This is a genomic window from Candidatus Edwardsbacteria bacterium RifOxyA12_full_54_48 (assembly GCA_001777915.1).
Lineage (GTDB): Bacteria > Edwardsbacteria > AC1 > AC1 > EtOH8 > UBA2226.
The window spans coordinates 1-57,671 of sequence record MFFN01000007.1 but is presented as its reverse complement, the minus strand read 5'-3'; the positions used below and the strand labels follow the sequence as shown (position 1 = coordinate 57,671).

The following is a 57,671-nucleotide window of genomic DNA, read 5'->3' as shown; positions in this document are numbered from 1 at the left end:
CGCTTTGCTCAGACAATGCCAAATTCCTAACGGCCTTCTTTATTCAGCAGCAGAGCTAATGCGACACCCACATAAAGTGCTGATTGGCGTTGATGAGCAAAGTGAATATAAAATGCAGGAAGGAATTGCAGGCCGTGGCCAAGGATGCTGCGGATCAGCCGTCGCCGGGGTAATATATTATCTATTAGCTAATTCAATTAATATTTTCTTTAATAAATCATAGCCTTTTAGATTTTTTATTTCCGATAATTTATCTACCTTTTTTATAATTTCTTTTACTTCTTTTGGCTCTTCCGGAATTGTGCTATAAATAATTCTTGCACACTCTGAATCTGGCAAGCTGATAACGGCCTTAATGAAATCTTTCTCTGGGTTTTGCCAATGTTTTGCAAGAACATCAATAAACACCTCCCCTAGTTCAGCATTGTTTTTATTAATCAGCGTCATTTTTATTATATATGTAACATTTAATTTCCCTTTCATAATTATACCAATGAATGTATTTAAAAGATGTTCATCTTCTTGCGTTTCCGGAAATGACTTTGCTTTGCTTTCAATTTTATTATTTTCATTTAATTCATAATACTTTATAATAGAATCAATATTATTTGATGTACTGTGTGCCATTGTAAAAATTTCAAGATTGTATTTTAAAGCACAATATATTGTTGAATCTTGTATAGTTTGCGTATTCCTTTTAATATCCACTTTTGTATTATTATTTTCTTCTATTTTATCGCACGAATAAAATATTGTTGCGATGATTACGAATATTATTGTATTTCTCATATAACCCCCAATAATTAATATTTTAAATCTCTCTCCCGCCGATGAATGTCCTCTCCACCTTTATCTTATGTATCTCCTCCGGGTTTGCCTGGAAAATATCCTCCGAAAGGCAGATAAAGTCCGCCGCCTTGCCGGGCTCCAAAGTCCCCTTCCAGCCCTCATCCCCCGAGGCATAGGCGGCATCGGCAGTATAGGCCTTGATGCAGTTCCAGACCGACATCTTCTGCTCCGGATGGAACGGCGGACGGTCCGGCGGGATCCTCTGCCGGGCGACGGCCGCCTGAATGGCCCGGAACGGATCCGGCGTTTCGATGGGACAATCCGAGCCGAAGACCACCCTGGCCTTTTTCCTGGACAGATCGCCGAACGGGTAAGCATAGGCCCCCCGCTCTCCCCAGTATTTTTCGATGATGTCCAGGTCGGACGGGCAATGGATGGGCTGCACCGAGGCGATGATGCCCAGCTCCTTGAACCTGGCAATATCTTCGGGATGGACCAGTTGGCAGTGCTCTATCCGGTGCCGCAGATCTTTATTGAGATCCTTGGCCTTCTGAAAAGTATCCAGCGCCAGGCGGTTGGCGGCATCGCCGATGGCATGAATGGCGCAGGCCAGGCCGTTCTGCGAGGCCCGGCTTATCAGGGCCAGCAGTTCCCCGGGCGGCATGGTGTTCATGCCCAATGAGGCGCTGTTGCGGTATGGCTCCAGCATCAATGCCGTCTGGGAGCCCAGCGACCCGTCGACAAAGAGTTTTACCCCTCCGATCTTCAAATTCCGACCGCCGAAACCGCTTTTTATCCCGGCCGAGGCCAGCCCGTCCAGGGCCTTGATGTTATGGTAAAGCGTTCCTCTTAAGAATAATTTGTTCTGGATCGACAAAGACTGCAGAACATTGAATTCCTCCACCCCCTCCATGGTATGGAACCCGCTCAGGCCCATTTGGGCGAATCTCTTCTGGCCCTGGATCACGGCCTGGGAATATTCCTCGATCGATGCCTTGGGAGCCAGGCGATAGTAGTGATTGGCCGCTTCCTCCCGCAGGATGCCGCTGGGCCTGCCCCTGGCGTCGCGCTCGATTGTTCCGCCGGGGACCTCCGGGGTCTGGGAGTGGATGTCCAGCGCCACCATGGCCGCCGAGTTCAGCCAGATGGTGTGCCAGTCCTTGCTCCACAGCATCACCGGATTGTTGATGGACACCGTGTCCAGGTCCTGGGCTGCCGGCAGACGGCCGTCGCTCCAGAGGTTCTTGTTCCAGCCCCCGCCCAAGACCCACTGGCCGGGCGCTTTCCCGGTGACATACCTGGCCACCGCCTGCAGGCATTCCTTGATGAACCGGATGCCGTCCAGGTCCGGCCGGGAGGCCAGCAGGCAGTAATTGCAGAAATGGGTGTGGCAGTCGGTGAAGCCCGGCAGGACCACCTTCCCCTTCAGGTCGATGACCTCGGGCTTCAGGGCCTTGTATCTGCCCAGTATCTGGCTGTTCCCGCCCACATCCAGGATCGTTCCGCCCCCGGCATCGCAGGCCAGGGCTTTGGCCCTCTGCCGCCCCTTCATGGTGTATATATCGGCGTTGATGATAACAGTGATGGAATTCTTCATCTATTCGCCTTTCGCATGATAATGTTCCCAGCGGTCCAGCAGCCGCTGCAGCTCCTGCTTGTTGGAGTCGAACTGGTTCATCAGCCCCTTCATCCGATCGCCGTTCCGGTAGACCTCGGGATCGGCCAGGCCGCCGGAGGGCGACTCCAACTGCCTCTGCCGGGCCTCCAGTGTTGCGATGCGGTGCTCCAGCTCGGAGATCAGCCTTAGCCGCTTGCGCTCCTCGGCCGCCTCCCGGGCCTTGCGCCGTTTGGCCTCCTCCCAGTCCGACTTTTCCTCGCTGGCCGGTTCGGATCTGGGGGCATTGCTGGCTGCCTGGGAGGACTGGCGGTCCAGCTCCTTTTTATACAGATATTCGGAATAGTTGCCGGGATAGATCTTTAGCGCCTGGTCGGCCACCTCGACGATGGTGTCCACCACCTGGTCGATGATATAGCGGTCGTGGGTCACCAGCACCACCGTCCCCTTGAACTCTTTTAAGGCCTGCTCCAGTACCTCCTTGCCCTTGAGGTCCAGATGATTGGTGGGCTCGTCCATGATCAGCAGATTGGCCGGCAGCAGCAAAGTGCAGCACAGGGCCAGCCGGGACTTCTCCCCGCCGGACAGCACTTTGACCGGCTTGAAGACATCATCCCCGGAAAACAGAAATGCGCCCAGGATGGTCCGCACCCGGCCGGGGGTCTCGGTGGGGATCACCGACTCCACCTGCTCCATCACCGTCTTGGCGGGGTCCAGCATCTCGGCGGTGTGCTGGGCGAAATAAGCCAGGCTGACGTTGGGATAAAGCGTCTTCTCCCCGGAGGTCACCTCCTCCACCCCGGCCATCATCTTCAGCAGGGTGGTCTTGCCCGCCCCGTTGACCCCCAACAGGCCTATCTTGTGGCCCTTCTCCACCAGGAAATCGATGTCCTTGAGCACCACCTTGTCGCCGTAGCCTTTGGTGACGTGGGACAGCTCCAGCATCCGCCGCCCGCAGTGTGGCGCCTCCGGCAGCCCCAGCCGGAAGCTGCGCCGGCTCTGGGGTATCTCTATCCGCTCCGCCAGCAGGCGCTCCAGCATCTTCTCCCGGCTGTGGACCATGGCCCGCTTGATGAAGTTGCCCCTCCAGCGGGCGATGAACTCCCGGATATGCTCGATCTCCTTGGCCTGCTCCTCCTTCTGCTTGACCAGCAGTTCCCGGCGCTTCTCCTTTTCCTCCAGGTAGCCGGAATAATTGGTGTGATAGAGCGAAAAGCGCCCCAGGTCCAGCTCGTATATCTTTTTTATGGTCCGGTCGATGAAATAGCGGTCGTGCGAGATCACCACCATCGAGCCCCTGAAGCCTTTCAAATAGCCCTCCAGGAAGTCCATGGACTCGATGTCCAGATGGTTGGTGGGCTCGTCCAGGAACAGGTAGGAGGGCTCCTCCAATAAAAGCTTGGCCAGGGCCAGGCGCATCTGCCAGCCGCCGGAGAAATTCTCCACCGGCTGATCCAGGTCGGCCGGGGAGAACCCCAGCCCCTGCAGCACCGATCGGGCCCGGGTCTCCAGCAGGTAGCCGTCGAAGCCTTCGAACATATGATGCAGTTCGCCGTAGCGTTCCACCACCGGGGCCAGTTCGGGATCATCCTGATCCATGGTGGACATCAGACTGGAGAGCTGGTCTATCTCCTCCTGGATGGAACGCTGGTCGGCAAAGACCGACATCGCCTCCTCCAGAACGGACCGGCCGGCCAGCACCACTTCCTCCTGGGGCAGATATCCGGTGCGCATGCCGTTGGAACAGGACCGCTGCCCCTGGGTGGGAACCATCAGCCCCAGGGCCACCTTGAACAGGGTGGTCTTGCCGGCCCCGTTGGGGCCGACCAGGGCGATCCTCTCGTTAAGGCCGATATTCCATCCCAGGTTCTTGAACAGGGCCTTGTCGCCAAAGGACACGTTTATGTTGGAAAGCTGGATCATGGCCTTAAGTTTACCATAAAATACCCGGCGATTGCAAAGGGCTTGACTTTTTGACGTTCCGGGGGGATAATTGGGTTGATGATCAAAGGAATGGACATGAAATATTTTAAGATCTCCCTGTTGCTGATTTCGGCGCAACTATTTTCGGCCGGATCTGTTTCCGCCGGGACCGTCCCGCCGGACTCCACCATTTTCCCCGGGCAGACCGGCGCCACCCTGCGGAATTCGTTGATCTCGTCATATAAATCCACCGCCAATCTGGGCTACGATGCTGGTAGGGATGTTATGTATGGGGAGATAGATAAGCTAAACGACAGCCTGGAGTGCGTCTACAGCGGATATAAGATATATATGGATCCCGGCCAGGATCCCAGCACCTGGGCCTATGATCATGACATCAACTGCGAGCATACCTGGCCCCAAAGTATGCTGTCGTCCAGCACCGCCGTCTCCGACCTGCACCACCTGTTTCCCACCGAGGTCCAGGTGAACGGGGACCGGGGAACTCTTCCTTTTGGAGATATTCCTGATAACCAGACAAATAAATGGTATCGCAATAATGTAATTACCACGACCATTCCATCTTCTGTTATTGATCAGTATGCGGAGCTTTTAACCAATGTCAGGTTTGAGACCCGGGAAATTCAGAAGGGCAACACCGCCCGGGCTATGTATTACATCCTGACCTTCTGGCAGCTGGGCGACACCAGTGATTCCTGGTGGACCGGCCAGCGGGATATTTTGTATGCCTGGCATGTCAGCGATCCGGCCGATGCCCGGGAGATAGCTCGCACCAAGAAGATCGCCGCCTACCAGCAGGGCAAGGTCAATCCCTACGTCCTGGACAGCACCCTTATCCGCCGGGCCTATTTCCCGGCCTTGGGAGCAGAGGGCGAGCCTCCGCTTACCATGGCCGGTAGAAACAGATTGTACCAGAACAACCCTAACCCCTTTAAGGATAAGACCGCCATAAGTTATTCCCTGGCTTCGCCGGGCCGGGCCCGGATCGAGATCTTCAACCTGCTGGGGCAGGCTGTCAGGACCATTGATCTGAATGAAAACGCTTCGGGCAGTCACAGAGTGGAATGGAACGGCACCGATCAGGCAGGCAGGCTGCTCCCGCCGGGAATATATTTTTACCGGCTCTCGGTTAAGGAGGGGACGGTTGACTTGAAGAGAATGGTAATGCTGAAATGACAAAAGGGCCGGTTTTCCGGCCCTTTTCGTTTGTATCTGTTCAATTTAGAAGAGATCCCTGCGGGACAGCATCCTTTTTATGCCCGACTGGACCACCTCCAGCTCGGCCGAAGCGCAGGTTTTGTCCAGCCCCCGGACCCCGTAGAAATTCCTGTTCAAGGGCCGCCAGAACTCCGGCTCGCTGCGCCCGAAGATGGCGAAGGTGGGGGTGCCCAGCGCCGCGGAAAGGTGCATCACCCCGGTGTCGTTGCAGACCATCAGCCTCAGCGGTTTCATCACCGAGGCCAGCTGGCGGATGTCCAGCCCGGACAGTACCTTGACATCGCCCTTCACCAGCCCCAGGAACCTCTCCCCCAGCTCATCCTCCCCCGGCCCCCAGAAGACCGCCACCTGAAACCCGAAATCCTTGACCAGCCAGTCGGCCAGGGCGGCGTAGTTCTGATAAGGCCAGCGGTTGCAGACATTATAGGCCCCCAGATGGATGCCCACCGTCCGCTCCGGCATGATGTGATTCTTGTAAAGGATGTCCCGGCCCTGTTCCTCCTCCTGGGGCGATAGGGCACAGCTCTCTCCCATATCTTTGGTTCTGATGTTCAGGTATTCCAGGATCCTCAGGTTGCGGCGGGTCTCGTGAACCCGCTCCCCAAAGCCGGGAGCCAGCAGGTTGTAAAACAAATTTGGCCGGGCCCCCGGGAAGGGGTTTTCGGCCGAGCCCAAAATATATCTGGCCCCGGTAAGACGGGCCAAAATATCGCTGGACAGAGAATGGGAGATGGTGTTGAGCACCACCGCCAGGTCGCAACCCTGCCTCAGGCCCTGCCACAGCCTCCACAGCTTGGCCGGGGTGGCCTGATATAATTTTTCCGGAAAGACCAGGATCCGATCGATGTCGGGATTGTGCTCCAGCACCCGATAGGTGTACTGCCGGGCCACCACGGTGATCTGGGCCTGGGGCAGGGCCTGCCGGAGGGCCCGGAAGGCCGGGGTGGAAAGCAGCAGGTCCCCCAGCTGGTCATGCTGGCGGATCACTATCACCCGCCTGATCAGGGAAAGGTCCACCTCCCGGGCTTGGTGACGCCGGTCAGGCAGCAGCAGCCCCAGGGCCTTAAGCAGGGCGGCCTTAAAATATTTCTCCACTGCCGGCAGCCTCATATCGCTATTGGCTGGCCTCCTATTTGTTGAATTGGATATTGTAAAGTTTCCAGTACAGGCCCCGTTTTTCCAGCAATTTCTGGTGTTTCCCCATCTCCATGATCCGCCCCTGGTCCAGCACCACTATCCGGTCGGCCCGCTGGACGGTGGACAGCCGGTGGGCTATCACTATGGCGGTGCGGTTGGACATCAGACGGTCGATGGCCTGCTGCACCAGCACCTCCGAATGGGCGTCCAGGGCCGAGGTGGCCTCGTCGAATATCAGGATGGGCGGGTTCTTCAGGATGGCCCGGGCGATGGATATCCGCTGGCGTTCCCCGCCCGAGAGCCTGACCCCCCGCTCCCCGATGACGGTCTGGTAGCCCTCCGGCATCTGGGATACAAATTCATGGGCGTTGGCGGCCTTGGCGGCCTCCTCCACCTGCTGCTGGGTGGCATCCCGCTTGCCGTAGGCGATATTGTTGAATATGGTGTCGTGGAACAGAATGGTCTCCTGGCCCACGATGCCCATCAGCTGGCGCAGCGATTTCGAGTCCAGCTCCCGCAGATTCTTTCCATCCAGGTAGATCGCCCCTTTGACCGGATCGTAGAACCGCGGGATCAGATCCACCAGGGTGGATTTGCCGGCCCCCGACGGCCCCACCAGGGCCAGCATCTCCCCCCGCATGATCTCCAGGTCGATGCCCCTGAGGACCAGCTCCGGGGACTGCCCGGCTGTTTCCGGGGCGATGGCCGGATGGGGGCTGTAGGCAAAATCCATCTGCCTGAATTTTATGGATTGGCGGAATTCATCCACCACGGCGGCTCCGGGCTGATCGATGACCTCCGGGGCCTGGTCCAGCAGGCCGAAGATCCTCTCCGAGGCCGCCAGGCCCTGCTGCACCGTGGAGTTGACGCTGGCCAGCCCGTTGAGCGGCTGGATCATGGAGAAGGCCGCCGCCAGGAACACGAAGAACCTTTCGGGACTGAGGGCGTCGGCTCCGGCGATGTAATCCTTGGCCACCCAGATGATCAGCACCCCCACCGCCGCCCCCAGATATTCGGTCAGGGGAGAGGACAGGGCGGACATGGTCTCGAAACGGAAGATAGTCCGGTAATAATCCCGGTTGTATCTGGTGAATTTCTGCTTCTCGTATTCCTCGGCGGCAAAGGTCTTCACCAGGCGGATCCCGGCGATGGTCTCGGTCACCACCGCGGTCAGGTCGGCTATCCTCTCCTGCAGCTGCCGGCCCCTTTTCCTCAGGCGCCGTCCGATGAGGGTGATCAGCAGCAGGCAGCCGGGCAGCACCAGCATGGCGATCAGCGACAGTTTCCAGGCCGCGATAATCACGATGGCCAGATAGACCAGCACCTGGAGAGACTGCCTGACGATGGACAGCGACCCCTCGGTGATGGCTCCCCGCACCATGTTGACGTCGTTGGTCAGCCGGGAGACCACCTGCCCCACCTTGTTGCGCTGGAAATAGCCCAGCGACAGCTGCTGGAGGTGGCCGTACATCTGGTTGCGGATGTCCATGGTGATGTGCTGCTCGATATGCACCGTCAGCAGGCGCTGCAGGTAGTTGAACAGGTTCTTGACAAAGAACACCGCCAGTATTATCCAGCACAGCTTGGCTATCCCGGAGATCCGGCCCCCGCTGGTCAGCCACCACAGGAACCAGTTCTTGATCTGCTCCAATGAACCGCTAAAGCCCGAGGGAAAGCCTATCTTTGCCGTCTGCTGGGCGGCCTGCTCCGGCTGGAGGAACAGCACCTTCATGAACGGGGCGATCACCCCCAGCGAAGCCCCCGAGAACAGGGCCAGGAACATCATGCAGACAATGGACAGGGCGAACTGTTTTTTGTAGGGCCCCAGGTAGCTCAACAACCGCAGATAAAGACGCATAATATTTCTTGACCTTATTGATTTTTTATGATATTTTTGAGATATGGATATTTTATCACCGCCCAAAACGGCCCAGGGCCGTTTCAAGAACAACTTCCTGGCCGGCCTGGTGGCCATACTGCCGGTGGGGCTGACCGCCTATCTCTGCTGGCAGCTGTTCAAATGGAGCGGGCGGTTGTTCGGCGAACTGCTGATCTACATCCCCTATCTCCAGACCCTTCCCCAGATCGCCCGCTGGGGCATCGGTTTTATTTTATTGGTCGGCCTGATCTACCTGGTGGGCCTGCTGGCCTCGCACCTGCTGGGAAGGCGCCTATTGAGGTTCTGGGAGAATATTCTGACCAGGATCCCCCTGGTCAGAATAATCTACGGCACCACCCGGCAGTTCACCGATAATTTCTTCACCAACAAATATGCCTTCCGTGAAGTGGTGGCGGTGGAGTACCCCCGCCCCGGCACCTATGCCTTGGGCTTTCTCACCTCGGAGGTCCTGTGGGATATGCAGCAGGATCAAAAGGGTTACTCGGTTTACCTGCCCAACACCCCCAATCCCACCGGAGGCCGGGTGATGGTCGTTCCCCTGAAGCGGCTGTTCCGGGTAAGCCTTACCGTGGAGGAAGCCATAAAATTAATAGTTTCGGGGGGCATGGTCTCGCCTCAGGGGCTGAAAATACTAACCTCCCTGGACCAAGATGTCTGATATTCTAAAGATCATACATAAATATTTCAAGCGCCAGCCGGAGCTGTCCCACCATCAACTGCAGGCCCTGCTGACCCGCGCCATGCAGCATCAGGTCCTCTCCAAGGAGGAGGGGTCCATGATGCGGAGGATACTGAACCTGGCCGATACCCCGATATCCTCTATCATGATACCAAAATCGCAGATGGTGTGCCTGGAAGCCTCGGCCACCATGGGCCAGATCGTGGACGCGTTTTTACAATGGGGTTTCTCGCGCCTTCCGGTATATGACACCGATCAGGATAATATCATCGGGATCATACACGTAAAAGAGTTGTTGCGTTTCTGGCATCGTTCGGCCAAAAATATAAGGGCCGTGGAATTCATTCGTCTGCCCAATTATTTTCCCCAGACTATGAAAGTGGCCCAGGCCCTGTCGGAATTCCAAAAACGCAATATCTCGATCGCCATCACCATAGATGAGTACGGCATCCCGTCGGGGATGATAACCACCGAGGACCTGGTGGAACAAATAGTCGGGGAGCTTTATGACGAGTATAATGTGGAGCTCCGACAATACCGGCTGATGGAGAATGGCCATTACCTGGTGGACGCCGGTATCCCTTTGGACAAATTTCAGGAGTTGTTCAAACTAAACATGGAAAGCCAGGCCCATACGCTAGCGGGATATATTCTGGAAAAACTGCAACGGATACCCCTGCCCGGGGAAAAATTCCGCATTCATGATTTGGACTGCGCCGTGGAAGAGGGCTCCCCGTCAAAACTAAAGAAACTGGCTATCCTCGACAAACGGACCTAACTGGTGATCTAGCCCCCTTGGGCAGCTATTCAACGGGGTCGGCCGGGCCGGGAATAGTATCCTGCTGGATGGGTTCATCCGGCACCGGCTCCTGACCCCCTTCCGTCTTATCGAAGGCCACTTCCTCCTGCACCCCGTGGTTCGGGATCTGGTCCTTCCTCAGTTCGGCGTCTATCTCCTGATCTATCTTTTCCCGCTCCTCTTCTTTTTCCTTCAGATATTCTTCCAATTCCTCTATTTTTGGCAGGTCCGAGAGGGTGGCCAGGCCGAAATACCGCAGGAACTCCGGGGTGGTGCCGTACAATATCGGCTTCCCGGGACGCTCGTCACGGCCCACCACCGCCACCAAATTGCGCTCGGCCAGGGTGGACATCACCCCGTCGACATTGACCCCGCGGATAGCCTCTATATCCCCCCTGATAATGGGTTGTTTGTAGGCTATGATGGCCAGCGTCTCCAGAGCCGCCGCCGTCAGCCGGGAGGCCCTTTTGCCCCGGAAAAGTTCCTGAACCCATTTGGCGTATTCCGGGCGGGTATATATCTGAAATCCGCCGGCCACCTCCACCAGGGAAAAGCTATGGCCGTCGCGCTCGTATTCAACCTTAAGCTCGGTCATCAGCTGCCGAAGTATTTTTTGGTCCAACTCCCCCAGCAGGGACTTTAATTTTGACGGAGCTATCGGCGTATCGGTGGCGAATAGCAGGGCCTCAATCACCCTTTTGGCTTCATTTCTATCCATTAAGCATGTCCTTTAATTTTCGCTTCCGGTTGTATTTTAAATATAATGCTTGACTTTTATATGAATGATATGATATTTTTATATGTTTGTAAAGCATAAAATTATCAACAACATATAAAATTTGGAGGAATTAAAGTGGCAGAGATCAAAAAGGTGGTTAAGAAGAAAAAAAGTTCGGTTACAAAAAGAGCCCGCCAGGCTTTGGCCCGCAGAAAAAGCAACTCGGCCGTAAAATCCAAGATGCGCAAGGTGGTCAAGAAATTCAAGGTTGAGGGAAAAACCCCCGAATTGCTGTCAACGGCCTATTCAGAGATAGATCTGGCCGCCAAGAAAGGCACCATCCATAAAAGAACCGCCGCCCGCCAGAAATCGCGTTTGGCCAAGACCGTAAATAAAAAGCAGCCCGAATAAACATATCTATATTTCATAAAAGAATCGTCCCGAAGCAGTTCGGGACGATTCTTTTTTAGGCTCTGGGCTGTTATTTTGATTTTATAATATGGGGCGTCAGGAATATCAGGATCTCACGCTTGGCGGTTGAGGTGGTGGTAGATCTGAACAGGGCGCCGATGAACGGGATATCCATCAGAATGGGAATGCCGCTCTGGGATTTGCCGGCCTTGGTCTGCAACAATCCGCCGATCACTGCCGTCTCCCCGTCGTTCAGCACTATCTGGGTGCTGGCCTCGTTGGTCAGTATCACCACACCGCCCAAGATGGTGGCCGTGGGATCCAGGTCGCTGATCTCGGTCTTGACATCCAGGGTCACATTTTCCGAGGAATTGATATGGGGGGTGGTGGTCAGCACCATGCCGATGGTGTACATCTGGGTGACGGTGTTGCCGCTTTCGTCCCTTAGGGAGATCGGTATCTTCTTACCGCCCACTATCTTGGCCTCTTTATTATTGACCGTGGTGATCCGGGGATTGGAGATGGTGTTGGCTTTGCGCTTGGCCTCCAGTACCGACAGGGTGGCCGATATCTGGGCGAAGGAGCGGATGGTCCCCACTGTCATCGATGGCCTGGTGCCAGCCGGCAGTAGCTGGGGAACGCTGGCGTTCTGCAACTCGGCATTGGCATCATAGCTGGCGATATTGGAGACGTTCCAGTTGATCCCCAGATCCTTGGTCACGTCCATATCCACATCCACGATCCGGGCCATGATCTCCACCTGCTGGGTGGCAGTATCCAACAATCTGATCAGTTCGGCTATCTCGGTCTGCTTGAAGGACACTTCGTTGATCACCAGAGAATTGGTGCGCTTGTCAACCTGGATGGAACCCCGGGAGCTTAGGATCTTGTTTAAGGACCCGGTGATCTCATTTGCTACCGCAAACTCTATGGGATATACCACAGTGACCAGTTCCTGCCCCTGCTCTCTCATTCGCATGTTTTCGGTAGCCTGTTTGGGGCTCATTACCCTGATGATGCCGCCCGATTCCTCGACCACCAACCCCGCAGCCTTGACTATCTCCTCAAAGGCCCGGGCCCAGGGAACGTTATGCAGCCTCATGCTGACCGAACCCTTGACATCGTTGCCCACGATCAGGTTTTTGCCGCTGTATTCGGCCATGGCCCTTAAAACAGTTATAACGTCAGCATTCTCCAATTCCATGGAGACAGACCTGCCGCCCGACAAGCCGCCGGAGGAGGCCGAACGGTATCTTGGCTTTTGCGGTTCGACATAGGCGGCCTTGGGCTGAATCGGCGTTGCAGGAAGGGCCATTTTCTCCGGAGGGGTGGGCGCTGCCGCGTAGATCGGAGCAGCCGGCACTTCCTCTATAACCGGAGGAGGGGTGCTGGGTGCGGACGGCGTAGAAGTCATCGGCACCACCGGGGCCGCCGGCTGTTCTTCCATCACCAGAGTGGGCGTTGAGGGAGCCGGCGTGGAGGTCACCGGCACCACCGGAGCGGCGGGTGTTTCCTCAACCATCGGAGGCGGCGGAGCCGGCATGCTGGGCGGCACCATGGTCTGGGGGGCAGTCGTTGCAGCCATCTCTGATGGAGCGGCGCTAGCCTTCCATTCGGCAAAGGGAGAGGTGTCTTTGGTGGTCAGGGCAACAATGATGTCATTCTCTTCGGTCATCAGCAGATAGTTGGGCTTTATGCCCATCTCTATCACGATCCTGGCGATCCCTCCCTCCCGGTCGAACTGGCTGGTGCTGATGGTGGTGATGCCGCCCTTGTTGACGGTCATGGTCTTATTGCCGAAGGCAATGCTGGCTCCCTTGATGTCAACCACCAGCCGGTCGGGATTGCTGAGGGTGAAATCCTTGGAATCAAGGATATCGTCCCCGGTGATCACCACCTGGGTGACCCCTTCGGATTTCTTGACCGCAATATCCAGCACTTTGGCTGCATTGGCCAGGGAAAATACTGACAGCAGAGCCGCAACGGCCAACGGCAGCATTTTGTTGCTTCTATGATAGCTCATTTTCTTTTGCTCCCTTTGCTTTTACTTTCAGTTAACGGAACAACAAACTTTACCGTGCTTCCTGGATCGCCCTGTTCGAAGACCACCGAAGAGTCGGTTATGGCAAAAACCTTTCCGCCGATCACCTGGTCCCCGGGTTTGATTATATAACCTACGCCTTGTGTGTCATTAATCAAAGCCAGTCTTCCCGAAGGCCCCCAGATGATGCCGGTGAGGGTCATGTTGCTCACATCCAGAGTGCTGACATCCGTAACCCCCGAACCCTCGCCCTTTTTCTGGACCAGGGATTTAAAAGGATCCCTTCGTCCGGCTGGTTCATAAACATAGTTCTGGGCTCTAAAAAGAGTATCCTCACCGGCCGCCTTCAGGTCTATCGTCCCGGTAGCCGCTGGAGGGTCTGCGGCATAGCCGACAGACGCCAGGGCCAAAACGATAATTAAAAGGCTACCTGGGTTTGCGAGAAGTTTTAGCTTTTGCACTGGCTTGATCTCCTCCTGATTTGAATACGTAAGCATTGGCCGTGAAATCGGCTTTAATGGTACGTATCGGATCATTATTAGGATTGATTTTTATATTTGACGAAATTATAATTCTTGACAAATTACCCAGCTTGGCCATAAAGGTGGTTATCTGATCAAAATTGCCGATTACCGACATGGTGACCGGGATGGCCGCTGAAAGCTGGGTGGCTGAGGCCAGTTTCCCCGGCTTGAAAACCAGGAACCTTACCCCTGATTCGATCCCGGCATTGGTGATCTTTTTAAGCAGGCTGGGAATTTCGCTATCGGTGGGCAGCAACTCCTGAGCCTTTCCCCATTTTTTCTCCAGGGCCTTGTACTGCTCCTCCAATTCGGGGAGCCTGGCCACGGCGGCCCGGACCTGCTCAAGCTCCTGACGCTGCTTGGCCTCCTCGACAGAAAGCCCTTGAATTCTTTTTTGAGAAGGCTGATAGCTGAACTTGAAGAATAACCCGGCTAGAATCAGCCCGAAGAGTATCAAGCCGATGGTTATTTGTATCTTGGGATCTTTGATATCTAGGCTCATTTTGACCCCTTTCCGGCTGTTTGGCCAGTCGTTTCCCCAGGGCTGACGGGTTTGCTCGGGTTCTCGGTGTATCTTGAAGTGATGGAGAATTTCACCAGATCGCGCCCCTCGCTGGTGGCTTTGGTGGTTTGGGTTAATTCAACATTTGAAAAATATCCCGAACCCTTGAGGCGGTCCATGAAATCAGCCACGATAAGGTTGGAGAAGGTCATTCCTTCCATGGAGATCAAATCCTTGTCATCCTTCATGCTGGTAAGCCAGAGATAATCCGGCAGGGCCTGGCTCAATTGATCCAACAAAGTGACGGTATAGAACCGGGTTTTGTCGATGGAGGCTATTTCGTTAAGCTTGGTGTTCACCTCGGCCTGCTTTTTAAGATAATCATCCACCAGCCGCTTGGGACCGGCCAGCTTTGCAAGTTCTTCATTATAACCCTTGATCTTGGATTCCAGGTTGGCTATCTTGGCCTTCTGCGAGATCATGGTCAAAACCATGACCACCAGCACAATGACCACCCCCAGAACGCTGGCCAAGATGCCGACATTGAAAGGAAGCTTGGGTAATGAAAAGCTGCGTCCGGCTCCGGCCGGTTTGGCACCGGCCACTCTCTCTACCTTGCGATCCCGGATTAAATTAATCTGTATCATTATTTTACCTCCCTAAGCCCCAGGCCGATGGCCAGGGTCAAGATGGGGGAAACCTTTTCGCTGGCTACGGCTCCGAACAGGCCCGGATCATAGCTGATCTTTTGTAACGGGTTTATGATCTCCACCGGGATCCCGAACCTCTCCTTAAGATGATCCTGAAGTGACGGGATCAGGGCCCCGCCGCCCGACATATATATCCGGCTCATCCTCTCTCCCCCGCCGGACATGGCCAGGAAGGAGAGGGTTCGCTCTATGGAGGAGGCAAAATCGTCGGAGAAGGACTGGAACACCGAGGCCGCCGATTCCTGGCTGACGTCGGACACCGTCTCGCCCTTGATCAACTCGGAGGCCTGCTCGTAGGAGATCCCCAGGTTCTTCTGCATCAGTTGCAGGCAGGAGTTGCTGGCCATGGGGAGGTCCCGGGTGAAATAGGGCACGCCGTTCTTGACAAAATTGATGTTGGTGTTATCGGCCCCGATATTGACCAGGGCTATGATCTCGTCGGCCGGCATTTCGTAACTGGCCTCGAAGGCATTCTGCACGGCAAAGGCCCCGTAATCCAGCAGGATCGGGTTCAAGCCGGCCCCGGACAGCAGGTCCAGATGGACGTTCACCGTCTCGTTCCTGGCCGCCACCAGCAGCACTTCCATCTGGTTGTTGCCCGAATCGGGGTTGATGATCTGGAAATCCAGCACCACATCGGAGATCTCGAACGGCACATGCTGTTCGGCCTCCCACTTGATCCTCTCCCGGGCCTCCTGCTCCTTCATCTTGTCCATATTGATCCGCTTGACGATGACGCCCCGGCCGGAGACGGCAGTTATCACATTATTGCTTTTTATCTGCCTGGTCTCCAAAAGGGTCCTGATGGTGTCTATCACCAGGGTCCGGTCCATGATCTCGCCCTCGACGATGGCCTCCGGCAGCAGCGGAGCGATCCCGTAATTGACCAGCGACAGCCCCTTGCCGGTCTTCTGGATCTCGACGATCTTTATCTGGCTGCTGCCTATGTCCAAACCTATGGTGGCTGGTTTTTTTCCAAAAAGCATTTTGAGGTTACCTCACTTTATCGGTTATTATCAACCAATTGATTTTTCATCAGACCGATCTACCAGCCCAATTCGCCAATAAATTTCTGGATCTCGCTTCCCTTGACCAGCCATCGCCGGCCGACCTTTTTGCCCGGGAGATTTTTTACGCCCAAATGTTTGCGCACCGTCTGGTCGGTGACCGCCAGGATCTTGGCAGTCTCCGAGACGGTGTATAATTTCCCGGAATCTATTTCTTTTGGGGATACAGGCATATTTACCTCGCTCAAGAATGAAGTATCGGTAAGTATATATAACTATAGACAAAGCTACCTTTAGACATTTTATTCATTTTGTCCATATTTGTCAAGAACTTTTTTTATTTTTTTATTTTTTTTTATTTTTTCTCTTGACATAATCACTAAGTTACACTATACTATCCAATTGATAGGGACACTTAAAGGGATAATTCAACAAACCAAAATATTTTGGAGGTTACCATGAAAAAGTTAATTTCCCTGATTTTCATAGCCCTGCTGACCATTGTGGGTTGCAGTTCTGTGACCCCGGCGCCGGAATTGATAATCACCGATGTTGACCCTCCGGGCGGCGGCGGGATATTAACCGTGTCTTTTGAGAACATGAATTACGTTGATGCCGTCCTTAACAAGCGGACCACCACCTTTACTGATACAGTCGGAACAACCCCGATCGTTGAAAGCTATAATATCGCCGGTTATGTTCCGGGCGGCGGCGTCTATTCATATACCTTCACCCCCACTTATCCGGCCATGGGGGCAGGCGCCTCGGTTCAGGTCACTTTTACCGGGACCGATGCCTACGGTTACAATAAGACCTTCACCGTAACCACCCCAAAGATCTGGTATTGATCTTCAAAACAATAAACGCCCCGGCTCCTGCCGGGGCGTTTATTCATTATATATGATATTATTGCTTATATTCCCCTTAAAACCACCCTTTCCACCAATCCTTTCGCCCTCTTTTTCATCTCCTCCAGGTATTCCTCATCATATGGCGGCAGACTACGTAGCCCCTCGTCGTCGGCATTGGTTTGGACAAACTGCTGTAAAACCCACTTTTTTGCCCCTTTTATCTCTTTTGCCATATTTTCAACCGAATCCAGATCGTGATATTGCGGAACAATGGTGGTGCGGAACTCATACTCCAGGCCGGAGGACATGATCAGGCCGATGCTTTCCCTGATATTCTCTTTGTTTACGGCAACCCCGCAGGCCCGGTCATAGGATCCGTCGAAAGAGGCCTTGATGTCCATGGCGATGAATTTTACCAGGCCCAGGTCTATTATCTCCCTTAACAGGGCCGGGTTGCTGCCGTTGGTGTCTAATTTGGCCGGCAGGCCCATTTCCTTCAGTTTCGTCAGCAGGGGCATCAGATCCTGGTGGATGGTGGGCTCACCCCCGGTGATCACCACCCCGTCTATCCAGCCCTTCTTGCCCTTTAAAAACGTTTCTATGCGTTTCCAGGGGACGTCGGCGATCTGCTCCGGGTGCTTGACCAAAACATGATTGTGGCAGAACGGACAGCGGAAGTTGCAGCCGGGAAGAAAAAGGACCGAGACGATCTTTCCGTCCCAGTCGATCAGCGATGTTTCGATGAAGCCTTTTATTTCCATGATAATTACAATTGTGATGTCATAGAAACCCCAATATCCACACTGTAGGCTAATCAGGGTATTAAAGAACAGATACCCTTAACCACAAAGGCACAAAGACACAAAGATTATTAAAATTCCTAATTAAAGGGTAAATTCTGTTTAGTGCCTTGGTGTCTTGATGGCAAAAAGCTTTAAAAGACGATTAAACCGCCGGATCCAGGTAAGGCTTCAGTTCCTTGGACAGCGGGGGCCGCTTGACCCAGCGGTCCATCTCGTCCTGGTTGTTCAGCAGGACCACGGTGGGGATGTCCGACACCTCGTAAAAGGCACCCTCGGCCAGGCCGTCCACCGTGTCCATGTCGAAATAGGTGAGCGGCACCTTGCCCTGGAATTCCCACTTGTCCAGGAAATAGTTGATCTTTTCCATGGCCTGCTTGCAGACCTGGCAGGTGGGCCGGCCGAAAACTTTCAGTTCCATAGTATATGCCTTATCCTTGTAGATTTAATTATTATAGGATAGTCATTCCAGCGCAAGGCTGGAATCCACTCTGATATCCCCGGATCCCCTTCCCCGCTTTCGCGAGGACAAGCTTCCAAGGGAATGACGAACCCTATCAGGCGATCTGGGAGTGGTAGCGGTCCTTGAGCTCGCCCAGCTTGCCCTTGTTCCAGCCCTCCACGATGGTGAAATAGCCGGTGACCCGGGTGATGTGGTTGACGTCCCGGCCGCCCACGGTCTGGGACTTGATGGTGGCCCAGTCGTGCTTGGCGACGGCCTCGGCGCTGCAGCGGATCTTGACCCCGTGCTTCTTGTTGCGGATGATGACGTCCCCGCCCTCTTCGGTGAAGTCGTAGATGTGCTTCTCGGCGCTCAGTTTGTCCTTCAGTTCCTGCAGTTCCATGATGACCTCCGTTTATATTATTTTGATTTTATCTATCTGTTGGGACACGGCATGCCGTGTCCTTACTTATTGCCAAGAGTTGTTTACCACCCACTCAAGATGATCCAAGCCCGTGGTGCAGAAAAAAAAACGAAGACAATTTATTAAATACTAACTATCGCAACTACAATGCCTACAACCACATAGCACTTTATTATATATTTATTGAATTGCTCCATTTAAGATTGAATAGTTTTCGCAGTGTTGGCAATATTTTGGAAACCAATTCTTTCTCTAGATAAATGACAAAGGACTCTTTGTTGCCAATATCTTTTATCCCATGACCGATGATAACAATTGCATTTTTAGACAAAATATACCTATCGTGTATTTCAGGTAACGCAAATTGTTTGAATAATATATTACGAAATTCTTTTTTAAATCTTGCAAACTGCAAATTAAAATTTGTAATATCTCGTTTTTCACTATTACCAGTATTGCAAGTTAGAAAACGGACCTTTCTTGTTTTCCCAAATAATGATAGCGCATGCAGGGTATTATATCCATAATAAGGATCGATGATATCTATTTCGCCTTCCAAAATATCGAAAATACTTTTTAATCTTTTATTTTGGTCTGACCATGCTTCATGTCCAGTAATAAACAATACCTTTTCTTTTGTTTTATTGACCCTAGAAATAGCGACATCCTTTGCTATCCAAGCTGGATACCAATACCTATATGACCGTTTACCCTTTTTGATAATAAGACTACGTAATATATCGTTACTAACAATGGGCTTAATGCATGCCACAATATCTGAGGGTTTAATCTTCCTTTGATACTCTTCATTAATAAGATGAGCCAAACCCGCCGAATCAACTATGTCGTTTAGTATTCCCTTAATTAATAATTGTATAATATAATACTGGATTGTATTCTTTTTAATTTGTATAAGTTTTATTTTTTTTATTATATCGGGTTTATTCATGTTGCTCACCATGTAAACGCAATATTATTTTTATCGTTTTTCTTTGTTGAAGTTCTTCGTAATTGCTTTTTGGTAGATAACCTTAATAGTGCCACTGCTACACGGTTCTTATCACATGAATAGAAATCTGATAACCTATTCTGTGTATCTTCTACTGTTTTAGGTTTGGCAAAGAAACCCTTGTCTCTTAATGCAAGAATATGATCTGGCAGAGAGATATTTTTCTTTACTCTTGGTGGTTTAATTTTTGCGCCCGAACTTTCTAACCTCGATATACGTTTTTCGTGATCTACTAATACTTTCAATAAATCCTTACTTGTGTTTTTCATTTTTTATCTCCACATATGGGTGCTTCTGTATGAACCTCCTATTACCCCTTTCACCTTTTTGCATAAGAAACTTTGTACGCTCTAGTGCCTTACGTGTGGCAGAACCAAAATTATAACCTTTCTCGTGCAACACAGTTTCTACTTCAGCTATACTTTTATCCTTCTTAAAAAAACCTTCTTTCCATAAAAGATTCAAGGCTGCAGGTGCTTTTCTCACAATTTCCATAAAACCCCCTATTTTTTCTACAATCTTAGTAATAGTTATTTGAATACGCACCTTTAGTAAAATTCATTTCAGTACACTCACAGCATTAAACGCTTGGCTTTTTCTTACATTAACTCGCCTCTTCGCAATGTCCATTCCCTCTCCGCTGCGGGGAGGGCCAGGGAGGGGTCGGGCGAAGGCCCTTCATCACTATCTTCTTGATTAGGCCCAGAGCGAAGAGACTTCGCCCCTACTGTCTCCTGTCTCCTGAATACCCATACCCGCCTACTTGCCCCTCATTTCCCCGAAAACTGCTTATCCCAATCTATCCTGGCCGTGAACTGCATCACCACGAACAGCGTGGCAATACAGCAGATGGTGATGGCCAGCCCGGTGTATCCCTCCCAGAAGAAGGCGTAGGAAAAGAACACCAGGTAAACCAGCTGGGCCAGGGCCGTCTCCACCAGGGCAAAGCGGGCCCCGGCCACGATCCGCATATAGGACACCGCCAGGAACACCGACACCGCCGCGCTGATGAAGAACGCCAGGTAGATGTCGGCGTGGTCCGCCAGGTAGGCCATCAGCAGGTGGAAGGCAAAGAACGACGCCGCCAGGAAGAAGTAATGCATGGGGTGCAGTTTTATGCCGCGCAGGGCGGTGATGATGAACACCAGGAAGAAGAACAGGAATAAAGACACCGGCGCGAAGAAGCTGATCTTGCTGACGAAGGGACCGGGGTTTATTTTCTTGGGCATATCCATGCCGATCTGGATCCCGGAGATCAGGTTGGTGTACTGCCAGATTAGCTCCCATCCCCCGCCCTTCTTGGTCCCTCCGATATTACTCAGGGCATGCTTGGCGGTGGGCGAGATGGCGTTCTCCGGGAAATCTATCCGCCCGAAATCGGTGGTCATGGCCAGCTTAAAATTGCGGATCTGCGAGATATTGTCCCCGAAGACGTACCACCACTGGTCCAGCCCCTGGGAGTGGTAGGCCACCCGCACCTGGGCGGTCTGGCCGGGCTTCAGCCGGATCCATTTGCAGATCTTGCCGTCGGTGGGCACCAGCTCCTTCTCCGGCAGGCCGTTGACCGAGATGGCGAAATCGTCGTAGATGCCGTCCCGGGAGGGGAAGGAATACTGGAAGCAGATCTGGCGTTCATCCGAGGTGCTGTTGATCAAACCGTAGGTGCCGTCGAAATCCACCTGATAGGTGGAATACCACAGCAGGCCCTTTTTGCGGTGGGTCAGCCTCAGGTCGGCCCTGATGTCGCTGGATTCCAGGTTCAGGTAGTAATCGGACAGGCTGGTCCTGGTCTCGGTGACGGTCCTGCCCCCCTCGGTGGCCTTGACCACCTTCTGCTCCTGCCTGACCTGGTAGAACACCAGCGGCGCGCTCTGGCGCTGGGTGGTGCCCCACAGCTGGCCCACCGCCCGCTTGAGCTTGCTGTCCTGGGAGTTGGTGCGGTCCACCGTCACCCCGCCCAGGATCACCCAGGCCATGGCGGTGCAGAAGAAAACGAAGACGATGGCGGCTATCTTTTTGGCCATGATCACTCCTTGCTGAACTGCATCATTTGGGTCCGGGCGAAGGGACTTCGCACTATTATCTGGATTAGGCCCGGGGCGAAGAGACTTCGCCCCTACAGTATACTGTCTCCTGTATACTGAATACTTCTGCCGGACCTACTTTATCCGTTCAATCCCGCTGACCCTCTTCCCGCTGCAGTGCGGGCACTCGTCCATCAGGCCCCGGTAGACCTTGCTGCAGACGTTGCAGGTGGTGAACTCCGGCGAGAAGGCGATCTGGGCATTGCGGGTGTGGCGGAAGGTCTTGGTGACAAAATTGGCGATGGATTCCGGGGAAGGATGGGAATCGGCGATCCAGATATGGGTCAGGGCCCCGGCCTCGATCATGTCGTGGAACTTGCCCTCCTGCTTGACCCGGTCGATGGGGTTGACCGCATGAGAGACGTTCAGATAGGTGGAGTTGGTGTAATAGACCGAATTATCCTTGAGGTTGCCCTTGACCACCTTCTCGGCCTCCTTGGGGAATTGCTCCAGGTCCAGCTTGGCAAAGCGGAAGGCGGTGCTCTCGGCCGGGGTCTGCTCCAGTACGAACTTCATGTTGTATTCCTTGGCCAGCTCCTTGGTCTTTAGATGCAGGTAGGCGATGACCTTCAACCCGAACTTGAAGGCCTCGGTTGATTGGTGCATCTCCTGGCCGGTGTGGATCTGGACCATCTCGTTCAGGCCCAGCATGCCTATAAGGAACGACACCCGGGGCAGGCGCAGATAGGACTCCCCGTCCTTCTCCATGGCCAGCAGTGCCAGCGGACCCTGGTCTTTCAGGGACATCAGCTTTTCGATGAACTTGCGCTTTTGAATGTGGCCCTTGGCGGAGAGGTGCAGGAAGTCATCCATCTTTTTGAACAGGGCGCTGGTGTCGCCCTTGGCCAGGTAGGCGATGCGCGGCAGGTTCAAAGTGATGTTCTGCAGGGCGGAATATCTCATCTTCCAGGGGAAGTGGGCGTCCTGCAGATCGGACTCCTCCAGCTTGAAGGCCAGCCGGCAGCATTCGGATATCTTGGCGGTCTCGCCCCGGTCGAACACGAAATAGGTGTTGCCCTTCTCGGCCGCCACCTGGGAGATATGGTTGAGGAAATCCAGATGGCCGGGCGTCAGGTAGAATTTTTCGGTGATGTGGACCTGGGGCTTGGGAAAGAAGAAGGGACGCCCGGTGCCGTCTCCCCCCTTGTAGACATCGAACAGGGCCCAGGCGAAGCGCTGGGACTCCTTTAGATAATCGCCGTATTTCTTTCCGGTATACTCGCCGCCCGGGCCTATGGCCGGGACGTTCTCGAAATGCTTTGGGGTCTCCCAGTAGATGTTCAGGTCGGAGAAGATGGCCTGGCCGCCCCGGGCCACCGACTGCTGGCTGTATTCAAAGATCATCATCTGGGCCAGCTGCTGCATGTCGCGGTCGGACATGCCCACCAGATACGGGGCGAAGAAGACATTGACGGCATCCCAGCCGATGGCCCCGGCAAAATGCCCCTGCAGGGCGGCCGAGAACTTTACCATGTGGGCCAGCAGGGTGTCGGCATGCCGGGCAGGCTTGGCGATGGACAGGGCATTGGGCAGGGACAGGCCGAATTTTTTGACATATTCCAGGCTCTGCCCGGAACAGTAGGGCCGGTTGATGAATCCCAGGTCGTGCAGGTGAATATCGCCCCGGGAGTGGGCATCGGCCACCTCCTGGGAGAAGACCTTGGCCAGGGCATACTGCTTGTTGATGGTCTCGGCCAGCGACATGTTGGTGGCCTCGGGATTGTGGGGGATGTTGGCGTTCTCCCGGTTGCGGTCGGTCAGGATCTTCTCCACGTCGAACAGGGGAAGCCCCAGCCGGGAGTGCTTCTTGCGGGCCTCCTCCAGGCCATGCTCCACCAGTTTGGCATCCACCAGTTCCCGGACCAGGGACGAGGTCAGGCGCTTGACCTTGGCGCTGATGATCTGGTCCTCCACCTCCCGGGCGATCTTGTGGGCTATATCCTCGGCCACCCCGGCCTCCTTTTTAAGGGCGCTGATGATCCTCTCCCGGTCCCACTGGACGATGTTGTCGTCCGACACCCGGACGAACAGCGCCAGATCGGTGGCGTCCTGTTCCTTTCCGGCTTCTGCCGAATCGGGCCTGGCAACGATCTTCTGCTGGCGGATCTTGGACCGCTGGTCGCGGTAAAGAATATAGGCCTTGGCGGTCTTGGCATGGCCGCGTTCTATCAGGATTTTTTCCACGGCATCCTGAACCTGTTCCACGTTGGGCAGATGATCGCCCTTGGAGGAATACAAAAAGAGCACCACCTCGTCGGCCAGGTTCCCGGAGACGCTGCTGTCCGTGCCGCCCACCGCCTGGGCGGCCTTGAAGATGGCCTCGGTGATCTTGCGTTTGTCGAAATTGACTATATTGCCGTTGCGCTTCTGGACCAAATGGAACATCTTGTTGGCCAGAGAGCTGTGCAGGTCTTTGATCTTCTCTCCGGCAAATAAAAAGCGGGGAGGCTCCTGGGTTTCGGGGGTGGACGGGCTGGCTAGTAGCTCACGGTTTTTATCTGGCATTGCTCCCTCACTTTTTTATATTTTTTTGCTGGGTTTTTTCGGCGAATGACTTGGCCGCATCGGCGAATTCGGACACCTCGCGGAAGGAACGGTAGACCGAGGCAAAACGCACGTAGGCCACCCCGTCCAGCTCCTGGAGATGCTTCATCACATGTTCCCCGATGACGTCGGCCGGTACCTCGTTATGACCCCCCGCCTGGAGTTCGTTCTCGATGGTCTCAACCATCCTCTCCAGGGCGTCGATGCTGATGGGCCTCTTCTCCACCGCCCGGCGGATGCCGGAAATAAGCTTCTGGTGGTCAAAAGCCTCCCGCCGGCCGTCCTTTTTTACGACCATCAGGGCTGATTCTATGTACTCGTAGGTGGTGTAACGGCGATGGCACTGCAGGCATTCCCTGCGGCGGCGAATGGCCTGGCCATCCTTACATAAGCGGGAGTCGATCACCTTGTCCTTGGGGAAAGAACAGGCTGGACATTTCATGACGTACCCCTTTATTTTGTGGCAAGGGGGTAATTATGCACCATATATGGCCTGATGTCAAGCCTAAAATCAGCCCTGGAGGTGATATTTAATGACTTTTTTTATTCTTTTTGGTATCCCTTTTGCATAAACAGATTTATAACATATTGTATGACAATAATATAAAAACGACAGTAAAAAACTGTCGTTTTTAGTGAATTTTATACCTGTTTTTAACAAACAGCTACTCAAGACCTTTATAGATTCTCACCCATTTCTCTAATATGTTATCCCAACTAAAGTTACGCTTTAAATGTTGATAGGCTCCCTCGACAACTTTAGTTCTTAGGTCCTCATCTGTCAATATCCTGGTAATTGCCCTGGCCAGAGCCTGGGGATCCTTCTCCGGCACTAACAAACCTGTTTCTTCATCTATTATAATGTCAGTGATCCCGCCCAGATCGCTGCCGATGGCCGGCACCTTGTAATTCATGGCCTCCAGGATGACCACCCCCAGACCCTCGGTATCGCCCTTGGAATCTATGATGGCCGGCAGAACGAACACCGAAGCATTGCGGTAGGCGCTCTCCAGTTCCGCCTCGCTGACCCAGCCGGGCAGGCTTATCTTTCGCCCCAGATTCTGTGACAGGGCCCTCTCCTTCAAACGTTCCCTCTCCGGGCCGTCGCCGATGATGGCCAGATGGACCTCCAATTCCTGCGGCAGATATTTAAGGGCGTCTATCAGATAGATGATGCCCTTGCGTTCCACCAATCTGCTGACCGAAAGGATGATCTTGGGACCGGCCGGAGGCTGTGAAAATTCCTGGTTCTCCGGCAGGCTGATGGTATAGGGGATCACCTCCACCGGCACATCGGCCAGCTCCCTGACCTCGCCGGCGGTATAGTTGGAGATGGCCACAACTTTATCCGACATCCGGGCCGACCAGGCCAGAAAACCTTTCAGCAGAGGCATGGAGCGCTTCACCCAGCGCAGCTCCACCCCGTAGAAGGTGGTGACCACCGGCAGTCCGAAGAATGTTTTGGCCGCCCAGCCGAACACGGCATGCGGCAGCGGCCAGTGGACATGGACCGCATCGTATTGGCTTTTTCTTAACAGTTTAACGATCCCGATCATTCCGCCAATGATGTAGAAAGCCGGCATGATCTTGTACAGCAGGGATCTTTTCATGCGGTCCGGGGTGGTCTCCTCGTGGGTCAGGTTCTCCCAGCGTTTGAAGAAATAACGGAAGCGGTGCACCGGCAGCCCGTGGACCATCTGTTCGCCCAGGCCCTGGTAGGACGAAGTGAATATCTCCGCCTCCAGGCCGTGCGCCGGGTAATGCCGCAGCATCTCTATCAGCCAGGGGGTGATGATGTCCTTTTCGTCCCGGGGGAAAGCGGTGACTATGTGAAGTATTCTCATAAGGAAATTATAGCATAGAAATTAATTTTAATAAAGCGAAAGTTGAAATTTCCGGGTCAAACTTGGGAAAATTAAAAAGGGCCGCAACTAACGGCCCTTTTGTTCTTAACTTCAGGAGGTTATTTTATTTGACCAGCACCATTTTTTTGGCGTGGTTGAACTCGCCGCAGGCCAGCTTATAGATATATACTCCGTCAGCCACCTTCCTTCCGGCATCATCCTTGGCGTCCCACATGGCCTGATGATATCCGGAATTATGCTGCCCCGAGGCCAGGGTTCTGACCAGCTGTCCGTTGAGATTGTAGATCTTCAGGGAAACAGCGCCCGGCTTCTCCAATTGGAAGGCGATCAGGGTTTTATATCTGACCGGATTGGGGGCGTTCTGGAACAGCTGGTTGGATAGCGGCATCCCCTGCGGATTGAGCCTGGTCTCCAATTCATTCTCATTGATCGGGCTGCTCCAGGCCGCCGGCGGGGTGAACAGCGCCGCCGAATTGGCCGCGGCGGTGGCCGCCACGCCCAGCGTGCCGCCCTGGTTCTCCACCCCCGAAGCATAGGTCTCGGTGGTGATGCCACCCCACTGGATCTTGATCTTGCCGTCGGGGGTCAGGATCATCTGGAAGGTTTGCAGGCTGGTGTTGGAGTAGTTCTTGACGGCGTTGAATGACACCACGAATTTGGTGGCCGAAGAGTAGTAGGTGATGGTTCCGCCGCCCGATACGTTAAGGTCCCTCCACAAGCCGGCGATCAGGGCGTTGGGGGCCGCAGTGTTGGGGATGGCGGCCGGAGTGTAGGCGGTGGAGCTGGTGCCGAAATTGAGGAACCCGTTGGAACAGATGTTGACGGTGGTATAGCTGGTGCCGTAGAAGTTGAAGGCAAAACCGATGGACTTGCTGACGCTCTGGTCGTCCCCGGTCAGGCCGGTGGCCGTGGTGGCCGAGGCATCCCAGCTGTAGGTGGCGGTGCTCTTGGTGTAATTTGCGGTGGTTCCGCCGCTGGAGCCGCCCTTGATGTACTCATCCCACACCGTGCTGGAGGCGATGGGCAGGCTGTTGTAGGCGGTATCGTAATTGGAGCCGTCGATCTTGCAGTGATAGACCGCGATGCCCCGGGCATTGGCGTAGGTGGAGGAGTTCTTGTACAGTTTGACCGCCGAGGTCACCGCGCTGATGACGTTGTCGCAGGCGGTGGTCAGGGTGGGCCGGGTGGTGATGGCGGCCTTGACCTTGGCGGCGAAGTCGGACAGATCTATGTGATATGAAAAATAGCTGGTGGAGAACTTGAGGGTATTGTTAAGCGCCGTGCTGATGCTGGCGCCCAGGCCGGCCCCCCGGGTCGCCATCAGCTCGGTGGCCAGGGTGTTGACCTTGGTGGTCAGATTGGAGATCAGGGTCAGGTCCACCACCGACAGGGTCGATTGAGTGGTGCCGTTGATGATGGCTTTGCCCATGTCAATGGCGCTGGTGGTGGGGGTGGTGTTCATGACGTTCAGCCAGGTGGTGTAATACCAGCCGGCGGCCCCCTCGGTCTCCTCGGAGACGTTGGCCACGTTGGCGTAATTGCGGGATATGTCCAGCACCTCCCACATGCCCATCAGGCAGGCATCCCAGCCGATATGGTCCAGGTTCCGGCCCAGGGCGGTCTTGATCTGGGCCATGGCGCTGGCGAATTCGCCGTTGGCTATGCCGATCACCGAACCGTGAGAGTCGTCGTTGGAGAAGCCCTTGATGGGGCTGGCATCGGTCTTGTACCAGCCGTCGCCGTGATCCCACATAACCAGGGAATAGCGGTTGGCCGGGTAGTTCTGGATGGCCCAGGTGGCAAAGTTGACCAGGGTGGTGGGACTGCCCATGTCCACCTCGCCCAGGTCCGATATCTGGTAGGCCGCAGTGGGGGTCATCCCGCTGGCGATCTTGAAACGCTTGCAGCCGGTCCAATTCTCATAGGTGGTGGCGTAGCCCGAGGCCCGGTCCATCTGAACGATGACGTTGATCTTGCCCGAACTGTATGAGGCGGCGGCCATCTCCAGAAAATCGTTGATCCCGTCGGTCTCCAGGTTGTTGTCGGCGTTCAGGTAGATCATGACGGTCCATTCAGCTCCGCCGGTGCTGGCTGCCGCCTGGTTGACGGTGATGGTCTTGGAGGTCTGGCCGGTCGCGGCCACAGTGACCGTGGCGCTTCGCGCCGCACCGGTGTTGGCCGAGGCCGTCATGGTGAAGCTGCCCGGGGTATTGCCGCTGGCGGCCGAGGTGGTCAGCCAAGTGGCGTTGTCGGACACCGTGTAGGCGATCACGCTGCCGCTCGTGCCGCTGTTGGTCACGCTGACTGCCGAGCTGGTCCCGCCCGCCGCCACCGGCGCCCACGAGGTCGTGTTGATCGCCAGAATCGTTGTCGGGGTGGTCCCGCCGCTCACCGAGATCAGCAATGAGTAGTTGCCGGTGCCGCTGTATTCGTAGGCCCGGCAATACCAGTAGCCGGTAGTGGTGGCGGTGTAGACAATGGAGTCAACCAAGCCGGTTCCCTGGGTGCTGGCGCCAACCTGGGTCTGCGATGTGTTATGCAGATAGAGGTCGTAGTCGGCCGTTGAGGGCGGGGTTACTTTTAGTTTGATTACCTGGCCCGCGGTAACGTTAAACTTGTAATAGTCGTTTCGATCAGTGGCATCCAAATAACAGCCGGTCCACGAACCCGGATTTACCGTGGTAGCGGTGGCTATGGTGTTGCCGGCATCGGTGCCAGTCCCGGCATCATTCTGGGTAACGGTGGCCGCTGTCCCGGTAAGGACCACGTCATCGATGTACACCCCGGTGTTCTGGACGCTGCCGTCGGAGTTGAAATAAAATCGGACCTGGGTGGCGGTGTTGGGAATGCTGACCGACTGCTGGGCCCAAGACTGATAGCTGCCGGCCCTCTGCCAGGCGGTGGTCCAGGTGCTGCCCACCAGGTACTGCACCCGGATATAGTCGTAGCCGCTCTCGCTGTACTGCCAGATGTAGAATTTCAGGGCGACGTTGCTATATCCCGATAGGCTGACCGTTTTGGTTATATAATTGTTCTGGTTGGCCCCGTAAGGACTGACATTGTCGCACATGGCGCTGTAGGATGAACTGTAATACTTGGTGGAGGTCTTGGTCCAGCCACCGGTGGTGGGCGAAAGCGTCCAACCCGTGGGGAAGCCGGTCATGTTGTCTGAGAAGATGGTGGTCTGGGCTGATGCCAATCCGGCCAGAATAATGACGGCCGCTACCAGTAAACCTACCTTTTTCATTTGTACTACCCCTTTTTGATGTTATTATTGTTATGTCAGAATATAAGCATTTTTCATACCAGAATTAATTTTACTTTTTTAACTTATTATATAACAATAGCTTGAATATTATGATATATTGACGATTGATTCTGTCGCCACCATAATATGTATCATTTTGTTTCATTTTTCATATTAATGATATCGTACAATTTGGATTTCAATCAAAGTATAATTCTATTTTATTGTATTACAATGTATTAACAATAATTTATATGCATCATTTTGTTACGCATATAAATTACTTGGTATTGATATTTTAAATTTAAAATGAAAACAAATTCGATAAAACTGAAATAGTAAAGTTTACTTAAAATAATTATTGCATTTGCCAAGTTTTTATGATAAACTGAAAATCGAATCGTATCTTTTTGTTACAATGAATATATTGCCTTCGGGACATATCATCGCCAATAAGTATCTGACCCTGGAGCTGTTGGGGCAGGGATCCTTCAGTCAGGTCTACAAGGCAAAGGACCTGACTGATGATAAAATATATGCCGTCAAAATATTTCCCGGCAATCTGGTAGATATAAATGCCGCCAGCCATGAGTTTCAGGTCCTGTCCGAGTTGGCCCATCCCAACCTAGCCCGGGTCTACAGCTATGAGTCATACCAGGGCAACTGTTGTCTGGTGATGGAATTCATCCCGGGGCCGGACATCCTGGCAGCCTGCCAGGGGCTGGCCATCGAGGAACGATGCCTGCTGACGGCCCAGCTGTGCGATGCCCTGGAGTATATACACAGCCGCAGGATAATCCACCTGGACGTCAAGCCCAGCAATATACTTACCGACGGGAACGGATCGGTAAAACTGCTTGACTTCGGGCAGGCCAGCTATGCCGCCAACGCGACTTCGCGCAGAACCGGCACCCCGGCCTACATATCCCCCGAGGTGATAGCCGGGCAGGCCGCCGACGGACGGTCCGACCTTTACTCTCTAGGTGTCCTGATGTTCCAGATGTTCGCCGGACGCCTCCCCTTCGAGTCCAGTGGTGCCAAGGAACTGGCCCGCAAGCACCTATCCCAGCCGCCTCCTCTCCCCTCGTCTTTCAACCGCTCGCTCCCCAAACCCATAGATTCCCTGATCCTCCGGCTGTTGAACAAGGACCCCGCCCTGCGCCCCTTATCGGCCGGCGAGGTGTCGGAACAGTTATCATTGCTAGCGGGGGCACAGCCCGGGCGGGCGGTGACGGGCAGAACCAGCTTCATCTTCAAAAGCAAGATGGTGGGCAGGGACAAGGAGCTGAGTGAGCTCCGCCAGGCCCTGAACAACGCAGTGGGGGGACAGGGCGGCTGCCTTTTTGTCTCGGGGGAGACCGGCATCGGCCGGACCAAGCTGCTAAACGAATTCGCCCTCCAGGCCCAGATCTCCGAATGCCAGGTGATATGGGCCCGCTGTTATGAGGAACAAAGCGCAGCTTTTGACATAATTCTCCAGATCATCCGGCAGCTGCTGCCACTGGCCCAGGGCTGCTGCCACCAGGCCTTAACCGAATACGGGCCCCTGCTGGCCGAGATCTGTCCGGCCCTGGCCGCTCTCCCCGAGATCCGTGACCTGCCACCCGCCCCACTGCTGCCGGCCGGTGAGAAACACCTGCGCCGGCTGGATGCCATCTCCCAGTTCATCATCCGAACCTTGGAATCTTCGCCCTCCGCCGCTGCCGCCCTGCTCCTGGAGAGCATTCAATGGATCGACCGGGAAAGCCTGGAGGCGATTTGTTACCTGGTACGCAATGTCCCTAAATATAGGGTACTGCTGGTGGGCAGCTCCCGCAGCGATGACCTTCCCCCCGGCCATCATCTGCTCCAGGCCATCGAAAGCCTGACCGTCGAGAACCTGGCGGAGCAGATCTTCCTCAAGAGGCTGGGGCAGGGTGAGGCCGCCGAGCTTCTGGCCAATGTCCTCCCCGGAATTCAAAGCTACCGGCCGTTGCTGGACAGAATAGCCGCCCAGGCCGAGGGCAATCCCCTGCTGATAGAGGAATCGGTGCAGCAACTGCTGGACCAGGGGCTGGTGGTCAAGCGCCGGGGGCAGTGGCAGCCGGCCATCCGCGATCTGGAGAGGATCAACCTGCCCGGCAGCCTCTCCAAAGCCATGGAGTCCAAGCTGAACAACCTGAGCGCCTCCCAACTGGCAATGGTCCAGGCCATGTCGGTGATGGAACGGCCGTCGTCCCTGGATGAAATTGCCGCCTTGTCAGGCGCGGCAACACCCCAAGTCTCCCTGGATCTGACAGACCTCATCAACCGGAGCCTGCTGGCCGCAATCCATGGTCCGGATGGCCGCCAGCTATACGGTCTTAATCACTCGGCCATAGCCAAGATGGTGTATCAATCGCTTTCTCCCCAGGCCGCCAAAACCCTTCACCGGCGGGCCGCCGAAATGATGGAGCAGGAAGGCCGGAGCTCTTTGCAGGACCTATCTTCCCTGGCCCGGCACTGGGAGATGGCTGGCCGCCCGAAGAAGTCTAGAGAATACCATCTTAGGGCCGGGGAGACCCTGTTCGAGTATTCCAAGGGCCAGGCCATCTTCCATTTCGAGAAGGCCCTGACTCAGGGCCCCAACGATGCGGCATCCATGGAGAGGCTGCAAAAGCTCTACTACCTCTCCGGAGAGTATTCTCGGGCCCTCAAGCTGGCCCGGGAGTTATTCGAACAGAGAGGGCCCTCGCCCGACCTGTTCTACAAGCTGGGACGCTGCCAAGAGAGACTGGGGAACTACGATGACTCTATGGAGTATTTCCGACAGGGCCTGGCCGTTGCCGGCAACAACCCGGAGGCCACCGCCCGCCTGATGGGAGCCATGGCCGTCACCTGCCTAAGCCGGGGGGAATACCGCACCGCGGAACGGACCTGCCTTGATGCGTTGAAGATACTCCCCGAGGGGGGACGGGGAGCAGTGGAGGCCGGGCTGTACAACACCCTGGGGCAGGCCTACTGGCATCTGGCCGAGTGGGGCCAGGCCCTCTCGGCCCATAGACAAAGCCTGGCAATCAAGGAGCGGGAGGGCAGCCTCTACGGTATTGCCGCCAGCTACAACAATCTGGGTTTGGTATATTACAGGATGTACGACTGGGACCGCTCGGCCGAATGCCACCAGAAGAGCTTTGCCATCAGGGAAAAGATAGGCGATATCAGCGGATTGGCCCGTTCCTACAACAACCTGGCCCTGATCTACCGCCACCTATACGACTGGGAGAAGGCCCTGGATTACCACGGCAAGTGCCTGCAGACCATGGAGCGCATTGGAGCCAGCTTCGAGACCGCCGTCTCTCTGATAAACATAGGACTGATACACAAAGCCCGGGGAGAGTGGGACCAGGCCCTCTGGAACTACAACCGAGCCATCCAGCTGGCGGTCAACATCGGGGCCCGGGATGTGATGCAGGATGCCTTCATCCGCAAGGCCGAGTTCTACCTATCGCTGGGCAGTTTAAAGGACGCCGATCTCTTCTGCCAGAAATCGCTGGACCTGGCCCGGGAGTTGGGTCGGCTGGAGACCGGCCGGGCGGTCAATCTGTCGGGCCGGATTGCCCATATGCGCCATCAGTGGGCAAAGGCCAAGGATGACCTGAGCAAGGCCCGGGAGATATTCTCCGAACTGGACATCAAGGCCGGCGAGGCTTACATTTTAAAGAACCTGGCCGACCTGCATCGGGAGCTGGGCCAGTTGGAGGAATCCTCCGCCCTGGCCGATAAATCGCTAAGCCTGGCCCAGCGGGTGGAGGAACAGCAGCTGGCAGCCGAGGCGATGCTGCTGAAGGGGGAGCTGCTGGAGCTGAAGGGGCTGGAGGGCCTAAAATACCTAGAGTGGGCACTGGAGATCGCCGGGCGGGTCAACATCGCCGAAACCACCTGGCCCATCCTGTCGGCCATCGCCCGCTACTGGGCCAGGCAGAAGAGATACCGCCCGGCCCTGGAGAACTACCAAAAGGCCCTGCAGCTGATAAAACAGGCCCTGGCCAACATCAGCCAGCCGGACCTCAAGACCGCCTATGTCCTATCCCCTGTCCGGCGCAGGCTGTTCAAGGAGATCAAGCGTCTGAAGCAGGAGGTACTGTCCATTGCAGGATAATCGCAGAATCAATAATGTCGAAAATTTGGTGGCCGAAGCCGAGCTGGACCTGGCTGCCGCGGCCCAGGCCCTGGAGGAGATGCAGGGCCGGACCGGCAGTCTGGGACAGGATGCAGCCGCCCTGAGCCTGTTGTTGGAGGTCTCCCGCAAGATCAGCCGGGTGTTGAACCAGGACCAGCTGCTGGACACCATCATGGATTCGGTGATGGAGCTGACCGGGGCCTCGCGGGGCTTTTTGATGCTGTATGACCAGAGCGGGAAATTGAACATTACGGTCACCCGGGCCGGCCCCAACCAGGCCTGGGACAAGGACGACCTTCGCTTCAGCCGCACCATAACCGAAAAGGTCATCACCACCGGACAGCCCCTGTGGCTTAAGGACATCAGCCAGGATCCGGAGTTCAACCAGGCCGCCTCGGTGGCCGACCTCCAGCTCCGTTCATCGATGTGCGTTCCCCTGTTAGCCGGGCAGGCCCAGCAACGCAAAGCCATAGGCGTCATCTATGTGGACAGCCAGCGGATCCAGGAGACCTTCAGCCATCACGATCTGGACCTGCTGGCCGCCCTGGCCGCCCAGGCGGCCATATCCATAGAAAATGCCCGGCTGGTGGAGGGCATCAAAACCCTGGAGGAGGAGAAGCGGCTGCGGCTGGAGAGGGAAAACCTGTCCCTGCAGCAACTGTTGGACGGTCGGAGCGACCTGCTGGGGCAGTGCCCGGCCATGGATGGTGTCTTCTCCATCATCCGGCGGGTGGCCGGCTCCGAGGTCAATCTGCTGCTGTTGGGGGAGTCGGGCACCGGAAAGACCCTGGTGGCCAGGGAGATCCATGACTTAAGCCAGCGCAAGGAAAAACCCTTCATCGTTATCGACTGCGGCTCCATTCCGGAAAATCTTCTGGAATCGGAATTGTTCGGCTATGAGAAGGGGGCCTTTACCGGAGCCTTTGCCCGCAAGATGGGGAAATTTGAGATGGCCAACGGCGGAACCGTTTTTCTGGATGAGATCGGGGAGATGGCCCTGCCCCTGCAGATCAAGCTGCTACGGGCCATCCAGGAGGGGGTGATCGAGCACCTGGGGGGCCGGGAGCAGATCCGGGTGGATGTCCGGATCATTGCCGCCACCAACCACGACCTGGAGCAGGAGGTAGCCAAGGGAATATTCCGCAAGGATCTCTACTATCGGCTTAACATCATCACCCTGGAGCTCCCCCCCCTAAGGGACCGGGGCAGCGATATTTTACTGCTGGCCGAATCCTCTCTGAAAAAATTCTCCCTCAAACATAAAAAAGAAGCAGCCCGCTTCAGCCCTGAAGCCAAATTCTCTCTTATGGGATATCAGTGGCCGGGAAACATTCGGGAGCTGGAGCACAAGATCGAGCGGGCGGTGATCATGTGTGACGACCGGCTGATCGAGCCGGACCATTTGGGATTGCTGGCCTCTCCCCAGGCAGAAACGGAACCCGGCAACCTGAAGGAGGCTAAAAGGAAACTGGAAAGACAGCATCTTTCCCAGGCCCTGGCAGCCAACCGGTGGGATATCACCTCTTCAGCCAGGCAGTTGGGCATCACCCGCCAGCAGGTATATCGGCTGATAGGACGTTATAAAATGAAACCGCCCGGCGAAAATAAGCCAGACGGCAAAGATCAATAAAGAACGGGGGCTCGAGCTTTTGGCTCGGCCCCCGTTCTTTTAGATCCAACTATTGTTTTATGCTGATGCTCTTGATGGTGATATTCTTGGTGGGACGGTCCCGCATATCGCGGGGCTGTTTGGCGATGAGATCCACCACCTCCAGGCCCTTGACCACCTTGCCGAAGGGGATGAAGCCCATCTGGTCCAGCCGGGCGCATTGGTCGTCCAGATTGATGAAAAACTGGGCGTCGGACTGGGAGTCTATCGGCTGGACCCGCGAGGAGGAAGCCATGGAGATGGTTCCGCGAAGGTTGGACTTCTGGCGCGGCTCGGCCGACATCTGCTCCCCGCCATAGCCGTCGTTATTGGGATCGCCGTCCTTTGATAAGGGATCTCCGCCCTGGATCACAAAACCGGGGACCAGCCGGTGGAAGGTGGTCCCGTCGAACGACCGGGCCAAAGTCTTGCTGACGAAATTCAGAACGGTCTGGGGGGCGTCCTTGGGAAACAGCTCTATCTCTATCTGGCCGAAATCGGTATCCAGAACCACCACCGATTTCTCCATGATCCTCTTGACGTCGGGCTGGGCCTGGGATTCAGCCGGAACTTGGCTCTGCAGGCTTTCCATCTCCTCCTTTTTGCAGGAGATGAAAGCTGCCAGCGAAAGACCTACCATGATGGTCAATATTTTTTTCATAATATCCTCCGTTTAATATTAAGATGCCCCGAACCAAAATTTCAGTTCGGGGCAATATGGTAAACTGGTATTTACTGGTTGATCTTAAAGGTAACCGGCCACATCACCCAGACCCGGACCGGTTTGCCGCCCGGGGCCACGGCCGGAGTGAAGATACATTGTTTCCCGGCTTCCACGGCCGCTTCGTCCAACGACACGTTTCCGGAGCTTTTGGCCACCACGGCCATTTTGACGTGCCCGTCGAAATCGATCAGAAGCTGCAGGTATACCTTTCCTTCGATGCCGGCTTTTTTGACGATATCCGGATATTCCGCTTTGCCGGCCTTCACAATCTCGGGGGCCCTGTCCACTGCCACATATGCCGCCTGATCGGGGATCACGTCCTCCACCTGCAGATTGCTGGCGCCGGATGCTCCTTCGCTAGTGGCCATACCGGCCGACATGGCTCCCAGTTCGGACTGGGTATAGGCGGCTTCGTCCACCGCCTTGTCGTCGGCCACCGGTTTGGGAACGCCCATGGTGGGGGCTGCGGCCACCGCGGCCGATGCCACCTGCACCTGCTCCACGGTGGAACTGCTTAAAGAGGGCGGCGCGCCCAGCTGGCTGTAGGTGATCCTGACCATCGGGGCCTCCGGTATCGGCCGGTGGGCCTCTATATATGCATTGACCGCAAAATAAGAGAGCCCTCCCAGCACCAGCAACAGCATAAAGGACAGCGATATCAGCATGCCCTTTTTGAGGTGCAGGGGGATCAATACCTTGGATTGTTTGACACCAAAACCCAGGGATGAGTATTCCCGGGACTGGACGGTTAACACCAACCAGGCTAGGATCAGCCCTACCAAAGTGCCGGCCACCGGAAAGAAGATATTGATGTTACTGTTCATGTTCTACTTTCCCCCTTTCGCGGTTGCGGCGGCCTTTTTCTTGGCTTCCTCGATGGCCTTCAGATGATCCTCGGTCTGCTCCACGATGGCAAAACGGGCGATCTGGTTCTGCTGGATGGCATCCATCACCGCCACCACCTTGTCGTAGCTGCTCTCCCGATTCACCTGCACCAGCACCGTCAGGCGGCAGATCTTCTCGTCCCGGACCATATCCAGGCTGTCGCGGATCTCCCGGGGTATCCTTTTACCCTTGTTATCGGCCATGAATTTGCCGTACTTGTCCAGGAAATCCGGGCCCGATTCGTAATAGACCTGGGTGCGGCCGTCGATGTGGGCCGGCATCTTCTTGATATTGGCCAGTTTGCTGTTCAGCATCAGGGAATCCAGCGATTCCACCGCCACCAAGGCCGGAACATCAAAACCGATATTCTGCAAAATGGTGCCGTCCTTCATGATATTCACCGAAAGCACATTGGATTGAGCCACGTCCATGCTTTCCTCTTTCGCAGTCTCCGGCGGCAGGGTTATCTCGATGGCCTGGGGTTCCTTGAACCGGGTGGTGGTCATGAAGAATATCACCAGCAGGAAGCCGATGTCCACCATCGGGGTCATGTCCAGGACTATATTGGGCCGGCCTTTGCGTTTGCGTAATCCGCCTTTTTTCTTGCCGCTTTCTTGGGGCCCCATATCTACTGCGCCCATGCCATCACCTCCCTTCTTCGCCAAACATCGGTTTGGCATCCGCTTTAAGGTTGGTCACCAGGGAAAACCTTAACATGTTGACGTCTTTTTTCTGCAGGATGCTGGTCAGGTCAAGCATCTTTCCCGACAGGCAATTCTTGTCCACCATCAGGACCATCATCAGTTTGGGGTTGCGCATGCGCTCCTCGACCACCGTCATGGCGACATTTCCCAACAGCAGCGGCTGAGCCGCGTCCTTGCCGGTGGCATACCATATCATCATGCTGTCAACCCGGGCGGTATACTGCTCCGGAGTCAAAGAAGCTATCTCCTGTCTGGCCCACTGGTTGATGAAATTATCCTTCCTCTGCACCTCGCGAATGGCCAATTCGGCCGCCCGGCCCCTGGTCAGGGGTTTGCCGGGAGCGGAGGCGATCTCCTTGAGCAGATCCTCCGAAGCCGATGGCAGCAAGGTCCCGCCCATGCCCCTCAGAGCCGCCACGGTCACATTGGGATCGGCCGTAGCCTCCTTGATATTGGCGATCAGGGCCAGCAGGTTGGTCGGCCCGACGCTGTCGGCCAGGGCCGCGGCCTTCTCCGGAGCCAGCACGTTGATGACCATGACATTGGCCTCGGGAACCTTTAGGGGCGAACGCGAATCTGGCAGCATGACCTCCACCGTCACCGGGGGACGGGCATGATAGGTGGACATGAAGAAGATGACCAGCAGAAAGGCGATGTCAACCATCGGGGTCATATCCAGGACGATCCTGGCCCGACGTTTCATCTTTGCTGACATCTTATTTTTCTCCTATCGTCAAAAGTTGCTGCATCTCGTAAATGGCCTCGTCGGTGCCGAACTGGAACAGGGAGACCTTGTTCATGAAATAGTTGTTGGCCACGATGCCGCCGATGCCGTTGAACAACCCGCCGGCGGTGTTGATCAGGGCCTCGGAGATGCCGCGGGCCAGCTCGGAGGCATCCGGGGCGCCGGCATGGGCCATGGCCTGGAAGGCGCGGATCATGCCGAGGGTGGTGCCCAGCAGGCCCACCATGGTCCCGATGGAGGCGATGGTGGTCAGCATTATCAGGTTGCGCTCCAACAGCGGGGTCTCCAGCATGTTGGCCTCTTCGATGGCCCGGAGCAACTCGGCGCTTTTCTTGTCGGGCGTGAGGTTCTCATTCTGCAGGGCCAGATATTTCTCCAGTCCGGCCCTCAGAACGTTGGCGGTGGAGCCTCTTTGGGCGTTGCAGGCGGCGATGGCCCCGGTGACGTTGCCGGCCCTCAGCAGTTCCCGGAATTCCTCCATGAAGACCGTCAGGTTCTTGGCACCGCGGGCCCGGCCGATGGTCAGGCTGCGCTCGATGATATAGGTGAACAACAGCACCAGCAGGAATACCAGGATGATCACCACCGGGCCTCCGGCCTGTATATACTCCGGAAGGGTCTTATAGATCACAAATGATACTGCCAGCCCGATGACGTAAAGTATCAGGGTCACCAATCCGATCTTCTTGGTGCGGGCCAGGGCGATGCCCAACCCAGCGGCTACGATAGCCGGGACGACTCCCATGATCAAAATTTTGACGATCATCGGAGCATTCATCAGTCCGTTCAACATTGTTTTAAACTACCTCCTGTGCTTTTTGGTTTTTATTGGGCTTCTCAAAATTGAGAGCCGGTTAATTGAATTTACCCGTTTCCTAATATTCAAAGCCGTAATAAATATTAAGGCCGCTATATCTACCAGACCTCCACCTTGGGTTTAAGGGCGGCCAGAACCTCCTTGGCGATTTTATTGGCCGGATCTATCTTTAGAATGGCATTGGCTTCGGCCGAAGCCTTGTTTTTAAAGGCCTTCTCGTTAAATTTGTTGAAAATATACAGATAATGCTGGGACAGGGCTTCCATGGCCGGAATGGCCTCTTTGACGGGTTTGGTATTATTTCCCATCTTCAGGGCCCTGGCCTGCAGGAAGGCGTTGATGGCCTTTTCGTAAATGACCCGGACCTCGGCCTTGGAAGCCTTGCTGGCCTGACCCTTCAATGAATAGCTGTAGCCCATGTTCATCAAAGCGCCAAAAGCAGTTGCCGGGTTCTTTTCGATTCGTTTCAGGTACCACTGTATGGCCTCATCATAATATCCGGCATAGTAATAAGCATTGCCCATATCGTAATAGGTGTCCTCCACCTTGGAGGGGTCCAACTCCATCCTTTTTTGGTAGGCGTTGATCGCCGCATCGAACATCAGCTTGGAATTTGCGGTATCCTTGTTGGCCGAATAAGCGCTGCCGGCCCGGATATAGACCCTGGCGGCCTCGTACCAGCGGGTGGGATCCCCCGGCGACAGCTCCAGTGATTTACTGAAGGACCGGGCCGATTCAATATAATTCTTGACCTCATACTGCAAAGATCCCAGAAGATACCAGACTCCGTCGTTCTCAGGGTCCATCTTGGTGACCTTTTGGGCCTCGATGATGGCCGGCTGGATCAGGGCGGTGTCCTTCTGCATCTGATAAGCCTTGGCCAGCATATAGTGGCCGGCGGCGTCCTTGGGCGACAGCTCGGTGTATTTTTTAAAATATCTGGAGGCCTCGGCATATTTGCCGCTCTGAAAGTAGGCGCTGCCCAGGTCCAGATTGACGTCGGTGAAATCGGGGTTGAGTTTGATGGCCAGCAGATACTCGGCCATGGCCTGGTTGTAGTTTCGCTGGCGGAAATAGAGGTTGGCCAGACCGTTATGAGCGCTGGCATTGTTGGGATCCATCTGCAGCACCTGGCGGAAGACCTCCCCGGCCTCGTTCAGCTGCCCCTTGTCCAGATAAACCTTGCCCAGCCGGTATTTGAGGTCCACGTCATTGGGCTTCTTGACCAGCAGTTCCTTGATCAGGGCCTCGGCCTCGTCCAGCTTCCCGGCCTTATGGTAGGTAACGGCCAGCTCGGTCACCGCCTGGGGGTATTTCAGATCCCGGGCCGTTTTGAACTCGGCGATGGCCTCATCGAACATCTTCCGTTCGACATAGATCTGTCCCAGGCGGTAGTGGGCTTCTTTGAGCTTGAATTTCCGCTGGATGGCCTGACGGTATAGGTCGATGGCCTGGTCGAAATCGCCCTGATCGTCTGCAGTGATTCCCTGCTTCAGGAGATCCTCAGCCTTGGGCTTTCCCGCCTGGGAGGTGGTGGCGCAGCCGATTAGGCACAGCACCAAAGCTATCAGAACAAAATCGGTGATCTTCAATAACTTCATATCAGAATTTCCTCATTACATAATTAAAAATGTGGCTGTTGGGAATTATTTACCTGATCACTACCATCTTCTTGGTGGCTTTAAAATCGCCAGCTTCTAATCTGTAGAAATACACACCATTGGCTGTTGTTTTGCCGGTATTATCTCTACCACCCCAGGCTACATTATAATATCCTGGTTGCTGTTCCTGCGAAACCAAGGTTTTTACCACTTGCCCCAAGGTGTTGTAGATTTTCAGGTTGACTTTCCCCGGCTGGGCTAATTGATATTTGATGGCCGTTTTGCCGGTATTGGGGTTGGGGTAGTTCTGCATCAGCTCATAGCTGTATACATTAACTGTCTTGCTGGTGCTTTCGGCGATGTCTTCGGAGGTTTTACCGTCGCAATCCCGGTCATATTCATAGAGAGCTATAACCGAACAAACCGCATATTCACCAATAATTTTGGCTATCGTTACCTCTATCTGCCCATCTTTTATACAACTATTGGGAATCCAATGTTCTTCGGTAACAACCGTTTTGGGCTCAATATTGGATTTTGCATTAAAGGTTTTGTCTACTGATAGCGTTTGTTTAATGGCTTTATCAAATTCATGATAATATGTAACTTTAATTCTGTAGCGTTTGTTTTTATCCAGATTTTGGAAATTATATTTAAGCATTGATGGGTGATAATCTACAGTAAAACCAGGATGCAATCCATAGTAAAACGTGCCTTTTTTCTGGATAGTAAAATTGCCCGCTTCTTCGGTTCCCAAGTCTACATAGAAACATGGCACCGGATCAACAGACATTGGGTAGGCTTTTACTAATGGCGCGGCAATTGCCTTAGAGCCTTTTGCTGGCATTTCCTCGGTCCAAAGCACATACAACTTGGACTTGGGCCAGCCCTGTTTAAAAGCTATAGACGGATAACGGGAAATGCCACCCTGTGCGCCGGAAAGGTTTTGGGTATGAATAGACCAGCCGTTATCATATTCTGCATTCCATATCAAATCATAATCGCTGCCATTTACATTTTTACTGTATACATACTGCCCCGCAGCCGCCACAACCGGGAAGTCGGCATTCAAGGAATCGGGGTATGATATTATTTCTTTATCCGACCACCCCGTTAATCCTTTGGTCTTTTTAACTACTTGATAAATATTTGGCGCTATTTCTTCTTGCCACACTACCGTGGTTTTATCGCCATAAGTGTCAACTATGGGGTGAATGCCGTTATCACCCATCTCGAAAAATTCGCTGTTGTCTTTATAATAAACCTTGCCGGAATGGCTCCAGGCAATCTTCAAGTTTCCGGCTTTATCCAAGGCCAGTGACGGCGATTTGAAAGCGTCGGCGCCGCCCTGATCAATTGGGGTTGGAGATAGATTTGCAGAAGTTGAGGGATTATAGGTAGCGATCAACACCGAAGAACCGGTAGCGCCTTCGTCTACCCAGCCCAGATATGAATTATTGGTGTTTTGATCCAGAACGTAGGAAAGGTAGGATATTTCCGAACCCTCGGGGCCGGTGTAAATAAGTTGCGGTTCTTCAAATGCGCCGCTTGCCTTTTTTGTGCTGTAGAGGCGATTGCCGTTATTCCAGCAAATAGTGGGCATGTTCGCGGCCGTTATTTCTATGGCCGGGCGTTTGCCAATACCCACGGCAGTCGGGGTTGACCAAGTTTCGCAATCATCTATGGACGATGAATAATACACGCTGTCACTGATAGCAAAAACAGAATGTATTTTGCCGGCATTATCCACCACTATTTTCTTGCCATTGGAATAGGCCGTGGCCTCGGAAGTGTTGGTTTCAGCAACGACTGGGTCGTTGGGATTGGGTGGGTATACCGTAATTGAACTCGAGATTGGCCCCTCTACCATGCCAACCACAACACCGCCTTCCCAAATATTGTAGACCCATTTTGCCGTATATGTTCTTGGCAATGATACTGCTTCATTTAATATATTTGCACTATAATATGTGCCGCAATCAATAATGCTACTATTATAAACACGGCCTGCCCATAAAAATTCACAATACCTTGGTTTATATTTAGCTTGGTCGGCATAGGGTTTGTTAACATTTGATGCAAGACGAACATCCGGCAACTCGGCTTTTGAAGATGAAGAAACGACGCTACCCGAAATTGTCGGCACAGCAAAAATTGAACCTATGGTAAAAGTCGGGCTAATAGTTTCAGCGCTATAGCCCATAGCATCATAAGCACTTACTTTAATTTTGCAATTTTTTGATTCAACATCCGGCACTGTCCAGTTGAACCAATTGTAATTCAATATCGGATTAGCGCCGGAAATTGCCGTCCAGTTATAACCGCCGTCAATAGAATAATACAAAAAGCAATTTTTTATACCGTTTGTCCCGCCAATATTATCTGTTGCGTACCATTGGATTCTATATTGGCGACTTTTTATAAAATAGCTGCCAGAACTGGGATAATTTATTGCTACCGTTGGAGCTGTGTTATCGGTTGGCCAGGTCCATGAATAAGGCACACTGTAGGGGGGGCCATAATAAGCAGTATAGCCTGCATAATTATTTCGCCACGTTTCTTGCCAAGCTGGTCCTTTCGGTGAACGTTGACCAACATCAAACGTCTGCTGCCAATCACCAGGCGAGGCTACACATATATGCCCCCATCGTATGTTAGCGCCTAACCAGCTCATCTCCGGGTTTACATTATAATCATAATCTTCACGCCCTTTAATTATTTGTGCATTAATACTATTATAATGTATATATTTAGAATAATCGGTATGTGTGGTAACAGCTTCATCTTGGTAATACTTTATGTCGGGCCAAATTCCAAATGTCGGATAAGAACCATGGCTACCCTCACCTGCTCCACCTGCTGCAGAAAGCGAACCCCCGACGAAGACGACAGGGTGTGTACCATCCAGTACATTATAAAAATTCTGGTATCCGCTTGGTTCTGTCCCTGTTGGCCAGCTAATAGTACAAAGATCATGGAAATAATAATAGATTCTTTTTATTTGTGCAGTTGCGGGGTCTTGGCCAGTTAAAACAACGTTAATATGTTCCCAATCTCCCTCATGATTATTCCAGCCATCGTTAAATGGGTAAAAAAAGTAATATTGGATCGTTGTTTCACCACTTTCTACAAATAGATGTGCGTATGTTGTTGCAGGATAGTTGGACCCTTTATCCCATGTAAAACTTGCTGTGCCGCTGGTAACAGTACGTCCGTTTAAATATGCATCATACCAACCACCCGGCTGGTCATAATAACCACCACCATTATCAGGACCGCCATAATCGGCATGTAGCCTTATGGCATATTTTTGATTTTTATAGTCGCTATCGGGTATATAGCCGCTATAAGTGTATGTTTCCGAAGTTACGTTCGAGAATTTACCCGTCGCAAAGGTTATAGGCATATCCCAAGTTGCTAAATAATCAATATATAATTGTTGGTAGACCCGAAATAAAGGACGGGTGCCACAATAGTCCCCACCAGCTAATGCATAAAACGAAACCCATAATTTTGGCACCTTATAATAATATTCCCTAACGCTATTATAACCGGTTATATAACTATTTACATGCATTATATCAACCGGCTCCGGGGCAACACCTCTATCGCTATACGGAAGCACTACGCAAGGTTTAAACCTTTCAACCAATGCCTGTTCAACTTCATCCGGCACACCATTACCATCTGAATCTGCAGCTGAACAAATTGATGCACTTAACAACAGGGCTATGAAAATTTGCTTTAGAAACATAATTATCACCTTGTTACAGTTGATCGTTTAGCGTGGTCCATCACTACCCAACTCGCTGGCCACATATCCGAGAAATAAAAATGTCACTATTATACCACCCACTATTGCCAACCCAATCAAAGCCTTTTTCTTTTCCTTGCGCAATTCTTCTTTTTCTTTATCGCTTATTTTTTGGCTAATAGTATCTGCCTTGGCAGTACTATCATTTTCGGCTTCCATTTTAGCAGTGTTATCGCTTTGTTTTATTCCATCAATTTTAACAGAACCTGCTTGCGCATCAGCAATACTATCAACTTGACTTTTTTCAATAACCTGCGCAGGCAAATAGCCCGCAAACAATATCAGTGAAAGAACTATGCACATATATTTTAATACTGGCTTGCACATTTTTTCTTCCCCCTGTATTTGTTTTTAATTTTCACAACTATCATCCTAATTAAAAATTATATTGAATAATTATATAGGGGTTAGCTTTCTTTGTTATATCATTTGACTTCCATGCAATACAAGTGTTTATTGTAGAATTACACGAATGCTTCAAGTCCTTCTTGCTTTGTTGCACAGCTGTAATATTATAGGCAACAGTTGCCATTAAGGGTGCAAATATACTTGAAACATAAACAGCTGGCCGATAATCTTCTGGTTTACCACTTATGTAACCGTATGACATTATCCCCAGAGGTATTACGTTTGCCATACCGACGGACCAAACAAGAGAACCTCTGGTTTTTAATGATCTGCCAACCACATACACTGTTATTGAAGAAATCGTGCAATATATGATGGGGATATCAAAAGGCTGATAAATATCAGATATCTCTCCATTTGTATTCGCATTTTCAGTAGGGTGTATTATTGAACCAATGGCCATCGTGCCCAGGGTACCCACAACTGTACTACCTCCCATTTCCAACATTAAGTGTTTCATGGGGGGGTAATAATATTGTTCACTATTCAGGTTGCTATTTATTTTTTTTATATTTATTGTATCTTGATATAAATCATCGCCATTTGCTGTTTCGTCCCTTTCAATATTCTGCGCCGGAATATATTCTACAAATAATAATAACGAAAGAATTGCGTAAATATATTTCAAAAAAGACTTGTGCATTTTAACCACCTCCGGTATCTAATTTAATACCCGCCGTTTCATAGTATCATTTCTTGATGGTCACCGGCATGGTGGCCGGCACATAGCCCTGCTGGGCCGCTATCTTCTGCCCCTCGGCCGAAGAAATATAGGTGATGAATCCGTGGGCCAGGCTGGACATCCCCTGGGAATAGGTCTGCTCCAGAACATCATTGACATACATATACAGGGGGTGGCTTAAAGGATAGTTCCCTTCATGGACCGTTTTCTGATTGGGATAAAAAAACCCGCTTTCCTTGACCTGGGCTATCTCCAGGGCTTTTATTCCGGTTTCCTTGACCGGCGGCCATACGTCCCAATCACGGTAAAGGGCGCTCATGGAGACCAGTCCTATGGCGCTGGAATGATTCTTTACCAGCTCGACTATCTGGGCGGTGGTGGTGCAGGGATATGTTTTGGCGGCATATCCCCCGCCGTCCATGACCAGCTGCTGAAAGTATTCGTAATGGCCCATATTGGGTCCGGGGATCACCGGGACCAGGTTTTCTATCTTGCCGCCCAACCGGCGCCAGCTGGTGATCCTTCCGGAAAATATCCCCGATAATTGTTCAAAATCCAGCCGCTGTATCTTATTTTGGGAATTGACAATCACCGCCAGCCCGTCGTAGGCTATCTTGTATTCTTTGGCCAGGCCGCCGTTGGTTTTGATTATGGAATCCTCGGTGCGGGTTATGGGGCGGTTCATCACCGCGATCCTGGCCCGGCCTTCGTTGAGAGCTGCAATCGCCGCCTTGGAGCCGCCTTCATCAACCGCGATATTGGATTTGGGGTACAGGGCCATAAAAGACTGGGCTTCGCGCCTGATCATTCTGATGGCCAGATCCTCCCCCTTGACCACTATCCTTCCGGCGGTCTGGGTCTCATCGGATTTGCTTTGTTGGGGGCCGCAGCCGAATAGCGACAACAAGGCCAAACCGAGGTAAGGCCACGATTTTATAAAATATTTCATTTTAATTAACCAGAATGTCAATTATAAATTGATATATATGTAAAGTCAAGAGAAAATCTTAAAAATATTCAATAATCTTTGGCTAATCCAGCAATTTCTCCCAGCCGGCCCATTCCCTTCCCTGGGGATTTCGCTGTTTTGATATCCGGAGCAGCGACCTTCCCAGGACCTTGTATAACTCCGCCCCCTGGGGAAAATCTTTTTTCAGGGCCTCCAGATGCCCGGTCACCGTTTGGACATCGCCCCGCTCGATGGGCCCGCTTAGTGAATTTTCCAACCCGTTCTCACCCAGGCTGTCAATCACCGTCCTGGCCAGGCTCTGGAGCATGGCTTCGGTTTTTCCCTTATCGGCCACCGTCGTTTCCATCATCTGGCCCGCGGCATACATCAGGGCCACCAGATAGTTCGAAGCCATCACGCTGGAGAGATGATACAGATTCTTTCGGGACGGCAGTATATCCACCGGAGAACAGTCCAGCGATTCTATCAAGGGCCTCAATCCTGCCAAGGCCAGGGCGTCTCCCTCGATCCCGAAATAGATGCCCTTGAAACGATCCCAGGGGCTCAAGCATCTGGGAAAGCTGGCCAGGGGATGCATTGAAGCAATGGAGGCCCCCAGCATCTTGTTGGCCACCAGGGCTGATGACGGCAGAAAGCCCGAACAGTGGCATAGTATCTGTCCCTTGGTCAGGGCCTGCCGGGAGGCCAGCTGATCGGAGACGGCCTTTACGCTGTCATCGGGAACCGCCAGGATCACGATCTCCGCCCCCCGGGTCGCAGCCGAGGGATCGCTGTCTGATACGGCCGGGTTTACCGCCCGGGCCGTTTCCTCCACCCTGGCCGGATCGATGTCGGACAGGCCGCTTAGGCGATAACCCTTTTGCCACAGGGCCAATGCCAGAGTGCTTCCCAGCTTGCCGACTCCGATTATTGCTAGGCTTGGTTTATCCATGATCCCTTTCCGTATCATTTTATCAAGGCGCTATCTTCCCGGCTCTTTTTTATTGTACAGCAGGTAGAAAGATACCGCCGAGACCGCATAACAGCCGGCCGTAAGATAATATGGCATGGCGTAGCCATAGCGCTGCATGGCCCATCCCGAGAAAGCGGTGGAGAAGGTCCAGGACAGGTTCCAGGCCATGGTAGCTATGCTGTTGACCGTAGCCCTGGCATCATCCGGGACTATCTCCATCATAAAAGCCGAGGAGATGGGCGAGGACATCTGCATCAGGCTGGCCCTCATCCAGAAGGACAGCACCGCAATGTAAAGAATTTTTTCCGCCCCCAGGCTTATCAGGAACGGCAGTGATAGCAGCTCCATGACAACCACGGTCCTTACCTTGCCGAAACGCTTGGCCAGGGCCGGACCCACCAGCACCGCCGCCAGGGTGAATATCTGGGACACCGAAAAATACAGGCCGATCTGGCTGCTGGAGGCTCCGAATCTTTTGGCAAAATACAGGTTGAAGAACGGTATCACCAGCCCCGCCCCCAGCCCGATCCAGAAGTTGCACCAGACGAACCCGCCGGCGGCCCTGAACCCTTGCCCCAGGCGCTTAAGGCTGATCAGACCAGATTTATCGTTGATTATTGGGGTCTGGGATATTTTAAATAGCGGCCACAGGGCGGTAAGGAATATGCCGGAGCCCAATAGCAGAGAAAAACGATAAGCCGTGAAAGTACTGCCGCCAAAAACATTCCTAACCCAGCCGGGAAGCCCTCCGGCCAAAAGGTTGCCGGCAATCCCGGCCGCCAGCATTACCGCAAACGAGGCCGAGAAGAGATGGGTCCGCTCCTCCGGGCGGCTGCTCTCCATCATAAAGGGAGCGGCGGACAGAACATAGAGCGTCGAGGCGACCCCTCCCAAAAAACTCAGGGACAGAAGGCCCGGGCCGTTCACGGTCAGAGCCCGGAAGATCGACAGCAGGGCCCCGGACAGGGTGCCGATGATCATAGCTTTTTTCCGGCCCAGCCGGTCGGAGAGGATACCGGCCGGAATGGCGGTGATGACCAGAGCCAACCCGCTTAGCGAAAGGATGCTGCCGATGATCCCCTCCTGCAGCCCTCCCTCGGTCAGATAGAGATTGAACAGAACCCCATAGAAAGAGAAACCGACGGATATCAGAAAGGTGGCCAGCAGATACAGCTTGGCATTCCGGGAGAAACGTCCGGTCAGTTTGAAATAATTACCCAAGAACCCGGCAGCCTTCATCTTAAAAGACCTTCATCTGTATATACCCGCCCCTGGCAACCTTTATTCCCCCCATCCCGGAGATTCCATTCTTTGCCGAATCATGTCCTCCAGCTCCCGGCGGCCCTCGCCGGTCAGGGCGGAAAGGAACGCCGCGCCGGGATAATTCCTCCGCAGGCCGTCCAGGGTATCCGGGTCCAGCAGATCCGTCTTGTTGAACACCAACAACTCCGGACGGTCGGCCTTGATCTCCTTTAACACCTCCTCCACCGCGGCGATCTCTTTAAGATAGAGGGGATGGGGGCTGTCCACCACCTGCAGCACCAGGTCGGCCTGGTTGACCTCCTCCAGGGTGGCCTTGAACGAGGCCACCAGCTGATGGGGCAGGCGCCGGATGAAGCCCACCGTATCGGTCAGCAGGAATTTTTCCCCCGAGGCCAGCACCACCGCCCGGGTGGTGGCATCCAAAGTGGCGAACAGCCGGTCCTCCACTTTGACCCCGGCCCGGGACAGCAGATTCATCAGGGTGGATTTGCCGGCATTGGTGTATCCCACCAGGGATATCTTGAAAACACCGGCCCGGGATTTTCGCTGGGTCCTCCTCTGCTGTTCTATCTTTTTAAGCTCCTGCTTGAGCCGGGCTATCCTATGCCTGATCTTTCGCCGGTCCAGCTCCAACTGTTTCTCTCCCGGCCCCCTGGTCCCGATCCCGGCCCCGGGGTCGGTCATCTCCAGTCCGGCCCCCACCAAACGGGAGAAGCGGTATTGCAGCTGGGCCAGTTCCACCTGGATCTTGGATTCGGCGCTTTTGGCCTGCCTGGCAAAAATATCCATGATCAGCTCCGCCCGGTCCACCACCCGGCAATCCAGCTGGGCCTGTATATTGGAGGCCTGGCTGGGGGTCAGGCTGTGATCGAATATCACCAGATCAGCCCGGCTGTCAGCCACGGCCAGCGCCAACTCCTCCACCTTGCCCTTGCCGATGAAATAGGTGGCGTCGGGACGGACCCGCCTTTGCACCAGGTGGTCTATCACCGAGGCCCCGGCGGTATCCGCCAGACGGGCCAACTCCTTTAAAGATTCCTCTTCCTCAAAGACGCTAGCCCGACCCAGCACACTGCCGACCAGAATGGCTTTTTGCTTCAATAGTTATGCCCCATAATTTGATTTGCCAGGTTCGCCGAATTAGGGAACGGGCCTCCGTTCGGCCAAAGTAATTGTCATCACCAATGTTTTTTGCCTGCCGCTAGACCAGAGGCCCTGGGATATGGATATTTTTGCCTGCCCTACTTGGCCACCTCCGCTTCCTTCTGCTTCAACTCCTCCTGGATGCGGCGGGTCAGTTCGGGCAGCATCCCGGCCTCCACCATCTTGTCGAACACCTCCAGTGCCCGGTCGTAATGGGCCAGGGCCTCCTGGTTGGCGTAGGCTTTCTTGGCTTTGTCCCCGGCCTCCACCGAATAGAAGAAGGCCGGCTCCCAGTTCTGGGCATGGAAGTAATGGTGCGACAATAGTTCCAGAGCCTCTTCTATCTTGTCCTCATTGGAAAGCTCTATATGGTCGCCGATGTTGTTGTGCAGTTCCCGCCGGCGGCTGAACGGCAGGCTGTCGTAGGCCACCTCCTGGGTCATGATGTGCTTGAAGTAATAGCTGCCCTCCTGCTCCGACAGCACCAGGTCCAGGCCTCTCAGGCTTTTGAGGTGGGGATTTATCTCGACCTTCTTGGGATATATCGCCTGCAAAATATGTTGGTCGAACTCGCGACCTATCACTGAAGAGATCTGAAGCACCTCCCGGGTCTCGGCCGGCAGGCGGTCGATGCGGCTCATGATCACCCCCTGAACGGTGTCCGGAATGTTGATCTTGGCAATATCGGTCGCGACCACCCGCCACTGGCCGTCCTTCTCGGCTACCACTTCCTGTTCGATCAGAGATTTGACCACCTCTTCCACGAAGAAGGGGTTGCCCTGGGATTTTTTCAGGATCAACTGCTCCAGTTCCGGCGGCATCCCTTGGATATCCAGCAGGGTCTTCACCAGTTCCAGGCTCTCCTCCCGGCTCAGCTCCTTGAGGGTCATCTGGCTGTGGTATTCCTTGCCGGCGAATTCGTGCTTGACCTCGATGGGCCGGTAGACTAGGCACAGCACTATGGGCTTGTCGCCGATATTGCGGGCCACGTAGTTCAGCAGCCCCAACGAGGCCCCATCGGCCCAGTGCAGGTCCTCGATTATCAGCAGCAACGGCTCCTGGGCCGCCCCCCAGCTGAAGATATCCAGCACCAGGTCGAATAATCTCTGCTGTCTGAGCTTGGCGTCCAGCGACTTGGTCAGCTCGCTCTCCGGCATGGGCACCCCCACCACCTCGCCGATGATCGGGGACCACTCCTTGAGAGCCGGGTCGATGATCTCCAGCATTTTGTGGATCCGGGATGTCTTGGCCTCCATGGGGTCGGCCTCCTTTATCCCCAGATAGCTCTTCAGCAGATCGGCCCAGGGCAGGTAGGAGATGGCCGCGCCGTAGGACTGGCAGTTGCCCACAAAGAAAGAGTACCCCCGCTCGGCCCAGTTTTGGATCAGCTCCCGGGACAGCCTGGATTTTCCGATGCCGGCCTCGCCCACCACCGATATTATCTGGCCCTGCCCGGAGATGCCTTTTTCCACGGCGCTGTTCAACAGTTCCTTTTCCTTCTGGCGGCCCACCATGGCCTTGGATTCCGTCATCCACTTGGCAAAGACATCCTCGCCGGTTTCATCCCTTTTACTTACCTGATATATGGTGATGGGGTGCTTCTTGCCCTTGAACTCCCTCTCGCCCAGGTTTTTGAATCCGAATTTTCCCGAGTTCTTCCGCTGGATGGCGGCGGTGGCCAGCAGTTCCTGCTCCCCGGCCGATGACATCAGGCGGGCCGCCAGGTTGACCTCGTCGCCCATCACGGTGAACTCCCGGCGCAGGGCCGAGCCGACCGTTCCGGCGAAGACATAGCCGCTGTTGACCCCGAATTTTTGCTTGACCCCGCCATAACCGAACTCCTCGCGACCCAGCATCTCCAGAGCGCACAGCAGGGCGCGTTCCTCGTCGTTCTCGTGGGCGATATGGGCCCCGAATAAAATCAGCACCTTGTGGCCCAGGGAACTGAAATCCACCTTGTTGACCAGCCCGCCATATCTCTCCACCACCTCCTGCAGGACCGAGAAATAATTCTGGGCCTTGGAAATGGCATGTTGATCATCGTCGAAATCCACCCCCCAGACGTTCAGGAACAGCATGGTCACCCGGCGATGCTCCCCGGCAACGCCTCCGGATTTGGGATCGGCCATGATCCTTTGTGTCAGCCAGCTTGAGAAATAAGGGCGGATCGCTTCCAGATGCTCGATGGACCGCTCGATATCCTCTGTCTCCTCCCGGCCGGCCGCTTCCAGATGGCCAACTTTTTCGTTCACTTTGACAAGTTTATAAGTATTGCCCTGGGCGGGTTCGGCGGTTATCTTGGTCTTGGCCTTATCATAAAGTTCCCGGCTGATCAATAGTTCTGCCCCGGAGGATAGGTCCTCCAGCTGGGAGGCATAGTTGGTGACCCGCCCGGCCATGAAATATTCCAGGTCCAGATCGCGCCGGCCCACGCTGAATATCTCGGTGGGACCGAAATGCAGGGCCAGGTGCAGGCTGATGGGGAAGGCCCCGGACGAGGTCTTGATCTCGGTAAAATTCTTGACCAGCTCCTGCATCTCAAAAGCAGCCTGCAGAGCCCGGAGATGGCTGGGCGAGGGCTCGCCCTCCACCGACTCGAAGCCGGCGCTGAAAGCGTCGCCGCCGAAGTAGACCACATCTCCGCCGTAGTTGTGAACGATCTTTATCAGCGGGGCAAAATAGCTGTTGATGATACCGGTAACCTCCTCGGCCCCCTCCCGTCCGATGCGGGACAGCCTCTCGGACAGCGCCGTGAAGCCGGTGACATCGGCCAGCAGCAGGGCCTGCTCCACCTTGGCCCCGCTATGGAGCTTTTGGGCATGCCTCCTGAATGCCGCGCCCGGCAGATAGGACCAAAAGACCCGGGTCAATTCGGACAGCTGGCGCAATGTCTGTTCCTTTTCGTTTTGGGAAAGTTTCCCGGCAAAAAATCTGGCGGAGGTCTCCTCTCCCAGATACCGGCCATAGGCTTTCTTGTCTGTTTTCATGTTCACCTGCCATTATGTTAAATTCTATAAGATCAAACCCATTCTATTCCACGGTCACGCTCTTGGCCAGATTTCTTGGCTGGTCCACATTGCAGCCCCGGAGCAAGGCGATATGATAGGCCAGCAATTGCAGGGGGATGCTGTTGATGATGGGGCCGAAATAGCTGTAGGTCCGGGGGACCTTTATCACGAACTCGGCCAGATGGTCTATGTCGTTGTCATCGACGTTGGCAATGGCGATCACCCGGCCTTTGCGGGCCCGCACCTCCTGAATGTTGCTGACCACCTTGTCGTACAGGGCGTCCTTGGGCACTATAAAGACCACCGGCATGTTCTCGTCAATCAGGGCGATGGGTCCGTGTTTCATCTCGGCGGCCGGATAGCCCTCGGCATGGATGTAAGAGATCTCTTTCAGCTTCAGGGCTCCCTCCAGGGCGGTGGGGAAATTGCTGCCCCGGCCCAGATAGAGAAAATTCTCGGCGTTTTTGAACTCTTGGGCTATCTTCTTGATCTGGTCGTCCAGTAAAAGCACCTGGCGGACTTTGTTGGGGATGTCGGCCAGGTCCTGGGCGATATTGGCCAGGGTCTTTTGCGGCAGACCCCGGTTCTTGGCCAACAGGATCGCTATCTGGCCCAGCACGGCGATCTGCGAGGTGAAGGCCTTGGTGGAGGCCACTCCTATCTCCGGCCCGGCGTGAATATATACTCCGGCGTCGGTCTCCCGGGCGATGGTGCTGCCCACCACGTTGACGATCCCCAGCACCGGAACCCCTCTGGATTTGGCCTCCCGCAGGGCCGCCAGGGTATCGGCGGTCTCGCCGCTCTGGCTGATGACCATCACCACATCGTCCGGCCGGATGACCGGATTGCGGAATCGGAATTCCGAAGCGTAATCCACATCCACCGGGATCCGGCCCAGCTGTTCCAGCATATACTTGCCCACCAGGGCGGCATGCCAGGAGGTGCCGCAGGAGGTGATGATTATCCGCCGGGCATTTAAAAGTTTGTCCATCACCGTATGCAGGCCTCCCAGCCGAACGTCGCCTTCTTTAGCCATCAGGCGGCCCCGCATGGCGTTCTCCAGGGAGGTCGGCTGTTCATTTATCTCCTTGAGCATAAAATGCTCATAGCCGCCCCGTTCTATCTGTTCCAGGGAAAAGGTGATCTTTTCGATCTGCTTGACCACCTCCTGGTCATAAATGGTCTTGGTATAGAATGAATCGGCCATAATGCAGGCCATCTCGTCGTCATTAAGATAGACCACCTGCCGGGTGTGTTCCACCAGGGCGGCGGCATCGGAGGCGATCAGGTTCTCACCCTCTCCCACCCCTATCACCAGGGGGCTGCCACGGCGGGCGGCGATGATCCTGTCCGGCTCTTTGGGAGATATCACCAGAATGCCGAAGGTGCCCTCCACCTCCAGCAGGGCGTATCTGACGGCGGAGAAAAGATCCCGGGTCTGCTTGTACATCTCCTCGATCAGGTGGACCAGTATCTCGGTATCGGTGGCAGTCCGGATCTGATGGCCGTCCTGGATCAGTTTTTTCTTGAGGGTGGAGTAGTTCTCGATGATCCCGTTATGGATGATGGCTATCTCGCCCTTGCAGTCCCAGTGGGGGTGGGCATTCAGGTCATCCGGCTCGCCGTGGGTGGCCCAACGGGTGTGTCCTATCCCCAAAGAAGCGGATAGTTCCTTCCCCTTGATCATCTCCGCCAGGTCGGCCACCTTGCCGGCCTTCTTCTCGATGATCAGCTTGCCTTCCTTTATCAGAGCCAGGCCGGCCGAGTCGTAGCCCCGGTATTCCAGGCGCTTCAGGCCCTCCATGATAAGGGGGACGCAGTTCTTGGTTCCGATGTAACCGACTATTCCGCACATAATGTTAGATGATGGTTAACAGGTTTTTGATGTCGGGATAAAATTAGAAAAGGGACACGGATTTCACGGATTATTCATATTAATTATCCTGTCTTTGGGCGATTCATGGATCGCCGCTACAATCCCCCGTTTATCTTCCTGACCAATATGCGGGCTTGCTTCTCCTCCCGCGCTTCGGCGATCACCCGCACTATCGGCTCGGTGCCGGAGGCCCGGATATGCACCCAGGCATCGGGCCAGGTATATTTAAGGCCGTCCCTTTTGTCAATTTTACATTGGGTGAATATTTTGGCCGCCCGGGCCAAAAACTTCTGGGGATCCTTCACTGTCAAGGTGGTCTTGATAATATAATATCCGGGAATTTTATCGGCAATCTGTGATAGTGGAATGTTCTCCTCGGTCAGCATCTGTAATATCAAGGCTATCCCGGCGGAGGCGTCCCGGGCGTAATTGAGCTCCGGGATGATTATCCCCCCGTTGCCCTCCCCGCCGATCCTGGCCCGGTGCTTTTTCATGGCGCCGACCACGTTGGCCTCGCCCACCGGGGTCCGTATGACGCTGGTCTTGAACTGGCCGGCCAGGTCGTCTATCATCCGGCTGGTGGAGAGGTTGGTGACGGCCTGGGTCTTGAAATGCGAGAACATGAAGCGGGCGGCCAAAGCCAGGGAATATTCCTCCCCGATCGCTTTGCCCTTATCGGAGACCAGGGACAGTCGGTCCACGTCGGCGTCGGTGGCAAAGCCGATATCGGCCTGGTGGGCGACGACAGCCTTCTCCAGTTCCTTCAGATTCTTGGCCTGCGGCTCGATGGGCCGGGAGAACTTTCCGCTGGTTTCGTTGTGCAGGGAGATGGCCCGGCAGCCCAATTCTTTAAGCAGCAGGCTGAATATCGGCCCGCCGGCCCCGTGGCAGGTATCTGTCACTACCTTGAATTTTTTTCTCCTGATGGCCGGAATATCCAGAAATGATAATTTAAGTATTTTGGCCACATGGTCGCCTATGGCATTGGGATAATCCTCGCTGCCGCCCAGCCGGTCATATTGTTTATAGGCAAACCTGCCGGAATGGAAAAGGGCGATGACCTTTTCGCCCTGGCCTTTATCTAAAAACAGCCCCTGGCCGGAGACGAATTTAAGGGCGTTCCACTGGGAGGGGTTATGGCTGGCGGTGATGGCGATGCCCCCCTTGGCCTTCAGCAGTCTGGTCATCAGCTGGACGGTGGGGGTGGGGACGATGCCGATCCTGATGACATCGCAGCCCACCGAGCGCAGTCCGGCCTCCACCGCCATTTCCATCACCGGTCCGGACAGGCGGGAATCGCGCCCCAGCACTATCGGACCGCCTCCGGCGAAGGTACCGAAGGCTGCGGCGAATTTTAAGACGGCATCGGTAGTCAGGCTGGTTCCGACCACACCCCTGATCCCGGCCACGCTGATCATTAATTTATCGTGATTGGACATATTTATCAACTTTATTTACCGTCCGCAGATTGACCCAGATCGCCGCAGACTAAATTTTCTACTTCCATAGGAACACCATCTGGCAAATCTGCGAAATCTGTGGATAGGGGAAACCGGACATGGAGCCGCTGATCCGTGTATGACAGTTTAAAGCCCAAAGATTAACGTTTAAAGAATAAAAACCTTTGTGATCTTTGTGCCCTTTGTGGTTAAAGAAGCCATTCATGGAGCCGCTGATCCTCCTGCGTCCGCCTTTGGCGGACTGCGGCGGACAAGCCTAAGCCCAACATGGAGCCGCTGACCGGAATCGAACCGGTGACCTACGCTTTACGAGAGCGTCGCTCTACCAACTGAGCTACAGCGGCAACCTTATGTTTACGAATAATTTGTGGAACAGGCGGTTTTAATGATTTTGCCAGAGTGTCTAAATAGTGACCACCATCTTCACGGACCAGTCTTTCCGACACCGCCACCGCCCTCTTTTTACTTTCGGGGGCCGAGTGTGCATAGCGCATTGTCGTCGTTATGGACTGATGACCCAATAATTCCTTAACCGTCACCAGATCCACGCCACCCTTGATCCAGTTTGAAGCACATGTATGACGAAGCGAATGCATGGTAAAATGCGGGGCACCTGCTCTCTTGACCGCCTTGTTGAAAGCTGTCTTGATGCTGGTGACCGGAAGATTGGATCTTTCAAAAACGAAGACATAATCCGAAGTTGACTTGACCTTCAGGTCTTTAAGCATTGCCATTAAAACGGCATTAATGGGAATCTTCCTGGTCCGATTGTTCTTTGTGATAACTACCGTGATCCCCTCCTGCTCAAAATCAACTTGGGACCACTTTAGTGTCAATATCTCACCAAGCCTCATACCTGTATGCAAGGCCGTAAAAACTATCGGATAGACATGACCGTTGCAGGCCCTCAGAAGCTTGCCGACCTCTTCATCGGTCAATATTCGGTCCTGAACATTATCCACCCGCAAAAACCGGACATTCTTGAAAGGATTGGAGTGCAGCATATCCCACTTGATCGCCAAGTTTAGCAAAAACCTAAGCACAATCATTTCTCTATTTACCGAAGAGGGCTGAACGTGCTTCACCCGCTTGCCCTGGTAGTCTTCGATCAGTCTGGGATTGATGTCATCTAAATAACACTGTCCAAAATGCGGCATCATACTTTTCAGAGCGACCTGGTCCCGCAGCCATGATATCTTTCTGATCGCTTTGATATGATCCATGTATGTTTTTGCAAAATCGCTGAAGCGGACCCTCTGAGCCTTCTTGATCCGGTAGTATCCTCGGACCTTGTCTCCCTCGATTGTAGCCAGTGTATCCTTAGCTAACTGCTTGTTGGCACCAATGCGTTTCCTAAACCGCCGGCCCTGAATCCGGTAGTCGATGTAGTAAACACCATTTCGTTTAAAAATACCCATATCGTCTCCGTATTCTATCATATAAAGGTTAAAAATGTCAATTTCAACTTTGTGCTGTGTGGTAGACTAATGATTATGTCAGGGGTTAACTGATTTGTGATAAAGTCAGGGTATGAGCAAAGAAAGAATCACCCTGACCATGAGCGAGTTACACA

At 54.0% G+C, this 57,671-nt stretch carries 45 protein-coding genes and 1 tRNA gene; 7 read left to right on the top strand and 39 right to left on the bottom strand.

Annotated elements, in window-relative coordinates:
- Positions 1 to 177: 177 nt before the first annotated feature.
- Genes A2273_11880 through A2273_11870 form a run of 3 tightly spaced genes read right to left on the bottom strand, consistent with a single transcriptional unit; the run spans position 178 to position 4,327 of the window.
- Positions 178 to 789, bottom strand: a complete 612-nt coding sequence (locus A2273_11880; protein OGF06582.1) for a hypothetical protein — start codon at positions 787 to 789, stop codon at positions 178 to 180.
- Between the two features lie 22 nt (positions 790 to 811).
- Positions 812 to 2,386 (bottom strand): hypothetical protein, encoded by a 1,575-nt coding sequence (locus A2273_11875; protein OGF06581.1) that lies wholly within the window; start codon positions 2,384 to 2,386, stop codon positions 812 to 814.
- Positions 2,387 to 4,327, bottom strand: coding sequence for a hypothetical protein (locus tag A2273_11870; GenBank protein ID OGF06580.1), 1,941 nt, complete (start codon positions 4,325 to 4,327; stop codon positions 2,387 to 2,389).
- Between the two features lie 96 nt (positions 4,328 to 4,423).
- On the opposite strand from A2273_11870, the gene A2273_11865 reads away from it, so the two are divergent.
- On the top strand, positions 4,424 to 5,524 hold the full coding sequence (locus A2273_11865) for a hypothetical protein (protein ID OGF06579.1): 1,101 nt from the start codon (positions 4,424 to 4,426) through the stop codon (positions 5,522 to 5,524).
- Positions 5,525 to 5,569: 45 nt separating this feature from the next.
- Here the strand turns inward: A2273_11865 and A2273_11860 are convergent, their stop codons facing one another.
- Entirely contained in the window at positions 5,570 to 6,676 is a 1,107-nt protein-coding gene (locus A2273_11860) for a hypothetical protein (GenBank protein ID OGF06578.1), read from the bottom strand.
- Between the two features lie 19 nt (positions 6,677 to 6,695).
- Positions 6,696 to 8,561, bottom strand: a complete 1,866-nt coding sequence (locus A2273_11855) for a hypothetical protein (protein ID OGF06577.1) — start codon at positions 8,559 to 8,561, stop codon at positions 6,696 to 6,698.
- A gap of 43 nt (positions 8,562 to 8,604) precedes the next feature.
- Between A2273_11855 and A2273_11850 the strand changes: the two genes are divergently transcribed.
- Entirely contained in the window at positions 8,605 to 9,261 is a 657-nt protein-coding gene (locus A2273_11850; GenBank protein OGF06576.1) for a hypothetical protein, read from the top strand.
- The gene (locus A2273_11845) at positions 9,254 to 10,060 is read left to right on the top strand and encodes a hypothetical protein (protein OGF06575.1); all 807 of its coding nucleotides are present in this window, start codon (positions 9,254 to 9,256) and stop codon (positions 10,058 to 10,060) included. Before A2273_11850 ends, A2273_11845 begins: the two co-directional genes overlap by 8 nt.
- Positions 10,061 to 10,085: 25 nt before the next feature.
- On the opposite strand, the gene A2273_11840 is transcribed toward A2273_11845, so the two are convergent.
- Positions 10,086 to 10,799, bottom strand: coding sequence for an SMC-Scp complex subunit ScpB (locus A2273_11840; GenBank protein ID OGF06574.1), 714 nt, complete (start codon positions 10,797 to 10,799; stop codon positions 10,086 to 10,088).
- A 135-nt stretch (positions 10,800 to 10,934) separates the two neighbouring features.
- On the opposite strand from A2273_11840, the gene A2273_11835 reads away from it, so the two are divergent.
- A complete protein-coding gene (locus tag A2273_11835) occupies positions 10,935 to 11,210 on the top strand; it encodes a 30S ribosomal protein S20 (GenBank protein ID OGF06573.1) in 276 nt (91 codons plus the stop codon).
- A 70-nt stretch (positions 11,211 to 11,280) separates the two neighbouring features.
- Here the strand turns inward: A2273_11835 and A2273_11830 are convergent, their stop codons facing one another.
- Genes A2273_11830 through A2273_11805 form a run of 6 tightly spaced genes read right to left on the bottom strand, consistent with a single transcriptional unit; the run spans position 11,281 to position 16,227 of the window.
- Positions 11,281 to 13,233, bottom strand: coding sequence for a hypothetical protein (locus tag A2273_11830; protein OGF06572.1), 1,953 nt, complete (start codon positions 13,231 to 13,233; stop codon positions 11,281 to 11,283).
- Positions 13,230 to 13,712, bottom strand: a complete 483-nt coding sequence (locus A2273_11825; GenBank protein ID OGF06571.1) for a hypothetical protein — start codon at positions 13,710 to 13,712, stop codon at positions 13,230 to 13,232. The genes A2273_11830 and A2273_11825 overlap by 4 nt, the downstream gene beginning before the upstream one ends.
- Positions 13,678 to 14,277, bottom strand: a complete 600-nt coding sequence (locus tag A2273_11820; GenBank protein ID OGF06570.1) for a hypothetical protein — start codon at positions 14,275 to 14,277, stop codon at positions 13,678 to 13,680. The genes A2273_11825 and A2273_11820 overlap by 35 nt, the downstream gene beginning before the upstream one ends.
- Positions 14,274 to 14,924: a hypothetical protein gene (locus A2273_11815; GenBank protein OGF06569.1), complete on the bottom strand. Its 651-nt coding sequence runs from the start codon at positions 14,922 to 14,924 to the stop codon at positions 14,274 to 14,276. The genes A2273_11820 and A2273_11815 overlap by 4 nt, the downstream gene beginning before the upstream one ends.
- Positions 14,924 to 15,973 (bottom strand): hypothetical protein, encoded by a 1,050-nt coding sequence (locus tag A2273_11810; GenBank protein ID OGF06568.1) that lies wholly within the window; start codon positions 15,971 to 15,973, stop codon positions 14,924 to 14,926. The genes A2273_11815 and A2273_11810 overlap by 1 nt, the downstream gene beginning before the upstream one ends.
- Positions 15,974 to 16,032: 59 nt before the next feature.
- Entirely contained in the window at positions 16,033 to 16,227 is a 195-nt protein-coding gene (locus A2273_11805; protein ID OGF06567.1) for a hypothetical protein, read from the bottom strand.
- A 225-nt stretch (positions 16,228 to 16,452) separates the two neighbouring features.
- On the opposite strand from A2273_11805, the gene A2273_11800 reads away from it, so the two are divergent.
- Positions 16,453 to 16,842 carry a hypothetical protein gene (locus tag A2273_11800; protein OGF06566.1) on the top strand — a complete coding sequence of 130 codons (390 nt, stop codon included), beginning with the start codon at positions 16,453 to 16,455 and terminating at the stop codon, positions 16,840 to 16,842.
- A 65-nt stretch (positions 16,843 to 16,907) separates the two neighbouring features.
- On the opposite strand, the gene A2273_11795 is transcribed toward A2273_11800, so the two are convergent.
- The 10 genes from A2273_11795 to A2273_11750 all read right to left on the bottom strand — a co-directional run bounded on the left by A2273_11795 (position 16,908) and on the right by A2273_11750 (position 29,260).
- On the bottom strand, positions 16,908 to 17,606 hold the full coding sequence (locus A2273_11795) for an anaerobic ribonucleoside-triphosphate reductase activating protein (GenBank protein ID OGF06565.1): 699 nt from the start codon (positions 17,604 to 17,606) through the stop codon (positions 16,908 to 16,910).
- Positions 17,607 to 17,790: 184 nt separating this feature from the next.
- Positions 17,791 to 18,066 (bottom strand): hypothetical protein, encoded by a 276-nt coding sequence (locus A2273_11790; protein OGF06564.1) that lies wholly within the window; start codon positions 18,064 to 18,066, stop codon positions 17,791 to 17,793.
- Between the two features lie 136 nt (positions 18,067 to 18,202).
- On the bottom strand, positions 18,203 to 18,490 hold the full coding sequence (locus A2273_11785; protein ID OGF06563.1) for a hypothetical protein: 288 nt from the start codon (positions 18,488 to 18,490) through the stop codon (positions 18,203 to 18,205).
- 193 nt (positions 18,491 to 18,683) lie between these two features.
- Positions 18,684 to 19,460: a hypothetical protein gene (locus tag A2273_11780; GenBank protein ID OGF06562.1), complete on the bottom strand. Its 777-nt coding sequence runs from the start codon at positions 19,458 to 19,460 to the stop codon at positions 18,684 to 18,686.
- A gap of 312 nt (positions 19,461 to 19,772) precedes the next feature.
- Entirely contained in the window at positions 19,773 to 20,015 is a 243-nt protein-coding gene (locus tag A2273_11775) for a hypothetical protein (GenBank protein ID OGF06561.1), read from the bottom strand.
- A gap of 275 nt (positions 20,016 to 20,290) precedes the next feature.
- A complete protein-coding gene (locus A2273_11770; protein ID OGF06560.1) occupies positions 20,291 to 21,544 on the bottom strand; it encodes a hypothetical protein in 1,254 nt (417 codons plus the stop codon).
- Between the two features lie 135 nt (positions 21,545 to 21,679).
- A complete protein-coding gene (locus A2273_11765) occupies positions 21,680 to 24,109 on the bottom strand; it encodes an anaerobic ribonucleoside-triphosphate reductase (protein OGF06559.1) in 2,430 nt (809 codons plus the stop codon).
- Between the two features lie 7 nt (positions 24,110 to 24,116).
- On the bottom strand, positions 24,117 to 24,590 hold the full coding sequence (locus A2273_11760; protein ID OGF06558.1) for a transcriptional regulator NrdR: 474 nt from the start codon (positions 24,588 to 24,590) through the stop codon (positions 24,117 to 24,119).
- Positions 24,591 to 24,813: 223 nt separating this feature from the next.
- Positions 24,814 to 25,992, bottom strand: coding sequence for a hypothetical protein (locus A2273_11755; protein OGF06557.1), 1,179 nt, complete (start codon positions 25,990 to 25,992; stop codon positions 24,814 to 24,816).
- Positions 25,993 to 26,116: 124 nt separating this feature from the next.
- The gene (locus tag A2273_11750; protein OGF06556.1) at positions 26,117 to 29,260 is read right to left on the bottom strand and encodes a hypothetical protein; all 3,144 of its coding nucleotides are present in this window, start codon (positions 29,258 to 29,260) and stop codon (positions 26,117 to 26,119) included.
- Between the two features lie 418 nt (positions 29,261 to 29,678).
- On the opposite strand from A2273_11750, the gene A2273_11745 reads away from it, so the two are divergent.
- Both A2273_11745 and A2273_11740 read left to right on the top strand, forming a co-directional pair.
- Positions 29,679 to 33,377, top strand: a complete 3,699-nt coding sequence (locus A2273_11745) for a hypothetical protein (protein ID OGF06555.1) — start codon at positions 29,679 to 29,681, stop codon at positions 33,375 to 33,377.
- The gene (locus A2273_11740) at positions 33,367 to 35,028 is read left to right on the top strand and encodes a hypothetical protein (GenBank protein OGF06554.1); all 1,662 of its coding nucleotides are present in this window, start codon (positions 33,367 to 33,369) and stop codon (positions 35,026 to 35,028) included. The genes A2273_11745 and A2273_11740 overlap by 11 nt, the downstream gene beginning before the upstream one ends.
- Before the next feature lie 49 nt (positions 35,029 to 35,077).
- On the opposite strand, the gene A2273_11735 is transcribed toward A2273_11740, so the two are convergent.
- From A2273_11735 to A2273_11655, 17 genes are all read right to left on the bottom strand, one after another.
- A complete protein-coding gene (locus A2273_11735; protein ID OGF06637.1) occupies positions 35,078 to 35,575 on the bottom strand; it encodes a hypothetical protein in 498 nt (165 codons plus the stop codon).
- Between the two features lie 203 nt (positions 35,576 to 35,778).
- On the bottom strand, positions 35,779 to 36,594 hold the full coding sequence (locus tag A2273_11730; GenBank protein ID OGF06553.1) for a hypothetical protein: 816 nt from the start codon (positions 36,592 to 36,594) through the stop codon (positions 35,779 to 35,781).
- Positions 36,595 to 36,597: 3 nt separating this feature from the next.
- On the bottom strand, positions 36,598 to 37,281 hold the full coding sequence (locus A2273_11725) for a hypothetical protein (GenBank protein OGF06552.1): 684 nt from the start codon (positions 37,279 to 37,281) through the stop codon (positions 36,598 to 36,600).
- A gap of 19 nt (positions 37,282 to 37,300) precedes the next feature.
- On the bottom strand, positions 37,301 to 38,074 hold the full coding sequence (locus A2273_11720; GenBank protein ID OGF06551.1) for a hypothetical protein: 774 nt from the start codon (positions 38,072 to 38,074) through the stop codon (positions 37,301 to 37,303).
- 1 nt (position 38,075) lies between these two features.
- On the bottom strand, positions 38,076 to 38,849 hold the full coding sequence (locus tag A2273_11715) for a hypothetical protein (GenBank protein ID OGF06636.1): 774 nt from the start codon (positions 38,847 to 38,849) through the stop codon (positions 38,076 to 38,078).
- 170 nt (positions 38,850 to 39,019) lie between these two features.
- Positions 39,020 to 40,522: a hypothetical protein gene (locus tag A2273_11710; protein ID OGF06550.1), complete on the bottom strand. Its 1,503-nt coding sequence runs from the start codon at positions 40,520 to 40,522 to the stop codon at positions 39,020 to 39,022.
- 49 nt (positions 40,523 to 40,571) lie between these two features.
- Positions 40,572 to 42,392 (bottom strand): hypothetical protein, encoded by a 1,821-nt coding sequence (locus A2273_11705; protein OGF06549.1) that lies wholly within the window; start codon positions 42,390 to 42,392, stop codon positions 40,572 to 40,574.
- 1,911 nt (positions 42,393 to 44,303) lie between these two features.
- A complete protein-coding gene (locus A2273_11700; protein OGF06548.1) occupies positions 44,304 to 44,663 on the bottom strand; it encodes a hypothetical protein in 360 nt (119 codons plus the stop codon).
- Positions 44,664 to 44,712: 49 nt separating this feature from the next.
- A complete protein-coding gene (locus A2273_11695; GenBank protein OGF06547.1) occupies positions 44,713 to 45,387 on the bottom strand; it encodes a hypothetical protein in 675 nt (224 codons plus the stop codon).
- Positions 45,388 to 45,433: 46 nt separating this feature from the next.
- Positions 45,434 to 46,375 (bottom strand): hypothetical protein, encoded by a 942-nt coding sequence (locus A2273_11690; GenBank protein ID OGF06546.1) that lies wholly within the window; start codon positions 46,373 to 46,375, stop codon positions 45,434 to 45,436.
- A gap of 82 nt (positions 46,376 to 46,457) precedes the next feature.
- Positions 46,458 to 47,327, bottom strand: coding sequence for a hypothetical protein (locus A2273_11685; GenBank protein OGF06545.1), 870 nt, complete (start codon positions 47,325 to 47,327; stop codon positions 46,458 to 46,460).
- A gap of 30 nt (positions 47,328 to 47,357) precedes the next feature.
- Positions 47,358 to 48,587, bottom strand: a complete 1,230-nt coding sequence (locus A2273_11680; protein OGF06544.1) for a hypothetical protein — start codon at positions 48,585 to 48,587, stop codon at positions 47,358 to 47,360.
- A gap of 42 nt (positions 48,588 to 48,629) precedes the next feature.
- Positions 48,630 to 49,712, bottom strand: coding sequence for a GTPase HflX (locus A2273_11675; GenBank protein OGF06543.1), 1,083 nt, complete (start codon positions 49,710 to 49,712; stop codon positions 48,630 to 48,632).
- A gap of 140 nt (positions 49,713 to 49,852) precedes the next feature.
- The gene (locus A2273_11670; protein ID OGF06542.1) at positions 49,853 to 52,741 is read right to left on the bottom strand and encodes a hypothetical protein; all 2,889 of its coding nucleotides are present in this window, start codon (positions 52,739 to 52,741) and stop codon (positions 49,853 to 49,855) included.
- Positions 52,742 to 52,784: 43 nt separating this feature from the next.
- Positions 52,785 to 54,617, bottom strand: coding sequence for a glutamine--fructose-6-phosphate aminotransferase (locus A2273_11665; GenBank protein OGF06541.1), 1,833 nt, complete (start codon positions 54,615 to 54,617; stop codon positions 52,785 to 52,787).
- Between the two features lie 116 nt (positions 54,618 to 54,733).
- Positions 54,734 to 56,077, bottom strand: coding sequence for a phosphoglucosamine mutase (locus tag A2273_11660; GenBank protein ID OGF06635.1), 1,344 nt, complete (start codon positions 56,075 to 56,077; stop codon positions 54,734 to 54,736).
- A gap of 289 nt (positions 56,078 to 56,366) precedes the next feature.
- Positions 56,367 to 56,442, bottom strand: a tRNA-Thr gene (locus A2273_11655).
- Positions 56,443 to 57,671 lie beyond the last annotated feature (1,229 nt).

Excerpts from the sequence above, each read along its gene's own strand:
- A2273_11880 (OGF06582.1), bottom strand. The coding sequence starts at position 789 with ATGAGAAATACAATAATATTCGTAATCATCGCAACAATATTTTATTCG.
- A2273_11875 (OGF06581.1), bottom strand. The coding sequence starts at position 2,386 with ATGAAGAATTCCATCACTGTTATCATCAACGCCGATATATACACCATG.
- A2273_11870 (OGF06580.1), bottom strand. The coding sequence starts at position 4,327 with ATGATCCAGCTTTCCAACATAAACGTGTCCTTTGGCGACAAGGCCCTG.
- A2273_11865 (OGF06579.1), top strand. The coding sequence starts at position 4,424 with ATGAAATATTTTAAGATCTCCCTGTTGCTGATTTCGGCGCAACTATTT.
- A2273_11860 (OGF06578.1), bottom strand. The coding sequence starts at position 6,676 with ATGAGGCTGCCGGCAGTGGAGAAATATTTTAAGGCCGCCCTGCTTAAG.
- A2273_11855 (OGF06577.1), bottom strand. The coding sequence starts at position 8,561 with ATGCGTCTTTATCTGCGGTTGTTGAGCTACCTGGGGCCCTACAAAAAA.
- A2273_11850 (OGF06576.1), top strand. The coding sequence starts at position 8,605 with ATGGATATTTTATCACCGCCCAAAACGGCCCAGGGCCGTTTCAAGAAC.
- A2273_11845 (OGF06575.1), top strand. The coding sequence starts at position 9,254 with ATGTCTGATATTCTAAAGATCATACATAAATATTTCAAGCGCCAGCCG.
- A2273_11840 (OGF06574.1), bottom strand. The coding sequence starts at position 10,799 with ATGGATAGAAATGAAGCCAAAAGGGTGATTGAGGCCCTGCTATTCGCC.
- A2273_11830 (OGF06572.1), bottom strand. The coding sequence starts at position 13,233 with ATGAGCTATCATAGAAGCAACAAAATGCTGCCGTTGGCCGTTGCGGCT.
- A2273_11820 (OGF06570.1), bottom strand. The coding sequence starts at position 14,277 with ATGAGCCTAGATATCAAAGATCCCAAGATACAAATAACCATCGGCTTG.
- A2273_11815 (OGF06569.1), bottom strand. The coding sequence starts at position 14,924 with ATGATACAGATTAATTTAATCCGGGATCGCAAGGTAGAGAGAGTGGCC.
- A2273_11810 (OGF06568.1), bottom strand. The coding sequence starts at position 15,973 with ATGCTTTTTGGAAAAAAACCAGCCACCATAGGTTTGGACATAGGCAGC.
- A2273_11805 (OGF06567.1), bottom strand. The coding sequence starts at position 16,227 with ATGCCTGTATCCCCAAAAGAAATAGATTCCGGGAAATTATACACCGTC.
- A2273_11800 (OGF06566.1), top strand. The coding sequence starts at position 16,453 with ATGAAAAAGTTAATTTCCCTGATTTTCATAGCCCTGCTGACCATTGTG.
- A2273_11795 (OGF06565.1), bottom strand. The coding sequence starts at position 17,606 with ATGGAAATAAAAGGCTTCATCGAAACATCGCTGATCGACTGGGACGGA.
- A2273_11790 (OGF06564.1), bottom strand. The coding sequence starts at position 18,066 with ATGGAACTGAAAGTTTTCGGCCGGCCCACCTGCCAGGTCTGCAAGCAG.
- A2273_11785 (OGF06563.1), bottom strand. The coding sequence starts at position 18,490 with ATGGAACTGCAGGAACTGAAGGACAAACTGAGCGCCGAGAAGCACATC.
- A2273_11780 (OGF06562.1), bottom strand. The coding sequence starts at position 19,460 with ATGAATAAACCCGATATAATAAAAAAAATAAAACTTATACAAATTAAA.
- A2273_11775 (OGF06561.1), bottom strand. The coding sequence starts at position 20,015 with ATGGAAATTGTGAGAAAAGCACCTGCAGCCTTGAATCTTTTATGGAAA.
- A2273_11770 (OGF06560.1), bottom strand. The coding sequence starts at position 21,544 with ATGGCCAAAAAGATAGCCGCCATCGTCTTCGTTTTCTTCTGCACCGCC.
- A2273_11765 (OGF06559.1), bottom strand. The coding sequence starts at position 24,109 with ATGCCAGATAAAAACCGTGAGCTACTAGCCAGCCCGTCCACCCCCGAA.
- A2273_11760 (OGF06558.1), bottom strand. The coding sequence starts at position 24,590 with ATGAAATGTCCAGCCTGTTCTTTCCCCAAGGACAAGGTGATCGACTCC.
- A2273_11755 (OGF06557.1), bottom strand. The coding sequence starts at position 25,992 with ATGAGAATACTTCACATAGTCACCGCTTTCCCCCGGGACGAAAAGGAC.
- A2273_11750 (OGF06556.1), bottom strand. The coding sequence starts at position 29,260 with ATGAAAAAGGTAGGTTTACTGGTAGCGGCCGTCATTATTCTGGCCGGA.
- A2273_11745 (OGF06555.1), top strand. The coding sequence starts at position 29,679 with ATGAATATATTGCCTTCGGGACATATCATCGCCAATAAGTATCTGACC.
- A2273_11735 (OGF06637.1), bottom strand. The coding sequence starts at position 35,575 with ATGGAGAAATCGGTGGTGGTTCTGGATACCGATTTCGGCCAGATAGAG.
- A2273_11730 (OGF06553.1), bottom strand. The coding sequence starts at position 36,594 with ATGAACAGTAACATCAATATCTTCTTTCCGGTGGCCGGCACTTTGGTA.
- A2273_11725 (OGF06552.1), bottom strand. The coding sequence starts at position 37,281 with ATGGGGCCCCAAGAAAGCGGCAAGAAAAAAGGCGGATTACGCAAACGC.
- A2273_11720 (OGF06551.1), bottom strand. The coding sequence starts at position 38,074 with ATGTCAGCAAAGATGAAACGTCGGGCCAGGATCGTCCTGGATATGACC.
- A2273_11715 (OGF06636.1), bottom strand. The coding sequence starts at position 38,849 with ATGGGAGTCGTCCCGGCTATCGTAGCCGCTGGGTTGGGCATCGCCCTG.
- A2273_11710 (OGF06550.1), bottom strand. The coding sequence starts at position 40,522 with ATGAAGTTATTGAAGATCACCGATTTTGTTCTGATAGCTTTGGTGCTG.
- A2273_11705 (OGF06549.1), bottom strand. The coding sequence starts at position 42,392 with ATGGTAGAGGGGCCAATCTCGAGTTCAATTACGGTATACCCACCCAAT.
- A2273_11700 (OGF06548.1), bottom strand. The coding sequence starts at position 44,663 with ATGTGCAAGCCAGTATTAAAATATATGTGCATAGTTCTTTCACTGATA.
- A2273_11695 (OGF06547.1), bottom strand. The coding sequence starts at position 45,387 with ATGCACAAGTCTTTTTTGAAATATATTTACGCAATTCTTTCGTTATTA.
- A2273_11690 (OGF06546.1), bottom strand. The coding sequence starts at position 46,375 with ATGAAATATTTTATAAAATCGTGGCCTTACCTCGGTTTGGCCTTGTTG.
- A2273_11685 (OGF06545.1), bottom strand. The coding sequence starts at position 47,327 with ATGGATAAACCAAGCCTAGCAATAATCGGAGTCGGCAAGCTGGGAAGC.
- A2273_11680 (OGF06544.1), bottom strand. The coding sequence starts at position 48,587 with ATGAAGGCTGCCGGGTTCTTGGGTAATTATTTCAAACTGACCGGACGT.
- A2273_11670 (OGF06542.1), bottom strand. The coding sequence starts at position 52,741 with ATGAAAACAGACAAGAAAGCCTATGGCCGGTATCTGGGAGAGGAGACC.
- A2273_11665 (OGF06541.1), bottom strand. The coding sequence starts at position 54,617 with ATGTGCGGAATAGTCGGTTACATCGGAACCAAGAACTGCGTCCCCCTT.
- A2273_11660 (OGF06635.1), bottom strand. The coding sequence starts at position 56,077 with ATGTCCAATCACGATAAATTAATGATCAGCGTGGCCGGGATCAGGGGT.